We start from the raw sequence: 57,671 nt of genomic DNA, 5'->3' as shown, positions 1-57,671 counted from the left end.
CACGAGGCCCGACGCCACGGCGAGGGCGACGAGCGAGGTCTGGAGGGCGATCACCGTGACGAGCACGGCGAGCAGGCCGAGCTTCGCGAGCGCCGGCGCCCGATGCACGAGCGAGCGTCCGGGATGGAACACCCCGATCATCGCGGGCTGCCGATGAGCTCGCGATAGGTCTCGAGCGCCACCTCGGGCCGATCGTCGGCGACGACTCGCCCGGCCTCCATCACGATGACGCGGTCGAAGCCGTCGAGCAGCTCGAGCTGGTGGCTGACGACGACGAGCTGCTGCGGCAGCTCGGCGAAGTGCTCGCCGACGAGGCGCGCGTTGCGTGCGTCGAGCAGCGTGGTCGGCTCGTCGGCGACGATCACGGCCGGTTCTGCGACGAGCACCGAAGCGAGGGCGAGCAGCTGCTTCTGCCCGCCCGAGAGGCGGTGCGCCGGTCGGTCGGCCAGCTCGTGGAGTCCGAACCGGTGCAGGGCCGCCTCGACGCGCGCCGCGGCATCCGCTCGCTCGAGCTTGTGCCGGCGCAGCGTGAACGCGACGTCCTCGCGCACCGTGGGCATCACGATCTGGTTGTCGGCGTTCGTGAACACGAAGCCGACGGTGCGGCGCACCTCGCGCGCATGCCGGGCGAGGTCGAGCCCGCCGACGGTGACGCGGCCGGCGGTCGGCGTGACGAGGCCGTTGATCATGCGCGCGAGCGTCGACTTGCCCGAGCCGTTCGCCCCGACGATGCCGATACGGTGCTCGCGGAGCACGAGCGAGACGTCGTCGACGACGCGTTCGGCATCGAACTCGTGGCTGACATGGTCGAAGACGATCTCGTTCATTGCATCCGCTCCACGATCATCGCGATTCCCTGGCCGCCGCCGATCGAGCACGCGGCGAGTCCGGGGCGGGCGTCGTCCGACGCGAACATGCGGGCGGCGAGGCGCACGAGCAGCACGGCCCCCGAGGCGCCCCACGGATGCCCGAGCGCGATGGCACCGCCGTCGCCAGAGATGATCGACTCGTCGAGCGCGAGCTCGTCGCTGACCGCGAGGAGCTGCGCTGCGAACGCCTCGGTGATTTCGACGAAGCCGAGCTCAGGTGGAGCGAGGCCGGCTCGGGTGAGGGCGAGGCGGGCGGCGGGTGCGGCGCCGAGGCCCGGCAGCGCGGGATCGCTGCCGGTGACGGCGGCCGCCACGATGCGCAGCGCGGGGAGGCCGAGGTCGCGTGCGGTTCGGCCGGTCGTGACCGCCATCACCGCGGCGCCGTCGGAGAAGCCGCAGGAGTTGCCCGCGGTGACGGTGCCCGTCGTGCCCACCGTCGTGCCCACTGCGGCGCCGGCGTCGGGGTCGGTCTCGGAGACGACGGCGAAGGCAGGGGCGAATCGTGCGAGCCGTGTCACGTCCATCGATGCTCGCGGGCGGTCGTCTCGCGCGATGCCGCCGACTTCGACGATCTCACCGTCGAAGACGCCGTTCGACTGGGCAGCGGCGGCGCGTGCGTGCGACCGTGCCGCCCAGGCGTCCTGGCGTTCACGGGAGATGCCGCGCAGGGCGGCGAGTCGATCGGCGGCGGGGCCCATGTCGGGATCGGGGAACCCGACCGGCGCGAACGGGGCGCGCGTGTAGCGATCGCCCGACTCCGGCCAGAACCGGTGCGGCGCCGTCGATGCCGACTCCGCGCCGCCGGCGAGGAACAGCTCGCCCTGACCTGCCCCGACCCGCGTGGCCGCCTGCATGACGGCGTCGAGACCCGAACCGCACTGCCGATCGACCGTGACGCCGGGCACCGAGTCACCGAGTCCGGCCCGCAAGGCAGCGACGCGAGCGAGGTCGCCGCCCGGTCCCATGCAGTTGCCGAGCACGACGTCGTCGATCGGCAGACCGCTCGGCGCGACGGTCGCTGCGACCTCGGCGAGGACCGGGGCGGCGAGCGCGTCGACGGTGAGCGCGGCCAATCCTCGTCCCGCCGTGCCGATCGCGGTGCGCAGCGGGGCGACGATCACGGGTGCCGAGCGAGCGTCGCCGACGGGGGTCATGCGTTGCTCCGTTCGGAGGTCGACGGATGCGACGGGTGCGGCGCGCCGAGGGTTCCCGCCGCGAGCGCGGCGCGGAGGATCCCGCGTGCAGGCTTGCCCGAGGCGGTCGTCGGAACGGCGCCCACGAACCAGCGCCGCGGCAGTTCCGCCGCGGGAATGTGCTGCCGTGCGGCGTCGATGACCGCCGAGGCCTCGGTCGCGGCGTCGAGCTCGACCACGGCGACGATGCGTTCGCCGAGCAGGTCGTGCGGCTCGCCGAGCACGACGGCGGCCACGACCCCGGGCAGCGCGAGGAGGCGCGCCTCGAGGTCTTCGGCGAGCACGGTCGCGCCCGCGGTCGTGATCGCGGCGTCGCCGCGACCGACGATGCGGAACGCGTCGGCGCCGATCGGTTCGGCGAGGTCGCCGACGGTGGCGAAGCCGCGGTCGTCGCGGCGGAGCATGCCGCCTCCGACGACCCCGAGCGCGAGGTAGGGGGAGCGTGCCCAGAGCTCCGGACCGGCCGCGGTCGGCCGGAGCTCGACCTCGACGCCCGGGAACGGCTCGAGCGAGTCGCCGCGGCCGACGGCCACGAAGGAGAGTTCGGCGGCACCGTAGTACTCGGTCAGGCGGATGCCGCGAGCGGTCGCTCGTGCGCGCAGCGACTCGCTCAACGCGGCGCCGGCGACGATCGCCGCGGGAGGTGGTGCGTCGACCTCGAGGAGCCGTGCGAGACGCGTCGGGGTCGCGTGCACCGCGCTCGCTCCGACGACCTGGTCGCCGACCGTGGCGCCGAGCCAGAGCGCATGGAGGGCCGCGTAGAGGTGCATGGAGACGTGAAGCGGTCCGGTGACGGCGATGCGGTCGCTCGCTCGGAGCCCGGCGACCTCGGCGAGCGGGGCCGCAGAGGCGAGCCAGGAGGCGTTCGTCCGGGCCACCGCTCGTGGCATACCCGCTGGGTCCGACGAGCCCGAGGTGAGCACCGCGAGCTCGGTTCCGGGCGGCAGCTCGCTCGAGACACGCACCGCATCGGCGGAATCGCCGCCCACCAGTACCGGGCGCCCACGCTCGAGACAGGCGAGCACGAGCGTGACGAGCCCGACGGGGTCGGTGCCGGCCGGGCAGGCGACCACGTCGTCGCCGCTCGGCAGCCGTGCTGCGGCGACCGCGTCGGCGAGCTCGCCGTAGCGCACGGCGTCGCCGCCGAACGCGAGGGCGATGCCGCCGCGCGGTCCCCGCAGCCAGTCGCTCACGCCGAGCGGTCCGTCGGCTCCGGAGCGGTCGCGGCGGAAGCCTGGTCGGTGACGATGGCTCCCGACCGAGCCCACGGCCACGACTTCGGCTCGATGAGCCCCGGCCATGCGCGGTGCACGCCCTTCGCCACGAGCACCGTCACGACGACCTTGAGGAGGTCGCCCGGAAGGAACACGGTGGAGCCGATCAGTGCGACGTCGAGGGGCGTGCCGGTGATCAGGGCGAAGACGGGCACCCCGACGAGGTAGATGGCGACGATCCCGCCGAGCGCGGTCCAGGCGAGCGCCGGCACGATCGGGTACCGGGGCAGCAGCCGTGCGGTCGCCCAGCCGATCACGGCGGCGCCGAGCAGCCAGCCGACGAGGTATCCGACCGACGGCCCGACGAAGACGCCGAGACCGCCCCGGCCGCCCGAGAGCAGCGGCAGGCCGGCGGCGACGAGCGCGATGAAGAGGAGCACTGAGAGCGTTCCCTTCCGTGCTCCCAGGATGGCGCCGGCGAGCATGACGCCGAGCGTCTGGAACGTGATCGGCACGGCGGCGCCGCCGATGGAGAGCGCCCCGGGCAGGCCCAGTGCGGCGATGAGGGCGGCGAACACGGCGATCTGCGCGAGGTCGCGGGCGCTGCTCCTCCGCGGGCGGGCCGGCGGGAGCGGCGCACTCGACTCGATCGTGCTCGGACCGGTGCTCGGAGTGGTGCTGTGGGCGGAGCTCAACGGGTTCCCCTCTCGTGGCGTGCGGGCGATTGCCCGTAGATCACGCTACGAGGAGCGGGGGAGCCGATTCCCGGATCGCGGTACAAGAATGCGGGGCCGATTTTGGAGCGCGAGGTCCGCTCCGGTGAAACCCAGCCTGCGGACGCGGCTACCGGCTCAGGCGGCGCGAGCCTCGAGGGCCGTCGCGGCACCGATCGTCGGCAGCGCGGCGGCCTCGACCTGGGCGGATGCCTCGGCGAACTGCTCGTCGGCCGTGACCTCGACGGGCGCAGCAGCCTCGGGCTGCGCGGTCTCGACCGGGTCGGCCCAGACGATGAGCGGCGCAGGCTCCCAGCCGAGCGCGAGGGTCTCTTCGCCGGCCGGCACGACGACGGCGACGGAGTCGCGCTCTTCGAGGATGGCGCGCGTGAGCTCGGCCGCGATCTGGTGCGTGAGCATCGCGTGGAAGATGCGGTCGGTGTCCCCGTCGGACTTGCGCACGAGCGACCAGCCGCCGCCCGGCCCGATGAATTCGGACAGCCGCGAGTTCAGCAGCTCGAAGATGTGCTCGCCGCGAAGATCCGCCGCTGAAGGGTGCGGGGTCGGGGCGGCAACATGGGCGGAGGCCTGGGCGGCAAGCCGTGCACGGCGCCAGCGGCGGAACATCGGTGACACCTCTCGTGGGTTCTTCTCGGGTCGTTCGTCCCAGTTTCGGGCACGCTGGAGCGGATTGCGAGTGACACGCCGCGCAACGCCGTCGCGGGGTCGTTATTCGCCGATCTCGCCCTGCTTGGTCTCCTCGGCGACCGTGCCGATGGCGATCGCGAGGCTCGCGGCCCACGACACCCACATGAGCAGGAGGCGCCAGTCGCGGGGTCCGGAGGCGGTGGTCTTCACCACGCCGATGCCACTGATGATGGCGCTGATCACGGCGCCGCTGAAGAGGTACTTGCGCATGTCGCAACGCTACCGTGCCGTTTCCGGGGGCTGAGAGACATCCGTGAATCTGACCGATCGTGCAGGAGCTGACCGATCGGTCAATTACCGTGGACGTATGCCCACCGATGCATCCGTGCCCCCCCGCGTGCGCGCCAGCGACGAACTGCGCCAGGCGGCACTCGAGCAGTTCGCGACCGTCGGCTTCGCCGCGAGTTCGCTGCAGCAGATCGCCGACCACGCCGGCTACTCGAAGTCCAGCGTGCTCTACCACTACGCGTCGAAGGAGGCGCTGCTCGAGGCGGCGATCGGCCCGTCGATCGACCGGCTCGAGTCCCTGCTCGGGGACTTCGTCGCTGGCGGCCGCTCGGCGGCTGCGCAGGCGGTCTTCATCGAGCGCTTCGTCGACTTCCTGCTCGGCAATCGGCTCGCCGTGCACACCTTCGTGAATCAGGGCCAGTCGCTCCGGGGGCTGCCGGTCATCGAACGTGCGAACACCGCCATCCGCGGTCTCGCCGACTCGATCTGCGCCGACGACGCGAGCCTCGCCGAGCAGATGCGCTTCGGCGTCGCGCTCGCGGGCGCCACGTACACGCTCGTCGCCGGCGCCACCTTCCTCGACGACGACGAGCAGCAGTTCGCCGACGCCGACGTGCGCGACGCGCTGATCTCCGTGCTCTCCGAACTCCTGCTGACGGCCGACGGCCGCCCGACCCGATAGGCCCGCCCATGGCTCTCCTCCTCCACCGCATCGGCCGCTTCGCGTTCCGCCGCGCCTGGTACGTCATCGTCGCGTGGGTGCTCCTGCTCGGCGGCCTGCTGGGCACGGGTCTCGCGCTCGGCGGCCAGCTGCAGGACTCCTTCGCCATTCCCGGCACCGAGTCGCAGACCGCGATCGACCAGCTCGCCGCCGTGTTCCCCGAGACCGCCGGCGCGTCCGCCAAGGCCGTCGTCGAGGCGCCCGACGGCGAGACGGTGGAGGCCGCCTCGGCGCGCGATGCGATCGAGGCGATGGAGACCGAACTCGAACAGGTCGACGGCGTCGCGAGCGTGCTCGGTCCGTTCGACGAGTACGCGGGCGACCAGGTCTCGGGCGACGGTCGCACCGCCTACATCCAGATCCAGTTCGACGGCCCGGTCACCGACGTGGCGCCGGAGTCACTCGAGGCGGTCGAGGCGACCGGCGAGCTCGGCAGCGATGCCGGTCTCACGGTGGCGTTCGGGGGCGACGTCTTCCAGGAGACGAGCTTCGGGCTGACGATCACCGAGGTGTTCGGCGTGCTGTTCGCCGCCGTCGTGCTCATCATCACGTTCGGCTCGCTCCTCGCGGCCGGCATGCCGCTGCTCACCGCCCTCGTCGGCGTCGGCGCGGCCTTCGGCGGCATCTCGATCGTGGCCGCGTTCACGACGGTCTCCTCGACCGCGCCCATGCTCGCCGTCATGATCGGGCTCGCGGTCGGCATCGACTACGCGCTCTTCATCCTGTCGCGGCATCGGAACCAGCTCGCTCGCGGCCAGGACCCCGAGGAGTCGGCCGCCGAGGCGGTCGCGACGGCGGGCGGCGCCGTGGTCTTCGCAGGACTCACCGTCATCATCGCGCTGCTCGGGCTCCTCGTTGTCGGCATCCCGTTCCTCAGCGTCATGGGCGTCGGAGCGGCCTTCGCCGTGCTCATCGCCGTGGCGGGCGCCGTCACGCTGCTGCCGGCCCTGCTCGGCGTCTTCGGCCGCAAGCTCGTGCCGAAGCCGGGCAGCCGGGCTCACCGCCGCGCGAACGCCGACGACGACAGCGGCAAGCGCACGATGGGCCGCCGCTGGGTCGACCTCGTGCTGAAGGCTCCCGTGGCGTTCGTCGTGATCGTGGTGGGCCTGCTCGGCGCAGCCGCCGTGCCGGCCCTCAGCCTCGACCTCAACCTCCCGAACGGCTCGGGCACCGAGGGTTCGAGCCAGCGCGAGGCCTACGAGATGATCGAGGACGGCTTCGGGCCGGGCTACAACGGCCCGCTCATCGTCACCGTCGACATCACCCAGACGACCGACATCTTCGGCGACCTCGACGCCATCGGCGCCCGCATCGGCGAACTCGACGACGTCGCGTTCGTCGGACAGGGGCTGCCGAACGCGACCGCCGACACGGCGATCATCCAGGTGATCCCCGAGAGCGCTCCGGATGCTCCGGCGACGAAGGTCGTCGTCGAGAACATCCGCGAGCTCGAGCCCTCGATCACCGCAGACTTCGGCACGCCCATCGCCGTCACCGGCTACACGGCCGTCGCGATCGACATCTCGAACCGGCTCGCCGACGCGCTGATCCCGTTCGCGCTCATCGTCGTGGGGCTCTCGATCGTGCTCCTGCTCATGGTGTTCCGCTCGGTGTTCGTGCCGATCAAGGCCGCCCTCGGCTTCCTGCTCTCGGCGTTCGGCGCGATCGGCGTCACCGTTGCGATCTTCCAGTGGGGATGGTTCGCCGACCTGCTGCACGTCGAGCCGGGTCCGATCCTGAGCTTCCTGCCGATCCTGCTCATGGCGGTGCTGTTCGGCCTCGCCATGGACTACCAGGTGTTCCTCGTGTCGGGCATGCGCGAGGAGTACGTGAAGACGGGCGACGCTCGCAAGTCCGTCGTGCACGGGTTCCAGCACGCCGCACGCGTCGTCACGGCCGCCGCGCTCATCATGTTCTTCGTCTTCTTCGCCTTCGTGCCCGAGGGCGCCGGCGTGATCAAGGGCATCGCGTTCGCGCTCGCCGTGGGCGTCGCCTTCGACGCGTTCCTCGTGCGCATGACGCTCGTGCCCGCGGCGATGGCACTCGCCGGCAACGCCGCCTGGTGGCTGCCGAAGTGGCTCGCGAAGGCACTGCCGAACGTCGACATCGAGGGGGAGGGGCTGCGCACCCACCTCGAACAGGAGGAGTGGGCCGCATCCCGCCCGGCCGCCGTGAACGCCGAGGCCGCCGTCTTCGGGCTGCCCGAGCGGCCGATCGGCCCGCTGAACGTCGAGGTGCCCGCAGGCGGCGTGCTCGTCGTGCAGGGCGACGCCGTCGCTCGCCGGGTCGTCTCGGCGACGCTCGCGGGCCGGCTCGCGCCGGTCGGAGGGCGCCTCGCGGTGCTCGGCTCGCCGCTGCCGTCCGGCGCGGGCACCGTCATGCGCGGTGTCGCGATCGCCGAGGTCGCAGCAGATGCGGCGACGGGCGGCACGGTCGGAGAGCTCATCGCCGCCCGCCTCGACGCCACGCGCCCGTGGTACCGCATCGCCCCGTCGAACGGCCTCGTGCGCACCTGGACCGAGCGGGCGGCCGCTGCGGCCGGCCACGGCCCCGACGGGCCGCGGTTCACGACCGAGACCCCGCTGTCGGCCCTCGGCGTCGAAGCCCGCACGCTCGTCGCCGTCGCGGCGGCGCTCGCCGAACGGCCGAAGGCGATCGTCATCGACCTCGACGACGATCCGGGTTCGGCCACGGGCGGCCTCTGGCACGCGCTCGCCGCGCTCGTGCCCGCCCAGGTCACCGTGATCGTCGGCCTCGGCACCTCGGCCGTGTCACCCGCGGTCTCGCCGCAGCTCGCGGCCCGCGGCATCCGCACCCTCGAACCCGTCTCGCCCGCCCAGGAGGCCCTCCGATGAGCACCCGACTCTCCCGACTCTTCGGCTCCACCCCGGGCCAGCGACGCGTGCGCTTCGGCGTGCTGGTCGCGGCGGTCATCGCCGTGCCGCTCGCGGTCGCCGGACTCGTGTCGGGCGCCGTCGGCAACGGCGGCGACAACCTCGAGCAGATTCCGGCCGTCGTCGTGAACAACGACGAGATGGTCACGATGACGCTGCCCGACGGCACCGAGCAGCCCGTGCTCGCGGGTCGCCTGCTCGTGACCGAGCTGACAGACCCCGAGACCTCCGGGTTCCAGTGGACGATCTCGAACGACGAGGAGGCCGCCGACCTGCTCGCCTCGGGCGACGCGTACGCGGTGCTGACGATCCCGTCCGACTTCTCGGACTCGGTGACTTCGCTTTCGAGCGCCGACCCGACGCAGGCGAACCTCGACATCCGCACCGACGACGCCCACGGCTACCTCGCCGGCTCGGTCGCCCAATCGGTGGGCGACGCGATGTCGGCGACCTTCGGCCGAGAGCTCACCGCGCAGTACCTCGAGGGGTTCTACACGAACCTCGCGACGATGGGCGGCTCGCTCGGCGACGCCGCCGACGGCGCGACGCAGCTCTCGAGCGGTGCCGGCTCCCTCGCCGGCGGGCTCACCACCCTCTCGAGCGGAGTCGCCTCCGCGACCACGGGCGCAGCGGATGCCGCGAGCGGCGCGCACCAGTACGCCGCGGGTGTCACGCAGTACACGCAGGGCGTCGACGGGCTGGCAGGCGGGCTCGGTCAGCTGAACGCCGGTGCCGCCGGGCTCGACGACCTGTCATCGGGAATCGCCGCGTACACCGGCGGGGTCTCCTCGATCAACACGAACTACGCGGCCCTACAGCCCGGCCTGCTCGGCCTCATCGACGCGAGCATCCCCGGCGGCGCCGCAAGCTGCGCAGTGGCACCGCTTCCTGATCCGCTGACGGACATCTGCGGCCTCCGAGCCGGAGTGACGGGCATCGGCGGCGGACTCGCCCAGCTCGACACGCAGGGTGCGACCCTGTCGGCATCGGCGTCGAGCGGTATCGACGGCGTCCAGGGCGGCATCGCCCAATCGGCGGACGGTGCCGCGCAGCTGGCCGGGGGATCGGCCGCGCTCCGCGACGGCGCCGACGGCCTCGCCACGGGCCTCGACAGCCTCGCCGGCGGACTCGGCGCACTCCAGGGCGGCGCGGCGGATGCCGCGAGCGGCGCGACGCAGCTCGCGAGCGGCGCCGACACCCTCGCCGCGGGCCTGGCCTCGGGTGCCGAGAGTGCGACCGCGCTCACCGACATCGACGCCTCCAAGACCGCCGACGTGATCGCCGAACCGGTCACGGTCGCCGCGTCCCGCGACCACGAGATCGTGGGCATCGGCGACGTCATCGGCATGCTCTTCGTACCGGTCGGCCTCTGGCTCGGTGCCCTCGCGCTCTTCCTCGTGTTCCGGCCGTTCGGGCGGGAAGCGCTTCGCTCCACCGCCTCGACCGGCGGACTCGTCTGGCGCACCCTCGCACGTGCCGGCCTCATCGCCCTCGCGCAGGCCGTCACGGTCGTGCTGCTCCTGCACGGCGTCATGGGCGCGTCGTGGAGCCTGCTGCCTCAGACGCTCGCCTTCGCGGCGCTGCTCGCCCTCGTGTTCACCTCGCTGCACGCGTTCCTGACGGTCTGGCTCGGGCGGGCGGGCCTGCTCATCTCGCTCGTGCTCGTCGCGCTGCAGCTCACGGCGTCGGGCGGCCTGTACCCGGTCGAGGTGCTGAGCGGGCCGTATCAGGTGATCAGCCCGTTCCTGCCGCTCACCTGGGCCGTGCAGGGCATGCAGTTCATCGTCTCCGGCGCAGGCGGGGGATCGGTCGCGATGGCGGCGGGAGTGCTCGTCGTCTTCGGCCTCGTGGGCGTGTTCGGCACGGCCATCGTGGTCGGTCGGCGCCGAGGCATCCGCTCGATCGGCTTCGCAGCGGCGGCGCTCGGCTGAGCCCCGACGCGCGACGCGCACGCATCGGGAACCGGCAAGGGCCGGGAGGTCGGCCGGGTCAGGCCGGGTTCAGCGCAGCGATCGCGCTCACCTCGATGAGCGCGCCCGGCACGCCGAGCCCGGCGACGAGCGCCGCGGTCACGAGCGGCGGAGTCCCTGTGCCGGCGAGTCGCGGTGCGATCGCCCCGTAGGCGGCGCCGAGGTCGGCGCCGTCTGCGATGAACACGGTCCACTGCACGACGTCGGCGAGCGAGGCGCCCGCCGCCTCGAGCGCGACGGCGGTGTTGTCGATGGACTTGACGGCCTGGGCGGCGACGTCGTCGGAGACGATGGCGCCGGTCTCGTCGACGCCGTTCTGGCCGCCGACGTAGATGGTCGTCGCGCCAGCGGGGACGACGGCGACATGGCTGAACGCCGGGCTCACCACGAGACCGGCCGGTTGGATTCGTGTGATCTCCATGCACGCATGGTCCCACCTGCCGCCGACAGCCGAGCCGAGTCCGGGCGGCTGTTAGCCTGAGCGGAGCGCGAGGAGGGACATCCGCTGTATGAACGCCCCTGAACCAGCACGCGACGATCTCTACGTCGACGCCGCCTACGACATGATCGTGGTCTCGAACCGCTTGCCGGTCGACTACCTGCAGGGCCCCGATGGGGAGACCACCTGGAAGAGCTCGCCGGGCGGGCTCGTCACCGCCCTCGAACCCGTGATGCGTGCCGCCGACGGCGCCTGGGTCGGCTGGGCCGGCGTCGCCGACCGCGAGTTCGACCCGTTCGAGCACGACGGCATCAACATCATCCCGGTGCCGCTCTCAGAATCGGAGCTCGAGGAGTACTACGAGGGCTTCTCCAACGACACCCTCTGGCCGCTCTACCACGACGTCATCGCGCCGCCGTCGTACCACCGGGAATGGTGGGACGCCTACGTGCGGGTCAATCGACGCTTCGCCGAGGCCGCTGCACGCGCGGCGTCGCCCGGCGCGGTCGTGTGGGTGCAGGACTACCAGTTGCAGCTCGTGCCGCGGATGCTGCGCGAGAAACGCCCCGACCTCGTGATCGGCTTCTTCAACCACATCCCGTTCCCGGCATACGGCATCTACTCGCAGCTGCCGTGGCGGCGACAGGTGCTCGACGGACTGCTCGGCGCCGACGTCATCGGCTTCCAGCGTGCCGCCGACGCCGGCAACTTCACGCGCGCGGTGCGGCGCCTCTTCGGGTACGCCACCCGTGGCAGCGTCCTCGACGTGCCCGGCCCCGACGGCGAGGTGCGGCACGTCGTCGCCCGCCAGTTCCCGATCTCGATCGACTCCGCCGGATTCGAGGAGCTCGCGCGGCGACCCGACGTGCAGGCGAGGGCCCACGAGATCCGCGAGAGCCTCGGCAACCCCGAGACGATCATGCTCGGCGTCGACCGCCTCGACTACACGAAGGGAATCCGGCACCGGCTGAAGGCCTTCGGCGAGCTGCTGCGCGACGGCCGGCTCTCGGTCGAGGACGTCACGCTCGTGCAGGTCGCGAGCCCGTCGCGGGAACGCGTCGAGACGTACCGCCAATTGCGCGACGAGATCGAGCTCATGGTCGGGCGCCTGAACGGCGACCACTCGACCCTCGGCCACCAGGCGATCGCCTACCTCCACCACGGCTATCCGCGCGAGGAGATGGTCGCGCTCTACCTCGCCTCCGACGTCATGCTCGTGACGGCTCTGCGCGACGGCATGAACCTCGTCGCGAAGGAGTTCGTGGCCTGCAGCTTCGACGACGACGGCGTGCTCGTGCTCAGCGAGTTCACCGGGGCATCCGACGAACTGCGCCAGGCGATCCTCGTCAACCCGCACGACATCGAGGGCCTGAAGGACGCGATGGTCGAAGCGGCGCACATGCCGCGCAAGGAACGCGCCCGGCGCATGCGAGCGCTCAGGCGCCGCGTCCGCGAGAACGACGTCGCGAAGTGGTCGTCGACGTTCCTGAAGACCCTCACCGGCGCGGGCATCATCGCTTCCGGTGTCCCCGACGGGTTGGATGCCGCGATCACGCGTCTGGCCCGCACCGATCGGCTGCTCGTCGCCCTCGACTTCGACGGCACGCTCGCGCCGCTCGTCGACCGACCAGAAGACGCGCGCGCGACCAATCGCGCCCGCGCAGCGATCGAACGTCTCGCGGCGACCGACGACACGAGGGTCGCGATCGTCTCCGGGCGCGCGCTCGAGAGCCTGAAGGAGGTCGCCGATCCGCCCGCAGGGACGCTCATGAGCGGTTCGCACGGCGTCGAGCTGCAACTCGACACCGGCGGCGTCACGATCGACCTCCGGGATGCCGAGCTCGCGGCCCTCGAGCACCTCACCCGGGTGCTCGACGAGGTCGCAGCGGGCGTCGACGGCGCGTGGGTGGAGTGGAAGCCGGCGGGCCTCGCGCTGCACACGCGGAAGGTGGCACCGGATGCCGCGAGCGACCTGCAACGCGCAGCGAAGGCCCGCGTCGAAGCCGAGATCCCCGAATTGACAGTGCGCGGCGGCAAGGGCGTGATCGAGTTCTCGGTGCGCCCGAGCGACAAGGGGGAGGCCCTCACCCGGCTCCGCCAGCACGCGGGTGCCAGCGCCGTCATGTACGTCGGAGACGACGTCACCGACGAGGACGCGTTCGCCGCACTCGAGTCCGAGGACCTGGGCGTGAAGGTCGGCCAGGGTAGATCGCTCGCGGCCCACCGCGTACGCAGCCCCGAAGACGTCGCCGACCTCCTCGAGCGCCTCGCCGAGGCCCGTGAAGCGACGCACGGGGGCCCCTCGCGCTGGCCATAGACTCGTTGCATGTCGGAGTTCGATCCCAAACCTCGTAGCCGCACCGTCACCGACGGTATCGAAGCCATGACCAGTCGGGGCATGCTCCGAGCCGTCGGCATGGGAGACGCCGATTGGGACAAGCCGCAGATCGGCATCGCGTCCTCCTGGAACGAGATCACCCCCTGCAACCTGTCGCTCGCCCGTCTCGCGCAGGCCGCGAAAGAGGGCGTGCACGGCGGCGGCGGCTACCCGCTGCAGTTCGGCACCGTCTCCGTCTCCGACGGCATCTCGATGGGCCACGAGGGCATGCACTTCTCCCTCGTCTCGCGTGAGGTCATCGCCGACTCCGTCGAGGTCGTCATGCAGGCCGAGCGCCTCGACGGATCAGTGCTGCTCGCGGGTTGCGACAAGTCGATCCCCGGCATGCTCATGGCTGCCGCGCGTCTCGACCTCGCCTCGGTGTTCCTCTACGCGGGCTCGATCGCGCCGGGCTGGGTGCGACTGTCCGACGGCACCGAGAAGGACATCACGATCATCGACTCGTTCGAGGCGGTCGGCGCGGTCAAGGCCGGCACCATGAGCGCAGAGGACGCGCACCGCATCGAGTGCGCGTTCGCGCCGGGCGAGGGCGCCTGCGGCGGCATGTACACCGCCAACACCATGGCCTCGGTCGCCGAGGCCCTCGGCCTCTCGCTTCCGGGCTCGGCATCGCCGGCGTCCGCCGACCGCCGCCGCGACTACTACGCGCACCGCTCGGGCGAGGCCGTCGTCAACCTCCTGAAGCACGGCATCACCGCGCGTCAGATCCTCACGAAGAAGGCGTTCGAGAACGCGATCGCCGTCGGCATGGCCCTCGGCGGCTCCACGAACATCGTGCTGCACCTGCTCGCGATCGCTCGCGAGGCCGAGGTCGACCTCACGCTCGACGACTTCAACCGCATCGGCGCGAAGGTGCCGCACATCGGCGACCTGAAGCCCTTCGGCAAGTACGTCATGAACGACGTCGACCGTCGCGGCGGCGTGCCAGTGCTCATGAAGGCGCTGCTCGACGCGGGCCTCCTGCACGGCGACGTGCTGACCGTCACGGGCAAGACGATGGCCGAGAACCTCGAGGAGCTGAACCTCCCGCCCCTCGACGGCGAGGTGCTGCGCACGCTCGACAACCCGATCCACGAGACCGGCGGGCTCACGATCCTGCACGGTTCCCTCGCACCCGAGGGAGCGGTCGTGAAGACCGCCGGTTTCGACGCTGCCACGTTCGAGGGCCCTGCGCGCGTGTTCGAGCGCGAGCGATCCGCCATGGACGCCCTCACGGCGGGTGAGATCAAGGCCGGCGACGTGGTCGTCATCCGCTACGAAGGACCCAAGGGCGGCCCCGGCATGCGCGAGATGCTCGCCATCACCGCGGCCATCAAGGGCGCCGGGCTCGGAAAAGATGTACTACTCTTGACGGACGGTCGATTCTCAGGCGGCACAACCGGCCTCTGCATCGGCCATCTGGCACCCGAAGCGGTGGACGCAGGTCCCATCGCCTTCGTGCGCGATGGTGATCTCATACGGGTCGATATCGCAGCTCGTTCCATCGACCTACTGGTCGACGATGCCGAGCTGGCTGCCCGCCGTGAAGGCTGGGCTCCGCTTCCCCCGCGCTATACCCGTGGCGTCCTCGCGAAGTACTCGAAGCTCGTGCGTTCCGCCGCAGAAGGCGCCACGACGGGCTGAGTGCTGCGTTTCCCGCACACACCGTCCACCAGAACAGGAACCGAATGACCACGGAATCCAGTCCCGTGCCATCGCCCGCATCAGTGCCCTCCGGCGCTCCCGTGGAGATCACGGGCGCCGAGGCGGTCGTCCGTTCACTCGAGATGCTCGGCATCACCGACGTGTTCGGCCTCCCCGGCGGCGCGATCCTCCCCGTCTACGACCCGCTGCTCGACAGCAAGAAGCTCCGGCACATCCTCGTTCGCCACGAGCAGGGCGCCGGTCACGCAGCCGAGGGGTACGCCTCCTCGTCCGGCAAGGTCGGCGTCGCCATCGCGACGTCGGGCCCGGGCGCGACGAACCTCGTCACGGCCATCGCCGATGCTCACATGGACTCGGTGCCGATGCTCGCGATCACCGGTCAGGTGTTCTCGAACCTCATGGGCACCGACGCCTTCCAAGAGGCCGACATCGTCGGCATCACGATGCCGATCACGAAGCACTCCTTCCTGGTGAAGGATGCCTCGGAGATCCCGGCGACCATCGCGGCGGCGTACCACATCGCCTCGACCGGCCGACCGGGCCCCGTGCTCGTCGACATCACGAAGGACGCGCAGCAGGCGAAGGCCGTCTTCCGCTGGCCGCCGAAGATCGACCTGCCGGGCTACCGGCCGATCACGAAGGCCCACGGCAAGCAGGTCGCGGCTGCCGCCCAGATGCTCGCCGAGGCGAAGCGCCCGGTGCTCTACGTCGGCGGCGGCGTGATCCGCGCAGGTGCCTCCGAAGAGTTGCTCGCCCTCGCCGAGACGACGAACGCGCCGGTCGTGACGACGCTCATGGCCCGCGGCGCCTTCCCCGACTCGCACCAGCAGCACCTCGGCATGCCCGGCATGCACGGCACGGTCCCCGCCGTGATCGCGCTGCAGGAGGCCGACCTCCTCATCGCCCTCGGTGCTCGCTTCGACGACCGCGTGACCGGCAAGGCGGCGCTCTTCGCGCCGAACGCCAAGGTCGTGCATGTCGACATCGACCCGGCGGAGATCTCCAAGATCCGTGTCGCCGACGTGCCCATCGTGGGCGACGCGAAAGACGTGCTCGTCGACCTCGAGGCCGCCTACCGCGACGCTGTCGCGGGCGCGACCGGCACTCCCGACCTCGACGAGTGGTGGGCGACGCTCGACGGACTCCGCGCGGAGTTCCCGCTCGGGTTCTCGACGCCCTCTGACGGACTGCTCGCTCCGCAGCAGGTCATCCAGCGCATCGGCGAGCTCACCGGACCCGAGGCGGTCTACGCCGCGGGCGTCGGCCAGCACCAGATGTGGGCCGCGCAGTTCATCAAGTACGAGCGCCCCAACTCGTGGCTGAACTCGGGCGGCGCCGGCACGATGGGCTACGCCGTTCCCGCGGCGATGGGCGCGAAGGTCGCCGAGCCCGACCGCGTGGTCTGGGCGATCGACGGCGACGGATGCTTCCAGATGACCAATCAGGAGCTCGCGACCTGCACGTTGAACAAGATCCCGATCAAGGTCGCGATCATCAACAACTCCTCCCTCGGCATGGTGCGCCAGTGGCAGACCCTGTTCTACGACGGCCGGTACTCGAACACCGACCTGAACACGGGCCACGACAGCGTGCGCATCCCCGACTTCGTGGCACTCGCCGAGGCGTACGGCGCGCTCGGCATCCGGGTCACGAAGGCGGAGGAGATCGACGACGCCATCAAGCTCGCGCTCGAGACGAACGACCGCCCCGTGGTGATCGACTTCGTCGTCTCGGCCGACGCGATGGTGTGGCCGATGGTGCCGCAGGGCGTCTCGAACAGCTACATCCAGTACGCCCGCGATCACTCGCCGGCCTTCAGCGAGGAGGACTGACCATGTCGACCCACGTTCTGTCCCTCCTCGTCGAAGACAAGCCCGGTCTGCTGACCCGAGTCGCCGGTCTCTTCGCCCGGCGCGGCTTCAACATCGAGTCGCTCGCGGTCGGCCATTCCGAGATCGCGGGGCTCAGCCGCATCACGGTCGTCGTCGACGTCGAAGACCTCCCACTCGAGCAGGTGACGAAGCAGCTGAACAAGCTCGTCAACGTCATCAAGATCGTCGAACTCGACCCCGCACAGGCCGTCCAGCGCGAGCACCTGCTCATCAAGGTGCGGGTCGACAACACGACCCGCTCGCAGGTGCTCGAGGCGGTGAACCTCTTCCGTGCGCGGGTCGTCGACGTGTCGACCGACGCGCTCGTGATCGAGGTCACCGGCGACTCCGGCAAGACCACCGCGTTCCTCAAGGTGCTCGAGCCCTACGGCATCAAGGAGATCGCCCAGTCGGGCCTCCTCGCGATCGGCCGTGGCGGCAAGTCCATCACCGAGCGCGTCTTCAAGAACTAGATCAACCACGTTCCCCGAGCTCGTCGAAGGGAACTCTGCACGCACACCGCTCCCTTCGACAGGCTCAGGGGACAACCCAAGGAGAAACAGCAATGGCTGAGATGTATTACGACCAGGACGCCGACCTCTCGATCGTCCAGGGCAAGAAGGTCGCCGTCATCGGCTACGGCTCGCAGGGTCACGCCCACGCGCAGAACCTGCGCGACTCGGGCGTCGAGGTCGTCGTCGGCCTCAAGGAGGGCTCGAAGTCGATCCAGAAGGCCGAAGAGGCCGGCTTCGAGGTCAAGAACGTCGCCGAAGCATCCGCCTGGGCCGACATCGTCGTCATCCTCGCTCCCGACCAGTACCAGCGCCACATCTTCGCGGAATCCGTTCGCGACAACCTCGTCGAGGGCAACGCGCTCGTCTTCGGCCACGGCTTCAACATCCGCTTCGGCTACATCGAGGCGCCCGCGGGCGTCGACGTGATCCTCGTCGCGCCGAAGGCGCCGGGCCACACGGTGCGCCGGGAGTTCGTCGCCGGCCGCGGCATCCCCGACATCATCGCCGTGGAGCAGGACGCGACCGGCACCGCGTGGGACCTCGCGAAGTCGTACGCCAAGGGCATCGGCGGCACTCGCGCCGGCGTCATCAAGACGACCTTCACCGAGGAGACCGAGACCGACCTGTTCGGCGAGCAGGCCGTGCTCTGCGGCGGCACCTCGCAGCTCGTCCAGTACGGCTTCGAGACGCTCGTCGAGGCCGGCTACCAGCCCGAGATCGCCTACTTCGAGGTGCTCCACGAGCTGAAGCTCATCGTCGACCTCATGTGGGAGGGCGGCATCGCCAAGCAGCGCTGGTCGGTCTCCGACACGGCGGAGTACGGCGACTATGTGTCGGGCCCCCGCGTCATCGACCCGTCGGTCAAGGAGAACATGAAGGCGGTGCTCGCCGACATCCAGGACGGCACCTTCGCCGAGCGCTTCATCTCCGACCAGGACAACGGCCAGAAGGAGTTCCTCGAGCTCCGTGCCAAGGGCGAGCAGCACCCGATCGAGACGACCGGTCGCGACCTCCGCAAGCTCTTCGCGTGGAACTCGTCGGACGACGACGACTACGTCGACGGCGAGGTCGCGCGCTAGAGCGCGGACCTGCGCCGTCGACGCAGTCGTCTCGCGACACTGTGTTGATACTGCCCGGACTTCGTCCGGTCAGCCCGACGGCGAGGTCGCGCGCTGAGAGGCGTCGACTCCTGAACGGCCCGCTCCGGATGCTCCGGTGCGGGCCGTTCGCGGTTGTGCGCGTCGTGCGCGAATGAGCACCGCGAATTCATGCGGAAACCCTTGCCACGAGGCATCCGGCCGTGGTCGCATTCTGTTCCATGAGCGATCACTCGAACCACGAACCCGTTCCCCGCTGGTGCGCATGCGCGGTCCCCGACGAGGAGGTCGGGAGCGCGTCATCCGGCTTCACTCGACGCAACGTCCTGATCGGCGCCTCTGCCGCGACCGCCCTCGCAGCGGCGGGGTGGTCGGCCGGCCCCGCAGCCGCGGCGACCGACGGCACGACGACCAGGATCACGATCATGGGCACGTCCGACCTGCACGCGAACGTCGTCAACTGGGACTACTACAAGGACGCCGCGTACTACGACGGCACCGCCACCCGTCCGACGAACGCGGTCGGCCTCTCGCGCGTCGCGAGCCTCGTGAAGCAGATCCGCGCCGATCGTGGTCGCGAGCACACGCTGCTGTTCGACGCCGGCGACACCATTCAGGGCACGCCGCTCGGCTTCTACTATGCGACGGTCGAGCCGGTCACCGAGACAGGGGCGATCCACCCGGTGGCCGCGCAGATGAATGCGCTCGGCTACGACGCCGTCGCGCTCGGCAACCACGAGTTCAACTACGGGCTCGACTTCCTCGACAACTGGATCGACCAGATGGACGCGCCCGTGCTGGCCGCGAACGCCGTGCACGCCGAGACCAAGGTGCCGCGCTATCGCCCGTACACGATCAGGTCGATGAAGCTCGCGAAGGGCCACCCGCCGGTGAAGGTCGGCGTGCTCGGCCTGACGAACCCCGGCGTCGTCATCTGGGACAAGGCGAACGTGTCGGGCAAGGTCGAGGTGCTCGATCTCGTCGAGACGGCCGCACGCTGGGTGCCGGTGATGAAGGCCGAGGGTGCGCACATCATCGTGGTGAGCGCCCACTCCGGGGACAGCGGCAGTTCGTCGTACGGCTCCGACCTCCCGAACGAGAACGCGGCGAGGCTCGTCGCCGAGCAGGTGCCCGACATCGACGTGATCCTCTTCGGGCACGCGCACCAGGAGATTCCCGAACGACTCGTCACGAACACGGTGACGGGGGCCGAGGTCATCATGAGCGAGCCGAAGAACTGGGGCCAGCGGCTCAGCGTGTTCGACCTCGACCTCGCGTATTCCCGTGGCAAATGGCGCGTCGTCGACCACACGGCGATCACGATGAACACGAACACCGTCGTCGACGATCCGGCGTTCGTGGCGCTCGTGCGCGACCAGCACGACGCCGTCGTGACCTACATGAACTCGCCCGTCGCGACCTCGACGGCCGCGATGTCGGCCGCCGAGGCGTGCTGGAAGGACACGGCGATCCTCGATTACGTCAACGTGGTGCAGACGGCGACCGTGGCAGCTGCCGTCGCGGGCACGCCCGAGGCATCCCTCCCGATCGTCTCGATCGCGGCACCGTTCAACCGTGCGGCGAGCTTCCCGGCCGGGTCGGTGACGATCAAGGATGTCGCAGGGCTCTACATCTACGACAACACGCTCATGGCGTCGATCCTGACGGGCGAGCAGATCAGGGAGTACCTCGAGTTCTCGGCGGAGTACTTCAAGGTCGTCGCCCCCGACGCTCCCGTGGACCCGGCCGCGTGGACGAACGCCCCGACCCCGCGAGCGGCCTCCACGCCCGACTACAACTACGACCAGTTCTCGGGCGTCGAGTACACGATCGACGTCGCGAAGCCCGTCGGGCAGCGCATCTCGCCGCTCAGCTATCAGGGTGCACCGGTCGCCGACGACCAGCAGTTCCTCGTCGCCGTGAACAACTATCGGCAGTCGGGCGGCGGCGGCTTCCCGCACATCGCGAGCGCACCGGTGGTCTACAACGCGCAGGTGGCGATCCGCGAGGCGATCGTCGCGTACGCCTCGGCCGCGGGCGTGATCGACCCGACGACGTTCCACGTCGAGAACTGGCGGCTCGTCCGGGACGGCACGCCGGTGTTCTGACGCGAAGGCCGCGAAGGCCGCGAAGACGGTGAAGGCCCGCCCGGATGATCCGGGCGGGCCTTCATCGTCGTGCCGGGCCACTACTCGGCGGCGGGGGTCTCCTCGGGAGCCTCGATGGGCTCCTCAGAGTCGATGTCGGCCGCATCCGCGACGGCGTCGACCTGCTCCTGGCTGTAGCCGCAGTAGTTGACGGCCTCCCGCTCCCAGTAGCTGACGAGGCGGTCCTTGCCGGCGGCGTGCGCGTCGGCGACGGTGCCTTCGTAGATCTGGCCGTCCTTCGACTCCTTGTTGACGTCGGGAACCTCTGCGCAGACGTGGAACACCGAGCCCGACTTCGTCCAGTACACGAGGTCCTGGCCGGTGAGCTGCTCGATCGTGTTCGACTCCTCGGTGTACTGCTCGACCGACGGCGGGTTGTAATCGACGCCGAGGGCGAGCGCGCCACCGCCGATGACGATCGCGATGATGCCGGCGAGCGCCTTCTGCTTGCCGTCCATGTCCTTGTTCGTGAAGATCAGGATGATGAGGGGCAGGAACGCGATGACCGCGATGATCGCACCGAGCTGGTTCTGCACGAAGAAGCGGACCTTGTCCTCCTTCGACGCGGGGTCGAGGCGGTTCGCCTTCTTCCAGAGCAGCGAGCCGCCGATCGCGAGCGCACCGATGACGACGATCAGGATGATGAGCAGCACCATGTTCACGGGCACCTGGCGCAGCACCCAGAAGATCGAGAAGATCTCGCCGCCGATGGCGAGCAGCCAGAGGCCGCCGGCGATCAGGCGGAACGTCGTCGCCTGCTTCTTCGCTTCAGGAGTCGGAGTCCACGTCGGAGCGGCCGAGTCGTCGGCGACGGCCGTGCCGCCGCCGTGGTCTGCTGCTGCAGTGGGTTCGACTCGAACGACCTTCTTCTTGCGCTGCTCTGCCACGTTCGTCCTTCCGAGGGGTGAGTGCCGCGATGAGCATATTGGAACACGGGCGCGGGGTGGGGGATCGACGCGGAATCGTCACCCGGAGGCGGACCGGGCCGGTAACGTGTCGGGAATGCCACGAACGCTTCCGATCGAGATCGCCGTCCAGGATGTCGCGGGGGTGCGCGTCGCTCTCGCGGGGGGTGCCGCACGCGTCGAGCTCTGCCAGGCGCTCGGCCTCGGAGGGCTGACGCCGTCGGCCGGCCTGATCGAGGCAGCTGCCGGGGCGGCGCGCGATGCCGGGGTTCCCGGGTTCGTGCACGTGCTCGTGCGCCCGCGCGGCGGCGGATTCGTCTACGACGCCGACGAGCTCGACACGACCGTCCGAGACATCCGTGCCGCCGCGGCCGCCGGCGCCGACGGGATCGTCGTCGGCGCACTGACCGATGCGGGTGCCCTCGACCTCGAGGCCGTGCGCCGGTTCGTCGACGCCGCGGCCGGCCTCGACGTCACGGTGCACCGCGCGGTCGATGCGAGTTCCGACCCGCTCGGCTCGGTTGCCGCGCTCCACGCCCTCGGCGCGAGGCGGGTGCTGACCTCGGGCGGAGCGGCCGATTGCCGCGCAGGCCTCGCGACGCTCGCACGCATGGCCGTCGAGTCGGGCCCGCTCGAGATCATGGCCGGCGGCGGTGTGCGCATCGGTGACATCGCCGACCTCGCGGCCGCCGGAGTCGATGCGGTGCACCTGTCGGCACGGGGCACAGCGTCGCGCGGGGGTCCGAGCGGACCCGGCGGCGGGGTCGACGGATTCGACGTGACGGAATCCGGACTCGTCGCGGCGGCCGTCGCCGCCGCGGTGGTCGCCGAGGCCTGACGGGAACGGTTCGATCACGGGCAGCGTCGTGCTCGCTAATGTGGTGCACATGACCCGCGACTCCGACGACGACGCGCTCCGGTGGGAGGGCGACGACGACCCGACGCTCGCACCGGGCTGGAAGACGGTCGGCTCGCCGACGAGTGCGGCGCCGCGGCCCGACGCCGCGGCCGAGGCGCACGGTGGTGCCGACGCGCGCGGTGCCGTTCATGAGCTCGGCGACGAGTCCGCCGTCGACGAACCCGAGGGCGCGGATGCCGCTGCGCAGACCGGCTCGGCCGAACTCGTCGTGCTCGGAGTGCTGGGCGGCATCTACCTGCTGTACGCGATCGGCTGGCTGATCACGGCTCTCGGCGAGGCGCAGATCTTCGCCGACCCCGTCGCGCAGTTCATGTACGGCCTCGGCAGTTGGTTCGCCGTCATCGCCGCACCCCTCTGGTTCGGCACGGTGCTCTGGCTCGCGTCGGGCAACCGGCGCGCGCGGCTCGTCTGGCTGATCGTCGGCGCCGTACTGCTCGTTCCCATCCCGTTCATTCTGCGAGGTTGAGATGACCGAGGCATCCGCTCCCACCGGCTCGACCGGCGCCGTCCCGGCCTCAGCCGAGCAGGCCTCCGCCGGTCGGGCGACGCCGCTCTGGCTCTCGATCACGATCGCGGTCGTCTTCGGCGTCTTCTACGCCTACGACGTGTGGGAGGCGGTCGGCAACCTCGTCGGCATGAACCTGTACGCCGATGGTCTCGGCATCGCCCTGACGGGCGGAGGGTGGGCGCTGCTCGTGGTCGGCATCGCATTGCCGCTGGTGGTCTTCGGCACCGCGTTCTGGCTCGGGCGCCGGCGCGGACCCCTCGCTCAGGTCGTGATCTTCCTCGCGGGCTTCGCGCTCGTGCAGGTGCTCGCCGCCGACGTCAGCTCCCTGTTCGAGCTGAGCGGCCTCGACCTCTCGTGACGGGGGCGACGTCACACAACGATCGCCGCATGCACGCTCCAGTAGAGTGAGACGGTAGGCGCCCCGACGGCGTGTGGCGCATCCCACCGCAAGTCGCAGTGTCGTGCGCGCGCATCACCCGAAGGAATCGTTCGTGACAAAGCCGGTCGTGTTGATCGCTGAAGAACTCTCGCCCGCCACCGTCGAGGCCCTCGGCCCCGACTTCGACGTCAGATCCGTCGACGGCACCGATCGGCCTGCGCTGCTCGCAGCACTGGCCGACTCCGACGCGATCCTCGTGCGCTCCGCGACGAAGGTCGACGCAGAGGCGATCGCCGCTGCGCCGAAGTTGAAGGTCATCGCCCGAGCGGGCGTCGGCCTCGACAACGTCGACATCAAGGCCGCCACTGCGGCCGGCGTCATGGTCGTGAACGCGCCCACCTCGAACATCATCTCTGCGGCGGAGCTGACCGTCGGTCACATCCTGAGTCTCGCCCGTCACATCCCGGCGGCGCACTCCGCGCTCGCGCAGGGGGAGTGGAAGCGGTCGGCGTACACGGGCGTCGAGCTCTACGAGAAGACGATCGGTATCATCGGCCTCGGCCGCATCGGCGCGCTCATCGCCGCGCGCCTGCAGGCGTTCGGCACCAACGTGATCGCGTACGACCCGTACATCACCGCTGCGCGCGCGCAGCAGCTCGGCGTGCAGACCGTGACCCTCGACGAGTTGCTCGAGCAGAGCGACTTCATCACGATCCACATGCCGAAGACGCCAGAGACCACGGGCATGATCGGCACCGAGCAGTTCGCCCGCATGAAGCCGACCGCGTTCATCGTCAACGTCGCGCGCGGCGGGCTCATCGACGAAGACGCGCTGCACGACGCACTCGTCGCCCGCACGATCGCCGGCGCTGCCGTCGACGTCTTCGTCTCCGAGCCGCCGCGCGATTCGCCGCTGCTCGGCCTGCCGAACATCGTCGTGACGCCGCACCTCGGCGCCTCGACCGACGAGGCCCAAGAGAAGGCGGGCGTCTCGGTCGCGAAGTCGGTGCGCCTCGCCCTCGCCGGCGAACTCGTGCCCGACGCGGTCAACGTCGCCGGTGGCGTCATCGACCCGTACGTGCGCCCTGGCATCCCGCTCGTCGAGAAGCTCGGCCAGCTCTTCGCCGGCATCGCCAACGGCCCGCTGACGAGCCTCGACGTCGAGGTGCGCGGCGAGCTCGCCGACTACGACGTGAGTGCGCTGAAGCTCGCGGCGCTGAAGGGCGTCTTCACGAACGTCGTCAGCGAGACGGTCTCGTACGTCAACGCGCCGCTCCTCGCCGAGCAGCGTGGCATCGACGTGCGACTGATCACCTCGGCCGAGTCGCCCGAGTACCGCAACGTGATCTCGCTCACGGGTGCGCTCGCCGACGGCACCCAGGTCTCCGTCTCGGGCACGCTCACCGGTCCGAAGCAGATCGAGAAGCTCGTCGGCGTCAACGGCTACGAGCTCGAGGTGCCGATCGCGACGACCCACATCGTCATGGAGTACGCCGACCGCCCCGGCATCGTCGCGGTCTACGGCCGCGAGTTCGGCGAGGCCGGCATCAACATCGCCGGCATGCAGATCGCGCGCCGCGAGGCGGGCGGGCAGGCGCTCAGCGTGCTGACCGTCGACTCGCCGGTGCCCGGTGAGGTGCTCGAGCGCGTGCGCGAGGCCATCGACGCGAGCCTCTTCGTCGAGGTCGACATCACCGAGTAGCGATTCGAACGGTCGGATGCCCCGGCGCGCTGCTGCTCGGCAGCGCGCGCCGGGGCATCCGTCGTCGAGCGACCGGCCTGCGCGATGCGCTCGAGCACTGCACCTTGGTCGTATTCCGGGTCGCAGTGGGCGCGGTCGCTCGCCGGGGTCCGTAGTCTCGAGCCACCGATCAGGAGGGCAGGAGCATTTGGACGGGAATCACGACACCTCGACCGACCCGCTCGACGACGTGAACGATGCCCGCGTCGACCGCCCATCGTGGCGCCGTATCGTCGGGGCGCTGCTCACGACCGTGGCAGTGGCGGTGGCGGGGATGCCCGTGACGCTCGGGGCGGCGTTCTGGTTCGCGGTCAGCCTGAACAGCTACGACACGAGCGGTCAGGGCGGGCCGTTCCGTCGCTGCGGTCCCGAATCCACCGAGTGCGACGGCGGGAACCCGATCGGGTTGATCGTCTCGGCGCTGCTCATCATCGGAGTCTTCATCGGTGCAGGAGTCGCCGGACAGGGCGTGCTGCGGCTCCGGTCGGCCGCTGCCGGCCGATGGCTCATGGCAGGGTGGGCGGCGGTCTTCACCGTCATAGCCGCCTCACTCGTCTGGCAGGCGCTCACCGGCACGAGATGAGGAGTGGTGCGCTGCTGCTCGGCAGCGCGCGCCGGGGCATCCGTCGTCTAGCGACCGGCCTGCGCGATGCGCTCGAGGAGGGCGACCAGCTCGTCCATCTGCGCCGGGCCGATGTCATCGGAGTCGAGTGCCGACGCGTCGACCTCGGCGCGCAGGGCCGAGTGGTAGTACAGGCCGTCGCCGATGAGGGTGATCGCGAGGGCGAGGGCGGGATCGTCGATGTGGCGGCCCATCTCCTCGAGCCAGCGCGAGCGCACGGCGTCGATGGCGGCGGCGGCTTGCCTGTCGCCGCCCTGGGCGAGACGCACCGTGGCGACGAAGCTGTGATCGATCGCCGACTCGAGGTCGACCGACGAGCGGACGAAGTAGGAGATCGGGCCGTCGGGCGCCGAGTGGATGCGCTCGACGTCGTCGTCGACGAGGCGGTGCAGGCGCTCGATGAGGCCGGCGATGAGGGCGTGCCTCGAGCCGAAGTGATAGAGCAGGCCGCCCTTCGAGACGCCGGCCGCCCGGGCGGTGGCGTCGAGCGTCGCAGTGCGCTCGCCGTCGGTGATGATGATGCGCTCGAAGGCGTCGAGCACGGCTTCTCGGGCGGCGGGTGGGCGGCTCATGATCCCAGTGTGGCCGACGGGGGAGCAATTGGTGATGCTTCAGGCACGTCTGTTACTATACCAACTGGACGGTACAGTAACCGCCTGAGACGAACGAGCCTGAGATGACCGACACCAACCAGACCGCACTGCACGCGAACGAGACGACCTCCCCGACGGCACCCGACACGCCGACCGAGCAGACGGCGCGCGCGCCCCGTCGCGCCTGGGTCGCCCTCGCCGTGCTCATGCTGCCGGTGCTGCTCGTCTCGGTCGACAACACGGTATTGAGCTTCGCGCTGCCCGCGATCTCGCAGGACCTCGCGCCGACCGCCGCCCAGCAGCTCTGGATCATCGACGCCTACCCGCTCGTGCTCGCCGGCCTCCTCGTCGCGATGGGCAGTGCCGGCGACCGCTTCGGCCGCCGTCGCATGCTGCTCATCGGCTCCGTCGGGTTCGCACTGCTCTCGATCGTGGCCGCGTTCGCGCCGACCGCCGAGGCGCTCATCGCCTCCCGTGCGGCACTCGGCTTCTTCGGTGCGATGCTCATGCCATCGACCCTGTCGCTGCTCCGCACTGTCTTCGTCGATCGCGAGCAGCGCCGGCTCGCGATCGCGATCTGGGCCTCGGGCTTCGCCGCGGGCAGCGCCCTCGGGCCCCTCGTCGGCGGCGTTCTCATCGAGCACTTCCACTGGGGGTCGGTGTTCCTCCTCGCGGTGCCCGTGCTCGTGCCGCTCGTGATCCTCGTGCCCCTCCTCATCCCCGAGAGTCGCGACCCCGCGCCCGGCCGCATCGACATCCCGAGCACGCTGCTCTCACTCGCCGCGATGGTGCCGGTGGTGTTCGGCATCAAGTCGCTCGCCACCGAGGGCGTCTCGGGCTTCGGCATCCAGGCGATCGTGTTCGGGCTGTTCTGCGGACTCTGGTTCGTGCGCCGCCAGCTCAAGAGCCGCTCGCCGATGCTCGACGTGCGCCTCTTCCGCCAGGGATCGTTCGGCGGCGCGGTGCTCGTGAACCTCTTCAGCGTCATCGCGCTCGTCGGGTTCCTCTACTTCGTGTCCCAGCACCTCCAGTTGATCGCCGGGCTGAGCCCGGTCGCGGCGGGGCTCGCCCTGCTGCCCGGGCTCGTGGCGATGATCATCGCCGGCCTCGCGGTCGTGCCGATCGCTCGCCGCGTGCGACCGCGCGTGCTCGTGCCGATCGCGCTGCTCCTGTCGGCCGGCGGGTACGCGGTCATCGCGTTCTTCGCGACCGCCGGGTCGATCGCGCCCGTCGTCATCGCCTTCGTGATGCTCGGCGTCGGCATCGGCGCCGCGGAGACCGTCTCGAACGAACTCATCCTCTCGAGCGCTCCGCCCGAGAAGGCGGGTGCGGCCTCCGCCGTCTCCGAGACGGCGTACGAACTCGGCGCCGTGCTCGGCACGGCGGTGCTGGGCTCCATCCTCGCGGCCCACTACAGCGCCGCGATCGTGCTGCCGACCGAGCTGACCGCCGCGCAGGCCGCAACGGCGAGCGAGACGCTCGCGGGCGCCGCCACGGTCGCCGAGCAGCTGCCCGCGGCGATCGGCGAACAGCTCGCGGCATCCGCTGCCCTGGCCTTCGACGAGGGCGTCGTCATCACCTCGCTCATCGGCGTCGCGCTCATGGTCGCCGCCGCGGTCGTCGCCGTGCTCGCCCTCCGCAACCCGAAGGGCGCCGTCGCGCACGAGTGAGAACGGCACCGCGGGTGTCACGCGCGCGTGCGGCCAGTACGCTGGGAGGGCTGGCGCACGAAGGAGAATTCATGGTGGACACGGTCAAGCTCGCGGTCATCCCCGGTGACGGGATCGGCCCTGAAGTCGTCGAGCAGGCGCTGAAGGCGCTCGCTGCGGCCACCGAGGGGTCGGGGGTCGCATTCGAGCAGACCGAGTTCTCCTTGGGCGCCGCCCGCTACCTCGCCACCGGTGACGTGCTGACCGACGACGACCTCGCCGCGATCAAGGGCCACGACGCGATCCTGCTCGGTGCCGTCGGCGGCGTGCCCGGCGACCCCCGCCTCGCGGGCGCGAACATCGAGCGCGGCCTGCTCCTGAAGCTCCGCTTCGAACTCGACCACTACGTGAACCTGCGCCCGTCGGTGCTCTACCCCGGCGTCGCGAGCCCGCTCACGGCACCCGGCGATGTCGACTTCGTCGTCGTGCGAGAGGGCACCGAGGGGCCGTACGTCGGCAACGGCGGCGCGATCCGCGTCGGCACTCCGGCCGAGGTCGCCAACGAGGTCTCGGTCAACACCGCATACGGCGTCGAGCGCGTCGTGCGCTACGCGTTCGCCGCGGCATCCGCTCGGCCTCGCAAGAAGCTCACGCTCGTGCACAAGACCAACGTGCTGGTCTTCGCCGGCTCGCTGTGGAAGCGCACGGTCGACGCCGTCGCGGCCGAGTTCCCGGGCGTCACGGTCGACTACCTGCACGTCGACGCGGCGACGATCTTCCTCGTCACCGACCCGGCTCGATTCGACGTCATCGTCACCGACAACCTCTTCGGCGACATCCTCACCGACCTCGCCGGCGCGATCAGCGGCGGCATCGGACTCGCGGCCTCGGGCAACATCAATCCCGACGGCCGATTCCCGAGCATGTTTGAGCCGGTGCACGGCTCGGCACCCGACATCGCCGGCCAGGGCATCGCCGACCCGACCGCCGCGATCCTCTCCGTGGCCCTCCTCCTCGACCACCTCGGCCGGACGGAAGCCGCGCAGAAGGTACAGCGCGCGGTGGTCGCCGACATCGCCGAACGCGGCGACACCCGCCGCACGACCTCCGAGGTCGGCGACGCCATCGCCGCACGCGTGAGGCTCACGCAGAACTGATCCAGCGCACTCCTGATCCAGCGCATCGAAGGAAACGAAAATGACGATCAACCTCCCGCTCCAGGCCCCGTCGGCAGCCGGTCTCATCTGGCAGGTCATCCGCAACGGCGAGGCGAAGACGCCCGCCGAACGCGACGCAGTGCTCGCCGACCCCGGATTCGGCAACCACTTCACCGACCACATGGTCGACATCTGCTGGTCGGAGAAGGGCGGCTGGCACCGCCCGCGCGTCACGCCCTACGGCCCGATCTCACTCGACCCCGCCGCCGCGGTGCTCCACTACGCGCAGGAGATCTTCGAGGGCATGAAGGCCTACCGTCACGCCGACGGCTCGATCCACACGTTCCGGCCCTTCGAGAACGCCGCCCGCATGCAGCGCTCGGCACGTCGCATGGCGCTGCCCGAGCTGCCGAGCGAGATCTTCATCGAGTCGCTCAAGCAGATCATCGCCGTCGACGCCGACTGGGTGCCGAGCGCGCCCGAGACGAGCCTCTACCTGCGGCCGTTCATGTTCGCGAAAGAGGCGTTCCTCGGCGTCCGCCCTGCGAAGAAGGTTGCGTACTACGTGATCGCGAGCCCGGCGGGCGCCTACTTCCCGGGCGGGGTCGAGCCCGTGAACATCTGGCTGTCGACCGATTACGCGCGCGCCGGCAAGGGTGGCACGGGAGCGGCCAAGACCGGCGGCAACTACGCGTCGAGCCTGCTGCCGCAGGCCGAGGCCTACGAGAAGGGATGCCAGCAGGTCGCGTTCCTCGACGACGCCGGCAACCTCGAAGAGCTCGGCGGCATGAACATCGTCCTCGTCAAGCGCGACGGCACGCTCGTCACGCCCGAGTCTCCCTCGATCCTCGAGGGCATCACGCGCGACTCGATCCTGCAGCTCGCGACCGACCGCGGCCACGCGGTCGAGCGGCGCGCCATCTCGCTTGACGAATGGCGCAGCGGCGCCGAGTCCGGCGAGATCGTCGGCGCCTTCGCCTGCGGCACCGCCGCGGTCGTCGTGCCCATCGGGCGCCTGCTCGGCACCGACTTCGAGATCGTGCACACGGGCGCCGAGGCATCCGAGCTCGCGCTCTCGCTTCGCCAGGAGCTCACCGACATCCAGTACGGCCGCGTCGAGGACCGCCACGGCTGGCTCACGCGTCTCGACGCGTGACGGGTGCCGTTGACGGCGGCGGCGTGGTCGACGGCGTGCGCATCCGTTCGTTCGACGTCGCCGACACCGAGCCGGTCGTCGAACTCTGGCGATCGGCCGGGCTCGTCGTGCCGTGGAACGATCCATACCGCGACATCGAGCGGAAGCTCGCGGTGCAGCCCGAGCTCTTCCTCGTGGGGGAGTCCGACGGCGCCGTCGTCGCGACGGCGATGATCGGCTACGACGGGCATCGCGGTTGGGTGAACTACCTCGCGGTCGACCTCGAACGGCGCGGCGAGCGCCTCGGGGCGCTCCTCATGGCTGAGGCCGAGCGGCTCCTCACCGAGCGAGGCTGCCCGAAGCTGAACCTGCAGGTGCGATCGACGAATACGGGCGTCATCGAGTTCTACCGCAGCCTCGGCTATCGGGTCGACGAGGTCGTGAGTCTCGGCAAGCGGCTCGTCCCCGATGCTCCGGCCGGCGTCATCCCGCCCGACTCGCGTCGCTGAGTCGCAGGACGGTTCGACTCGACACGCCGACCATGCGCGGCGTGTCGGACGCATCGTCCTGCGACTCGGTGCCCAGAGCGCCGCGGGTAGGCTGAAGGCATGAAGATCGCGCGTTTCAGCCACGACGACACCATCGCATTCGGCATCGTCGACGAAGAGGAGCACGAGCTCGTCGTGCTGAAGGCCGACCCCATGTTCGCGGGCTACGAGCCCACGGGTGAGCGCGTCAAGCTGACCGATGCGAAGCTGCTCGCACCCGTCATTCCGCGTTCGAAGGTCGTCGCGGTCGGTAAGAACTACCGCGATCATGCGGAGGAGATGGGCGGCGAAGCACCCGCCGAGCCGCTGCTGTTCCTGAAGCCGAACACCTCGGTGGTCGGTCCCGGCGACGCCATCGTGCTGCCGAAGCAGAGCGAGCGGGTCGAGCACGAGGGCGAGCTCGCGGTCGTCATCGGGCGCATCGCGAAGAACGTCTCCGAAGACGACGCAGAAGACTACGTCTTCGGCTACACGATCGCCAACGACGTCACGGCGCGGGACCTGCAGCAGCGCGACGGCCAGTGGGCCCGCGCCAAGGGCTTCGACTCCTTCTGCCCGCTCGGCCCCGTGATCGACACGCACGTCGATTTCGAGACGGCCACGATCGAGACGAGCGTGAACGGCGAGCGACGCCAGTCGGGACGCCTCTCCGACATGGTGCACTCGGTCGCGTCGATCATCGCCTACGCATCGAGCGTGTTCACTCTGCTGCCGGGCGATGTCATCCTCACCGGCACACCCGCCGGCGTCGGCCCGATCGTCGACGGCGACACGGTCGAGGTCGACGTCACCGGACTCGGCACGCTCTCGAACCCGGTGCGCTCGGCCTCGTAGCGTCTGCTGCTGCGCTCGTCGCTGCGCTCGTCGCTGCGCTCAACGTCCGAGAGCGGATGCGACCGTCGCTGCGCTCGACGGAGCGCTCAGCGCCCGAGCGCGGATGCCGCGAGCTCGACGTCCTCGTCGTCGTTCCACACGTGGAAGGCGACGCGGGCCCGACCGGCACGCCCCGAGGCGGTGATGCCCGCGGCCCCGAGCGCGGCCAGTGCACTGCCGTCGAGGTCGGGCCACGCGACGATCGCACTGTCGGTGGGCGCCGCCCCGAGCCGCGCGCGGAACGCGTTCGCGAGCCCGACGTCGTGGCGCTGCACCTCGAGCATGTCGAGCGATGCCGCGAGTTCGAGCGCCGCCTCGGCACCGGCCCACGCCTGCCAGGCGGGGGAGACGTCGAATCTCTGCGCGCCCGGCGAGAGGTGCAGCTCGGGGCCGTAGCACGACGCCCACGGGTCGGTGCCCGAGTACCATCCGGCGGCGTGCGGAGTCAGTTCGTCGACCGCCCGGGTCGAGAAGGCGGCGAAGGCGGCACCACGAGGCGCTGATAGCCACTTGTACGCGTGGCAGATCACGACGTCGGCATCGATCGCGTCGGTCGGCATCCAGCCGGTGGCCTGGGTCGTGTCGACGAGCGTGAGCGCGCCGACGGCCCGGGCGGCGGCGTTGACGGATGCCGCGTCGGCGACCTCGCCCGTCGCCGACTGCACGAGCGAATACGAGACGAGCCACGTCGAGTCGGTCACGGCCCCCGCGAGCTCGGCGAGCGGCACGTGGCGCACGCGCAGGTCGCCTCTGGCCAGGAACGGGCCGATCACCGAGGAGAAGTCACCGTCGACGCAGACGATCTCAGCACCTGCCGGTGCCGACGCCGCGACGAAGCCGGCGAAGACCGAGACCTGGGAGCCGGTCGCGATGTCGCTCGGCGCGCGGCCGAGCAGCGTCGCGGCGTGGCCGCGGGCCCGGTCGTGGATCCGTCCGTACTCGACGCCGCACGCGACCCCGGTCGACCATGACTCGAGGTCGCGTCGCACCGCGTCGCGCGTGACGTCGGCGGGAAGGCCCATCGTGCAGGCGGCGAGGTAACCGCGTCCTGCGGCGTACCGCTCGCGAGTGTGGTGCATGGAATCCAGTCTCAGCGAGCCCGATTCATTCGACAAGGCCCGGAGAATGATCACACACATGCGCTGAGGTTATGATTCAGGCATGTCGGATGCCTCGATCGACGCCCTCGCCGCCGCCCTCGACCTGCAGACGGTGCGCGTGGTGCACCGGATCGCCGAGCACGGTTCGCTCACGGCGGCTGCGGAATGGCTCGGCTACAGTCAGCCCGCGGTGAGCCAGCAGCTTCGGCGGTTCGAGGATCGCACCGGCATCGCGCTCGTCGAGCGCGTGGGTCGCGGCATCCGGTTGACGGAATCGGGCCGTGTGCTCGCACGCCATGCGCAGGACGTCGCCACGGCACTCGAGGCCGCAGCCGGCGAACTCGCCGAACTCCGCGGACTCCGCGCCGGCCGCGTGCGTCTCGTGGCCTTCCCGTCGGCCTCGGCCACGCTCGTGCCGCGGCTCATCGCGTCGCTCGCCGCAGCGCACCCCGGCATCGACGTCACCTATGTCGAGGCCGAACCTCCCGAGGCCGTGCGGGCCGTGCGGGCCGACCAGGCCGATCTCGCGATCACCTTCAGCTATCCCGGCGACCGCGACGACCCGCATCAGGCGAGCGCTCGCGGGCTCGATGTGCGCGTCTACGGCGACGAACCGATGCAGCTCGTGCTGCCGGCGGGGCATGCCGCCGCGGCATCCGACTTCGTCGACGTCGGCATGCTGCGCGACGAACCGTGGATCGCCGGATGCCCGCGTTGCCGCGGTCACCTGCTCGAGCTCGCAGGAGCGGCCGGCTTCGTGCCGCGCATCGCCTTCGAGACCGACAACTTCGTCGCCGTCGAGGGCATGGTCGCGCAGGGGCTCGGGGTGGCGCTGCTCCCGGCGCTCGCGCTCGCGGCGTCCCCGCGGAACGCGGACGTCGTGGCGAGGCCCACCGCTCGCGCCGACGTGCGCTCGCTCCACCTCGTGACCGCACGCGGCGCCGAACGGGTGCCCGCCGTCGCCGCGGCACTCGCCGCGCTGGAATCGCTCGCCGCTCGATAGCATTGAGGGGTATGTCTGAGACAGCTCACCCCACGACCACAGCCGCCGGTAGCGACATCCGCGTGCGCTTCTGCCCATCGCCGACCGGAACGCCGCACGTCGGCCTCGTGCGCACGGCCCTCTTCAACTGGGCCTACGCGCGCCACACCGGCGGCACCTTCGTCTTCCGTATCGAAGACACCGACGCCGCTCGCGACAGCGAGGAGAGCTACGGGCAGATCCTCGACGCGCTCACCTGGCTCGGTCTCACGTGGGACGAGGGCATCGACGTCGGCGGCCCGCACGGACCGTACCGGCAGTCGCAGCGAGGAGAGATCTACCTCGAGATCATCGAGCGACTGAAGGCGTCCGGTCACCTTTACGAGTCGTACTCGACCGCTGAGGAGATCGACGCACGCAACGAGGCGAACGGCCGGGCGAAGCAGCTCGGGTACGACAACTTCGACCGCGACCTCACCGACGAGCAGCGCGCGGCGTTCCGTGCCGAGGGCCGCCAGGCCGCGCTGCGCCTGCGCGTGCCCGAGGCCGACCTCGGCTTCGACGACCTCGTGCGAGGCCGCATCGACTTCCCGGTCGGGTCGACGATCGACTTCGTCGTCGTGCGCCCGAACGGCGCGCCGCTCTACACGTTCGTGAACCCCGTCGACGATGCGCTCATGGGCATCACCGACGTGCTCCGCGGCGAAGACCTGCTCTCGTCGACGCCCCGTCAGATCGCCCTGTACCACGCGCTCATCGACATCGGCGTGACCTCGTTCGTGCCGCGCTTCGGACACCTTCCCTACGTCATGGGCGAGGGCAACAAGAAGCTCTCCAAGCGCGACCCCGAGTCGAACCTGTTCCACCACCGCGACCGCGGGTTCATCCCCGAGGGGCTCATCAACTACCTCGCGCTCCTCGGCTGGGGCTTCTCGGCCGACCGCGACGTGTTCTCGCGCGACGAGCTCATCGCTGCGTTCGACGTCGCGAACGTGAACCCCAACCCGGCCCGATTCGACCTGAAGAAGGCGGAGGCGATCAACGGCGACCACATCCGGCAGCTCGACGTCGTGGACTTCGCGGCGCGCACCGTGCCCTACCTGCAGGCGGCAGGTGCCGTCTCCGATCCGATCACGCCGGCGCAGGAGGCCGTGCTCGCCGAGGGCGCTCCGCTCATCCAGGAGCGCATCGCGCTGCTGGGCGAGGCTCCCGGCATGCTGGGCTTCCTGTTCACGGATGCCGCGGGGCTCGAGTTCGACGAAGCGGCCGTCGGTGCCTTGACCGACGACGCCCCCGCGGTGCTCGTCGCGGCGCGAGACGCCCTCGACCGGCTCCCGGCCGAGGAGTGGACGCACGAGCAGATCGAGGAGGCGCTGCGCGGTGCGCTCATCGACGGCCTCGGGCTCAAGCCGCGGGTGGCCTTCGGTGCGGTGCGCACCGCGCTCTCGGGGCGCCGCATCTCGCCGCCGCTCTTCGAGTCGATGCAGATCCTCGGCAAGGTCGATTCCCTCGAGCGCATCGACCGTCTGACGGCACTGCTCGCATGATGCGCGCAGGCGCCCGCCCGGTGAGCGCTGCTCAGTTTGGCGGGCGTCGCGCCGTAGGCTAGAGTTACATGTCGGCACGGGGCTTCGGTTTCGGCCATTGGGGTATGGTGTAATTGGCAACACGGCGGTTTCTGGTACCGTTGTTCTTGGTTCGAGTCCAGGTACCCCAGCCAATTTTTTGTGAAGAAGGCCCGGTCATCCGGGCCTTTTTCGTTTTCCGGCACAGTCGCTTCCGACCGATCGGCATGTGGGCTGGACTTCCGGGATGCGCTGCGATTCCATTGAGTGTCGGCACACATTTCGAGCCTCCTACCGGCTCGGCACCATCGTGAGACGCCGGCGGGGAATGGGTGAGCCATGGGTTCTGGGAACATGCGGAATCGTGACTTCCGAGAGACACGCACGCCGCTCGGCGTCATCGGCGGGTTCTTGGGCCTCATCGCGGCGAGCGTCGGCGTGGCCATGCTCATCGTGGCGGGCGTGACGCCGGCGATCGCGACCGTCGGCATCGCGGCATCCGGAAGCATCGGCATGTTCGAGAACCTCCCGGGCTACCTCGAGATCGACGACCTCTCCGAGAAGAGCAACATCTACGCCACGGGCAGCGACGGTTCCACCGTGCTACTGGCGTCGTTCTACGACCAGAACCGCGTCGAGGTCGGCTGGGACGCCATCAGCCAGTACGCGAAGGATGCCGCGATCGCCGGCGAAGACCCCAGGTTCTACGACCACGGCGGCGTCGACCTGCAGGGCACGATCCGAGCGGCGATGACGACGGCGACCGGCGGCAACACGCAGGGCGGGTCCTCGATCGCGCAGCAGTACGTCAAGAACATCCGCGTGCAGGAGTGCGAGGCGGAGGCGCACGTCACCGCCGTCGCCGATCTGACCGAGGAGGAGCTCGCGGCGCTCAGCTACGACGACCGAGCTGCGCTCGTGGATGCCGAGAAGAACAAGTGCTACGACGCGGCGACCGAGTCCGACGGAAGCGCCGGCATCGAGCGGAAGCTCAAGGAGATGCGGCTCGCCATCGGCGTCGAGAAGCGATACTCCAAGAGCGAGATCCTGCTCGGATACCTGAACATCGCGGGCTTCGGCGGCACCGTCTACGGCATCGAAGCCGCAGCCAGCTACTACTTCTCGACGACCGCGGCGAACCTGACGCTCGCGCAGGCGGCGTCGCTCCTCGCCATCGTGAACAACCCGGTCGAATTCCAGCTCGACAAGCCCGACAGCGAGACGAACGGCGCGGCGAACGGCTACGCGAGGAACAAGGATCGACGCGACTACATCCTCTTCCACATGCTCGACGAGAAGAAGATCACGCGCGAGGAGTACGACGCGGCGATCGCGACGCCCGTCGAGCCAGCCATCAAGGAGCCGAGCACCGGCTGCCAGACGGCGAACGAATCCGCGTACTTCTGCGACTACGTGAAGAACATCCTGCAGACGGATCCGGCCTTCGGTGAAGACGAGGAGACGCGCATGCGCAACTTCCGTCGAGGCGGGTACGACGTCTACACGACCCTCGACCTCGACCTCCAGAGCGCCGCGGTGACGGCGCTGGCGCAGAACGTGCCGCAGGTCTACCCCGGCTGGGACGTCGGCGGCGTGATCTCGAGCGTGCAGGTCGGCACGGGACGGGTGCTCGCGATGGCCCAGAACAAGATCTACAGCCAGGACCCCGAGGTGCTGGCGATCGGCCCGCAGTACACGAGTGTCAACTACAACACCGACTTCACCCAGGGCGGGTCGAGCGGCTTCCAGCCGGGATCGACCTACAAGGTCTTCACTCTCGCGCAGTGGTTGAACGAAGGGCACCCGCTGAGCGAGCGGGTGGACTCGAAGCCGAAGACGAACTGGGGCGTCTTCCAAGACAGTTGCAACGGACCGATCAACACCAACAGCGAGAAGTGGAGCCCGAAGAACGACGCGAACGAGTCCGGCGGCAACTACTCCGCGCTCGAATCGACCATCGGCTCGATCAACACGGGCTTCATCGGCATGGCCAAGAAGCTCGACCTGTGCGGCATCCGCAAGACGGCCGAGGCGTTCGGCATGCACCGGGCCGACGGCGATCCCCTTCAGCAGGGGCCCTCGTCGGTGCTCGGCACGAACGAGGTCGCGCCGCTCAGCCTCGCCGTCGCGTTCGCCGGCATCGCGAACAACGGCGTGACCTGCACTCCGGTGGCGATCGACCGGATCGTCGACCGCGATGGCAACGACCTGCCGGTGCCGACGTCGACGTGCACGCCCGCGGTGACACCCGAAGTCGCCGCGGCGATGCACTACGCGATGCAGAGCGTGATGACGGGCGGCACGGCGACGGAATCGAACCGCAACGTGAATCCGCACGTGCCGCTGATCGGCAAGACCGGCACGACCGACGGCAACAAGGACACGTGGATGGCCGGTGCCAGTTCGAAGGTGGCGACCGTTGCGGGCGTCGTCAGCGTGTACGGGGACGCGAACCAGCGCGGAATCGGGGGCTTCGGCAACGGCACTGCTGCGACGGCACGACATCGCATGTGGCCCATGGTCATGTCGGTGGCCGCGGCGAAGTACGGCGGCGATCCGTTCTCCGTCGTGGGCCCGAATGAAAGGGTCGCGCCGTCGGTCGGGCCCGTGCCCGGAACCGAACCCCCGGCTCCGGAGCCGACCACGCAGGTGCAGGGTCTCGACGAGGATTCCGGGGACGGCTGGCCGGACCCCGGATCGGATGGCGGCGGCCCGGGCGATGACGGACGCCGGGGCGGCCCCGGTCGTGGAGACGAACGGGGCCACTGACCGGCGACCGCCGGCACCACGGATCAGGCGGTGACGGACTCCCGACGGGCGAATCGAACGCGGTGGGTGATCCACACGGCGATCGCCGCGGCGCCGACTCCCAGCGCGACGAGGAGCCACGGCACCATCGTCGAGGGGGAGACGCCGGCCGCTCCGGTCGCGAGCGTGGCGCTGCCCTCGGCGACGAGCGCATTGCCGTCGCTCAATTCGGCGGTGCCGTCGGCGAGATCGGATGCGCCGATCGAGAGCGTCGCAGCGCCCGAGGCGAGGTCGCTCGTGCCATCGGCGAGCTTGGCCGCGCCGGCGGAGAGGTTCTTCGTCCCTGTGGCGAGATTCGCGGCACCGGCGTTCAACGTGCTCGTTCCGACGGACAGGTTGTCGGCTCCCTCAGCGAGCCGGTAGGTGCCGTCGACCAGCGAACTCGCGCCGGCCGAGACCTGCGAAGCGCCGGCACTCAACTCGCCGCTCTTCGCCGCGAGGTTCGCCGCGCCCGCCGCGAGTTCGCTCGACTTCGCGGTGAGTACCGAGGTGGCCTCGGCATCGAACTTGACGAGCCCTGCGTCGACCAGGCCGACACCGACCTGCAGCTTGCCGAACCCCCCGTCGAGGACCGCGGGAGCGGTTCCCTGCATGCCGGTGACGCCGACTTGGAGCTGGTCGGTGATCGTTTCCAGCGCCGCGTAGCGCGCCGCGTTGTTCGGGTCGCTCAGGTCGAGGTCGGCCTTGAGTGAGGCAAGGGTCGTCTCGAGGAGACCGAGTCCGCCCGACAGCTTGTCGGACTCCGTCTTCAGGTATCCCTTCGCGCTGTCCTTGAACTCGGTGATGCCGGCGTTCAAGGACGTCAGACCACCACGCAACTCAGGGATCTTCGAGTCCGCCGTGGCGGCGCCAGCCGCGAGCGCCTGGGCCCCTGCCGCGACCTGGCCGGCGCCTGCCGCGAGCTGTGCCGCGCCATCGGCCGACTTGCTCGCGCCAGTGCTCAGCGAGTCGGCACCCGTGGCCGTTGCGGATGCCCCGTCGGCCAGTGACGCCGCACCGAGCGCTGCCTTGTCTGCGCCGGACCGCACCTGTTCCGCGCCTGCCGCTGCTGAGGCGGCACCCGTCTCGAGGGATGTCGCGCCGGTCGCGGCGGCAGCTGCGCCCTCGCTCAATTCGACGGAGCCGGCGGAGAGGTCGCCCGCGCCGGCAGCGACCTGCTGCGAACCGTCGCTGACCTCGGTGGCGCCGGCGGAGAGCTCGGCGGAGCCGCCAGCGATCTTGCTCGTGGTGAGCAGGAAGAGGGTCGTCATCGTTGCCAGCGCGAGGGCGAGCACGATGACGGCGATCTTGAGGCCGACGCCGTGCTGGTGCTCGGACGCGGATTCGATTCTCGTCATTGAGAGACTCCAGGTGTGCGGGCGCGCGACATCGCGCGCCGAGATGGGGGTGCAGGATTCGCGACCGGTGCCGTGGCCGCCGCCGTGGCACGGCGAGGGTGGGCCGGGCGCGTGAGGCGCGGGGTGCCGGCATCCGACGGCACCGACGTTGGCGCCGCGGGGGAGTGGAGCGACCCCGAAGTGACATGAACGTATCAGCGGCTGAGGTTTCGTCAACGGATGCCAAGGAAGTTGTGTGCGAATCACCAACGGATGGGCGGCGAAGGCGCGTCCCGCTTGTCGGAGAGCGACAGACGCGAGCCAGGAACTCATGCGAAACCTCCGACTTGTACGCTGGTTCCGCCCCGCCGCGGGGCGCCGGATGAGGAGCATCATGACCGTCGCCATCGACACACTGCAGGCCGTCGAGACCGTCTTCGCGGAGCGGATCGCGACCGGCACCGCGCCGGGCGGGAGCTGGGCGGTCTTCGATCGCAGCGGCGTCGTCGCGAGCGGCGGCACCGGCGCCGCGTCGGTCGACGCGGGGCGCCCAGTGCCGGGCCCCGACACCCTGTTCCGCATCGCGAGCTGCACGAAGAGCTTCACGGCCGCGGCCCTGCTGCTGCTGCGCGATCGCGGACTGCTCGACCTCGACGCCACTGCGCGATCGCTCGTCCCCGAGTTCGCCCCCGAGGTGCCCGGCGGCATCGACGTCGATCCGACCGTGCGCATGCTCATGACGATGTCGGGTGGCCTGCCCACCGATGACCCCTGGGCCGATCGCGAGGAGTCGATGACGCGCGAGGAATTCAGTGCGACGCTCGCCGCGGGCATCCGCTGCGCCACGGTCCCAGGCACGGGCTTCGAGTACTCGAACCTCGGATACGCCGTGCTCGGCCAGATCGTCGAACGGGTCTCGGGCGTGGCGTTCATCGACTTCGTGACGCACGAACTCATCGAACCCCTCGGGCTCGACATGCGATTCGACCGGCCCGCCGACGCTGCGACGTCCGTCGCGACGGGCCATCGCCGGGTCGAGGACGACGGATGGCTCGGGCTCCCGCTCACCGGGCCGGGGGTCTTCTCGGCGATCGGCGGGCTGTTCGCCTCGGCGAGGAGCCTCGCGGCTTGGGGGAACTGGCTCGCGGAGGCGTCGACGGGTCTCGAGCGCGGCCCGCTCAGTGCGGCGAGCCGCCGCGAGATGCAGCAGCTCGTGCGTGTCGCACCGAAGCGCCACAGCCCGCCGGCCGTGCCCGGTGCGGTTCTGGCACCACCGCCAGTCGTGTACGGCTACGGGTTCGGCCTCTTCGTCGAGCTCGACGAGCGATTCGGTTCGATCGCCTCGCATTCGGGCGGGTACCCGGGCTTCAGCGCACACATGCGCTGGCACGCGGCATCCGGACTCGGCGTCGTCGCCTTCGAGAACGCGACGTACGCTCGCGTGTCGCAGGGTGCGGAGGTCGCGCTCGCGATCCTGCTCGACGCAGTGGATCGGCGAAGCCCGGTCACGCCGTCACCGGCGCCGTGGCCCGAGACACTCGAGGCATCCGTCGCGCTGAGCGCGATCGTGAACGAGTGGTCGGATGCCGCGGCGTCGGCCGTGCTCGCGACGAACGTGGGCCTCGATGTGCCGTACGCCGAGCGCCGAGCCGCGATCGAGGCTGCATGGGCGGCCGTCGGCGGACGCACGGCCGCGAGCCGAACGCCGATCGACACCCAGTGCGATTCGCCCGACCACCTGGTCTGGTTCCTGCCGGGCGCGACGGGCCGGCTCCGCGTCGAGGTGCGGATGACGCCGCTCGCCGCCACGCGCGCGCAGACCTTCCTCGTGAAGGTCGACGGCCCCGAAGCATCCGGCGCCTGAGCCTGCTTGCGCGAGGATCGTCAGAAGTCGAGCGTCTCGCCCGGCTCGAGCGGCACGTACTCGCCCCCGCCCTGCTCGGTCGCCCAGGCGAGCCGGGCGTTCGACAGCGCCTTGCCGGCGCGTGAGAGCACCATCTCGTGCGTCGGGAACGCTCGCCGGGGTGCGACCTCGACGACGTAGTCCATGGCCTCGCTGATCTTCATCCAGGGCGCCCCTGCGGGCGCCGCGAGCACTTCGACGGGCACCCCCGGCACCGTGAACGAGTCGCCACCGTAGTAGAGCGCGTCGTTCACGAGCACGCCGAGGTTGTCGATCACGGGGATGGAGGGGTGGATGACGGCGTGCCGGCCGCCGAAGAACCGCAACCGGAACGGGCCCACCGCGACGACGTCTCCCGACTGCACGGTCTCGACGGGGAAGTCGGCCGCCGCGGCGGCGACGCCCGCCGGACCGAAGATGCGCACGTCGGGGTTCGCCTCGCGGATGCGCGTCAGCTGCTCGGGAGTCCAGTGATCGTCGTGCTGGTGCGTGATCACGACGGCCACGGCGCCCGACGACTCGGTGATCGGCGTCGTGAACTTGCCGGGGTCGATGTAGAGCTTGTCGCCGGAGTCCTCGACGACGAGAGCGGCGTGTTCGAGTTTCGTGATGCGCATGCTTCGAGCCAACACCTCGGCCGCGGCGGCGCGCAAGGTCGCGGCCTGCCAGACTCGCTCCATGTCCACCACGCCACGGCGACTCATCGTCGCCATCAACCCCGCAGCCTCGTTCGGCCGCCGCCGCGCAGTCGGTCCAGCAGTCGCTGAACGGCTCACGCGCGAGGGGTACGAGGTGTCGGTGCTGCGGGAGGCCAATTTCGAACTGCTGCGCCGCGAGGTCGAGTCCGCGTTCTCGCTCGGCACCGACGGCCTGGTCGTCGTCGGGGGCGACGGCATGGTCTCGCTCGGCGTCAACCTGCTCGCCGGCATGGGCGTGCCGCTCGGCATCGTCGCAGCGGGCACCGGCAACGATCTCGCGCGCGGTCTCGGGCTGCCGTTCGAGGATCCGGCTGCGGCGACCGAGGCGCTCGTCGAGGCCCTCGGCAGGCCGCCGCGCGTGATCGACGCCGGGCTGGTCCGGCACGGTGAGCTCCGCACCTGGTTCGCGTCGGTCGTCTCGGCCGGGTTCGACGCCGTCGTCAACGAACGCGCGAACGGGATGACCCGCCCCAAGGGACCGAGCAGGTACACCCTCGCAATGGTGCGCGAGCTCATCACCTTCCGCCCCCGCAGTTACACGATCACGATCGACGGCGTGCGCCGCGAGCAGCGCGCCATGCTCGTCTCGGTGGCCAACAACTCGTCGATCGGCGGCGGCATGCGCATCGTGCCGCACGCCGACCTCTCGGACGGGCTGCTCGACGTCTTCATCGTGCACCCCCTCTCGCGTGCCCGCCTCGTCGCGGTCTTCCCGAAGGTATTCGCGGGTCGTCATGCCGACCATCCGGCGGTGGAGTTCCTCACGGGCCGCCAGGTGCGCATCGAGGCCGACGACATCGTCGCCTACGCCGACGGCGAGCGCATCGGCCAGCTTCCGGTCGACGTCGAGATCGTCCCTGGGGCGCTCTCGGTGTTCTGTTGAGCCGGTGTCGTCGGGCTGATGACCCCGAGCGGATGTCGCAGCGGCCTCGATTTTGCGGCGGCCCCGATGCTGTGTCATACTCTTCAAGTTGTCGATTCGGCCCCATCGTTTAGCGGCCTAGGACACCGCCCTCTCACGGCGGCAGCGCGGGTTCAAATCCCGCTGGGGTCACGTATGTGACATGCGACAACACAAGCAGAAAAGCCCTCGCATTTGCGAGGGCTTTTCTGCGTTTCAGGCGCAGGAGCCCTGTGCCGCGGGCTGCGGCCCCGCACGAACTGCGTCGGGGCGCGGCATCCGTCTCGATGCCGCGCCCCGATGTGTGGTTCAGCGGTGCGAGCCGGAGTCGACGGGCTCGAGCTTCGTGGGATCCGTGCCCAGGCCCGGGTGGGCGTCGGGGTATGCGACGGGGACTCCGTCGTGCACCTCGTGCGGTGCGACCTTGTGGTACGACATGCGGTCGATGAGCGCGAGCGCGAGCGCCGACAGGATGAACACCGAGTGGATGATGACCTGCCACATGACACCCTCGGAGCTGTAGCTCTGGCCGGTCTCGGTGCCCTTGGCCAGGCCGTCGGTCATGTCGCCGACCTCGATGAAGGTCTTCAGTAGGTGGATCGACGAGATGCCGATGATGGCCATCGCGAGCTTGACCTTCAGCACGTTCGCGTTGACGTGACTCAGCCACTCGGGCTGGTCGGGGTGGCCGTCGACGTTGATGCGCGAGACGAACGTCTCATACCCGCCGATGATCACCATGATGAGCAGGTTGGCGATCATCACGACGTCGATGAGGCCGAGCACGGCGAGCATGATGTCCGCCTCGTCGATCTTCTCGGGGTGTGCGATCACGCCTTCGGCGAGGTGCCACAGCTCGATCATGAAGACGACGACGTAGATCGCCTGGGCGAGGATGAGCCCGAGGTAGAGCGGCGCCTGCAACCAGCGGCTCGCGAAGATCGCGTAGCCGACGAGGGCCGAGCCCGGGGTCGTGCGGTACTGGCGGGCGGGGGGTGTCGAGCTCACAGGCACTCCTTCTCGTGGGGACCCCGATTCTATTGGCGGGCGTCGAACGGAACCTGTAGCGGGTGGCGCCTGGGCGCTGGCCGGGTTCGGCTAGACTCGCGAGAGCGAAGGGGAGTATCCCGCGAGGCCAGGCCTCGACCCACGATCGTCAGTACGAGCGCCATTGCCGCCGCTCCGGGCGTGGGACCTGCGAATCGGCAGGGGGAGAGACTTTCGGATTCCGTCGTCCCCGCACACTCCGAAAGGCAAACGTTGCTCGAACTCCCCATCTGGTTCGAAGTCGGATCCCTCGTCGTCCTGACGCTGATCCTCGTCGCCGACCTCCTGCTCGTCCTGAAGCGCCCGCACGTTCCGTCGATGAAGGAATCGACCCTCTGGGTCGTCTTCTACGTCGTGCTGGCCTTGATCTTCGCGGGCCTCATGTACTTCTTCGCGGGCGGCGAGTTCGCCGGGCAATTCCTCGCCGGCTGGCTGACGGAGTACAGCCTCTCGATCGACAACCTCTTCGTGTTCGTCATCATCATGGCGAAGTTCGCGGTGCCGAGGAAGCTGCAGCAGGAGGTGCTGATGGTGGGCATCATCATCGCGCTCGTGCTGCGCGGCATCTTCATCCTGCTCGGCGCCTCGCTCATCGAGAACTTCTCGTGGATCTTCTACATCTTCGGCGCCTGGCTCGTATGGACCGCGATCCAGCAGGTGCGAGGTCACGAGGACGACGAGGACAAGGACACGTTCATCGTGCGGATCCTGCGCCGCCGCGTCTCGATCACCGACGAGTACGACGGCGTCAAGCTCCGCACGGTCATCGACGGCAAGCGCTTCTTCACGCCGATGCTCATCGTCTTCATCGCGATCGGCACGACCGACCTGCTCTTCGCCCTCGACTCGATCCCGGCGATCTTCGGCATCACGCAGAGTCCGTTCATCGTGTTCACTGCGAACGTCTTCGCCCTCATGGGCCTCCGTCAGCTGTACTTCCTGCTCGGCGGACTCCTCGAGCGCCTCGAGTACCTCAAGTACGGCATCGCCTTCATCCTCGCGTTCATCGGCGTCAAGCTCGTGTTCCACGCCATGCACGTGAACGAGCTGCCGTTCATCAACAACGGCGAGCACATCGAGTGGGCGCCCGAGATCTCGACGTGGATGTCGCTCGGCGTGATCCTCGCGGCGATGGCGGTCGCGACCGTGGCGAGCCTCCTGAAGGCCCGGCACGACGCGAAGTCGCGCGGGCACAAGCTCATGGACGAGGTGCCGCACTTCACCGAGGACTCCCACTCCGACGGCAAGTGACCTCGATGGGGCCGTCCCGATCCACAGGCGTCATCGAGAGCGCCCCGGAGTTGCTAGCGTGGAGGCTCGGCGCCGGACGAATCGTCGCGGTCGCCACCCTTCCCGCTCGATCCGAGGAGAACCGTGTCAGGTGATGGCGAGGGCGTCGTCGCCCTGACGCGAGGAGCCGCGCTCATCGCGCACAGCGCGCGAACCGACGTGGGTCGTGTCCGCAGCGTGAACGAGGACTCGTTCCTCGCGGAGGCACCCGTCTATCTGGTGGCCGACGGCATGGGCGGTCACGCGCGTGGAGACGCCGCCAGCCAGGCCGTCATCGAGACGTTCTCCCGGCACCTCGAGTTCGGTGTCCCCTCGTCGCCCGAGCAGGTGCTCGACGCGATCCACAGCTCGAACGAGGCGGTGCGCTCGCTCAGCGAGGCCGGAGAAGAGGGCACCGCGGTCGCGGGAACGACGCTGTCGGGCATCGCCCTCGTCGATGCCGGCGACGGCGCGGGTTTCCACTGGATGGTCTTTAACATCGGCGACTCGCGGGTCTACGCCTGGGACGGCCGCACCCTCGAGCAGTTGAGCGTCGACCACTCCGCAGTGCAGGAGCTCGTCGACGCCGGCCTGATCCAGCCCGAGGAAGCCGAACGCCACCCCGAACGGAACGTGATCACTCGAGCGCTCGGTGCCGACGAGTTCGTCGATCCCGACGTCTGGCTGATCCCCGCGGCGGGCCGTCAGGTGTTCCTCGTGTGCAGCGACGGCCTCACCAAGGAGGTCGACGATCGCACGATCGCGCACATCCTCGCGGGCGACACGGGGCACGCGGCGGGGCTCGCCGGCGAACTGGTCGACCTCGCGCTCGCGCATGGCGGCCGCGACAACGTGACGGCGATCGTCGTCGAGTCCGTGCTCGGATCCGACGACGATGATGATGAGACGACGCGCGATCGGCGCGGACGACTGTCGAGAGCGGCCGAGGACACGCGGCCGCGTACCGGGGGAGGCGGAGATGGCGACGTACCGGCATGATTCCGAGGCGGCGTGGTTCGCGGCCGTTCGCGGCGGAGTGATCCTCGTCGTTCCCGCTGATGCGGCCGATCGGCTGGCCGCGCTCTGGCCCGAGCTCGCGACCGGGGACCCGACGTCCCTCGTGCTCGACCGGCTCACCGCCCAGGGGCTCGCGGCGACGCCATCGTTCGCACTCGTCGTGCGCGACGAGGAGGCCGGCACGGCGCGTGTCGTGGTACGCGGCCCCATCACCGTGCGCTCCGCGTCCGACGAGATCCACGACGCGGGCGTCTCCACCTGGGTCGAGCGCGTGCTCGACGGCGGCTCCTCGATCGAGGTCGTCGTCGATGGTGGTGCGGATGCCTCCGCGCCGCAGTTGCCCGTCGTCGAGGCCGTCGTGCCGCTGCGCTCGATCGTCTCCGACGGTGTCGAACCCGTCGCGCGCGTGCAGCTCGACGCGCCGTCGAACGCCGCGGCCCCGGCCAGCGAGGCCGCTCCCGTCGCCGCTCCCGTGCCGGTGGCTCCGCCCGCTCCTGCTCCCACGGCTGCTCCTGCTCCCGCGGCCGCTCCTGCTCCCGCGGCACCGGTCTCTCCGGCTCCTCCGGTGCCCGCGCCTGCGCGAGTGACGGCCCCGGTCGAACTGACGATGGTGCCCGATGAGGAGACGATCGCCGGCCCCTCGTCAGCATTCACGAACGGCCTGCCCGCCGGTCCGCCGACGGCGGCACCTGCGGCCGCTCCCGTCGACGGCGATCACGACGGGATGACCGTCGCGAGCATCGACATCAAGCGACTCCGCGAAGCGCGCGCAGCGCGTGCCTCGGCCGGAACGCCGGCCGAGGAGGCGCCGACGCTGCAGGCAGCCGAGCCCGTGGCGCAGGCGAGCATCAGGATGCCCGACGGCACGCTCGAGGCGATCGGCCACGAGGTCGTGCTCGGCCGCGCGCCGAGCGTGAGCAAGGTGTCCGGCGGCCGCATCCCGAGACTCATCACGATCGGCCTCGGCGATCCCGACATCTCGCGGAGCCACGTGCGACTCGCGCTCGAGGGCGACACCGTCGTCATCACCGACCTGCACTCCCGCAACGGCACCCACGTGGTGGCGCCCGGCAAGCCCCCCGTGAAGCTGCGATCCGGTGAGCCCACCCCGGTGCTCACCGGCACCGTCGTCGACCTCGGCGGTGGCTGGACCATCCAGGTGGTGGGCGGCTGATGCGCCGCGCCCCGTCGATTCCGCCGGAGCTGCCCGGATACGCGGCCCACGGGCTGCTCGGGTCGGGCGGGTTCGCCGACGTCTTCCTGTACGAGCAGAAGCTGCCCCGACGCAAGGTGGCGGTGAAGGTGCTGCTCGCCGAGGGGCTCGGCCGCGACACCAAGGCGCAGTTCGTCGCCGAGGCGAACCTGATGGCGCAACTGTCGGCGCATCCGTTCATCGTCACGATCTTCCATGCCGACGTCTCGGCCGACGGTCGCCCGTACTTCGTGATGGAGTACTGCTCCGGGCCGAGCCTCGCCGAGCGGTACAAGCGTCAACCGTTCTCGATCGAAGACGCGCTGCGCACCGGCGTGCGCCTCGCCGGCGCGATCGCGACCGCCCACGCCGCAGGCATCCTGCATCGCGACATCAAGCCGGCGAACGTGCTCACGAACGACTACGGCTGGCCTGCGCTCACAGATTTCGGCATCTCATCGAACCTCGAGGGCGAACTGCCGGTGCACACCGTGACGGCGAGCGAACTCGCCTCGGGCACCGCATCCGGCCCGTCAGCCGTCGGCATGAGCGTGCCGTGGTCGCCTCCCGAGATGTTCGAAGACGACCCGCGGCCCGACACCCGCAGCGACGTGTTCTCGCTCGCGGCGACCGTGCACACGCTCATCGCCGGGCGCACCCCGTTCGAGATCCCCGGCCGCTCGAACGGGTCGCTCGACCTCATCGGGCGCATCGAGCGCGGAGCCATCACGCCGATGGACCGTCCCGACGTACCGCGCAGCCTCGTCGCCGTGCTCGCGAAGGGCATGGCCAGCCGGCGCGACGACCGCTACCCGAGTGCCGTCGAGTTCGCTCGAGCGCTGCAGCGCGTCGAGCTCGAGCTCGGCTACGCGGCCACGAGCATCGAGGTTCCGAACCTCGCGAGCGCACGCGAGGAGGCGGAGCCCGACGACGACGATGCGACCCGCGCTCGGTCGGTGCGCACGGTCGACGCGCAGGCGCCTCGCGCCGTCCAGGCCGATGACGACGCCACTCGGGCACGTTCGCCGCAGCAGATCCAGGCGCAGGCACCCGCCGCGTCCGTCGTCGGCCCGGTCGACGACGGCACCGTCGTGCGCCGGCCCGCGGCGGTCGAGATGTCGGATGCCACGATCGTGCGTTCCCCCGGCGGCGGTGCGCCGTCGGTGGACGTGATGACCGCACCGGATTCGACGATCGTGCGCCCGGCACGACCTGGGGTGCACGGCGAGCCGGTCGCGGCGTCGCGTGCAGCCGAGACATCCGCACCTCGACGCAGCCGAGTCGGACTCGTCATCGGCATCGTCGCCGGTGCCGTCGTCGCCGCCGTGATCGGCATCGCGATCGCGATGTCCGGCACGTTGGCCGAGTCGCCCGCGGTCGAGACCGCGAAGCCCGGCGGCGAGAACGCCGTCGTCACGGGGGCGGTGCCGGCTCCCGTGGTCTCCACCGGCGTCGCGAGCGCCGACGGGTCGAGCGTCACGTTCGAGGTGTCCCACTCCGACCCTGAAGACGACGACCTCTACCGGTGGTGGCGGTCCGACGGCTCCGGCGAGAAGCAGGTGTCGAAGGGTCCGACGATCACCGTCGAGGGAACGTCCGCGGGCAACCGCACGTGCATCGAGGTGCAGGTGCAGCGCGGGAGCAAGGTGTCCGAGGCGAAGACGGGGTGCACGCCGTGAGGCCGCTCCGCGTCGAATACTGCGGTGAGTCGTACACCGTCGAGGTCGGCGAGCCGTTCACCATCGGTCGGGAGTCCGACCTCACGATCGACGACAACCCCTACCTGCACCGGACGTTCCTCACGCTGTCGTCGGAGTACGGGCTGTGGTGGCTCTCCAACGTCGGGCAGATCCTCTCCGCGACGATCTCCGACGCGACGGGCAGCGTGCAGGCGTGGCTCGCGCCGGGCGCGAAGCTCCCGCTCGTCTTCCAGACCGTGCACGTGATGTTCAGCGCCGGTGCGACGACCTACGACTTCACGGTGCACGCCGAAGAGGACTTCTACAACACCTCCCTCACCGCTGCCCCCACCGATGGCGGCACGACGATCCTGCCGGTGACGCTCACCTCCAGCCAGCGCCTGCTCGTGGTCTCGCTGGCCGAGAACGTCCTCGCGCAGCCGGCCGGCGGGCGGGCGCTCGTGCCGAGCTCGGCCGAGGCCGCGGCCCGTCTGGGCTGGAGCATGACGACCTTCAACCGCAAGCTCGACAACGTCTGCGAGAAGCTCGACCGCATCGGCGTCGACGGTCTGCGCGGCGGCCGGGGCAAGCTGGCGACGAACCGTCGCGCTCGACTCGTGGAGTACGCGGTCGCGACACGCCTCGTGAGCATCGACGACCTGCCGTTGCTCGACGCGGCGACCGAGTGAGGCGCTTCCCGTCGTTCCGGGCGCGCAGGGGTCTCGCGTCGGTGGTCGTGCTGTCGCTCATGGCGGTGGGCGGGGTCACGGTCGCGGCCCTGCACCGCGGATTCCCCGTCACGGACCCCGACCTGCGGGCCCGCGAGGTCTGGGTCACCAATGGCGACGATCTCCTCGCCGGCAGGCTCAACCGGCAGATCGAGGAACTCGATGCGGCCGTCGCCACCCAGTCGAACAGCACCGACGTGCTCCAAGACGGCGCCGACGTCTTCCTCTACGATCGCGACGCCGGCTCGATCGAGCGCATCGACCCTGCCTTCACCACGCTGACGGAGCGCGTCGAGGTGCCGATCGGCTCGCGAGTGGCGTACGGCGGCGAGGTGCTCGCGGTGCTGTCGCCGCGTGGCGAGGTCTGGACGATCCCCGCCGGCGGCGAGCTGTCATTCGACGCCGGCGCGACGAAGCCGGTACTCGAGGTGGGGGCCGATGCCGAGCTCGCGGTCGGAGTCGACGGCGCGACCTTCGTGTCGGAGCCCGGTGCGCGCGAGTTGCACCGGCTCGACGGCGACGGGGGCGCGACGCTCTCCACAGAGCTGCCGGAGCTCGGTGCGCATCAGTTGGCCGTGGTCGGCGAGCACGCCGTCATCCTCGACACCGACCGCGACGTGCTGCTCGTCGACGGGCGCGAGATCGAGCTGCCGGGTGATGGCCTGCGCTTGCAGCAGTCCGGAGCGGGGCACGAGTCGGCGTACGTCGCGGGTGCCGCTTCGCTGTTCGAGGTGCCGTTGGCCGGAGGGACGGTGCGAGAGTTCGACGCGGATGCCGCGGCGTCGGCGCCTGCTCAGTCGGGCGACGAGGTCGCCGCACCCGTGTTCGTCGACGGGTGCGTGCACGCGGCGTGGGCGAACTCGGCGTCCTACCTCTCGCTGTGCGATGCGTCGAAGCCGCTGCAGTCGCGGATCGAGCCATCGACGCTCGGCGCCCGACTCGAATTCCGCGTGAATCGCGACGTGGTCGCACTGAACGACCTGACCTCGGGCAACGCGTGGCTCGTCGATGCGAACCTCCGGCTCGTGGACAACTGGGAGGAGGTCACGCCGCCCGAGGAGTCCGATGAGCTCGAGGGCGACGAGAAGAGCGCCCAGCAGGTGTTCGAGGACACGCTCGCGGAACGGACCGAATCCAATCGTCCGCCGACGGCGCGCGACGACGAACTCGGCGTGCGGCCCGACCGCACGACGTTGCTCGAGGTGCTCCAGAACGACACCGATCCCGACGGCGACGTGCTCACGATCGGTTCTGTGTCCGACGTCGCGGCGTCCCTCGGGAGGCTGGAGGTGATCGACGACGGCCGCGCGCTCCAGTTCACGCCCGCCGCCGACGCAGCAGGAACGGTGTCGTTCCGCTACGCCGTCGACGATGGGCGCTCGGGCGTCGCCGAGGCGGCGGTGAACGTCCGGATCGTCCCGATCGGCGAGAACACGGCGCCTTCGGCGGCGCGGGAAGCAGCCGTCGGCGTCGAACAGGGCCAGCAGATCGGCTACAACGTCCTGGCCGACTGGACCGATCCCGACGGCGACGACGTGTTCCTCGTGAACGCATCGCCCACTGGCGGCGACGCCGTGCGGTTCAGTCCCGACGGGCACGTCGCCTTCGAGCATCGGAGCGGCGAGCTCGGGCTGAAGGAGGTCGCGTACACGGTCTCCGACGGCCAGACGTCGGCTGCCGGCACGCTGACGGTCGACGTGCAGGCCGTCGGAGCGCTCAACCCCGTCGGCACGCCGGACTTCGCGCAGGGTTTCGCCGGCGAGCCCGTCATGCTCGAGCCGCTGGTGAACGACCTCAGCCCGTCGGGGGCACCGCTGGCCCTGCTCGGCCTCGAGGAGACCCCTGGTGCGCTCACCGCCACGACCGATCTCGAGCGGGGGACGATCGCGTTCTCGTCACCCGAGCCGGGCGACTTCACCGTGCTCTACGACCTCGGCGCAGGGGCATCCGTCAGCGTCGGCCTCATCCGCGTGCGCATCGTCGAGCGACCGGCGGAGGACCCGCCGCCCATCGCCGTCGTCGATATCGCCTACCTGCGACCGGGGGAGCCGACCACCGTACCGGTGCTGGCGAACGACGTCTCCCCGTCGGGCCGGGTGCTCGCGGTGCAGTCCGTCGACACCGCCGGGATCGACGGCCTCGTCTCGGTCGAGGTGCTGACGAACACCGCCCTGCGGATCACCGCGACCGAGGCGCTCGATCGCCAGTTGCAACTGCGGTACACCATCTCCGACGGCACCGGCGTCTCGAGTGCCACGGTGACTATCGTTCCCGTGCCGCCGCTCGTGAAGCACCAGCCGCCCGTCGCGCTCGACGACGTCGTGAAGGTTCGCGCCGGCGACATCGCGACGGTGGCGGTCCTCGAGAACGACTACCACCCGGATGCCGCGGCGATGCATGTGCTGCCGGAGCTGGCCTCGCCCGTGCTCGGCGGCGGCGTCGCCTTCGTCGACCGCTCGCGTGTGCGGTTCCAGGCCCCCGACGAACCGGGGACCTACACCGCGGTGTACACGGTCGCCGACGACTTCGAGCAGACGGCTCGCGCGAGCATCGGCTTCACCGTCGTCGCACGCGACGACGGCGGCAACACGGCGCCGACGTTGCCGCCCCTCACCTCGCGCACGTTCGCCGGCTCCGCGGTAACGATCGACATCCCGCTCGACGGGCTCGACCCCGATGGCGACTCGCTCGCGCTGACGGGAGTGCTCGGCGGGGCGATGCTCGGGCGGGTCGCCGGCCAGACGAGCACGTCGATCACCTACGAGGCGTTCGCCGGCTCCAGCGGTACCGACACGATCACCTACGAGGTGCACGACGCGCTCGGCGAACGGGCGACCGGTTCGATCCGGATCGGCGTGATCCCACCGCCCGAGACCTCGCCGCCGCCGAACGCGGTCGACGACGCGATCGAGATGAGGCCGGGTCGCCGTGCATCGGTCGAGGTGCTCCTGAACGACTCCGATCCGAGCGGGCGCGCCCTCAGCGTGGTCGACCTGCCGCAGGTCGACGACGCCATCGAGGCCGAGATCCGCGATCGCCGTCGCGTGGTCGTCACGGCTCCCGACCGGGAGGGCGCGTTCACGCTTCGCTACGAGGTGTCCAACGGCCGGGGCGGGGCCGATACCGCGTTCGTGCAGATCCTCGTCAAGCGCGATGCCGTGATCCTGCCGCCGACCGCGTCCGACCAGGTGATCGAGCCGACCGAGGTCGTGGGCGACGAGGCGGTGCTGGTCGACCCCCTGCGCGATGCCTCGAATCCGGGCGGCCTCGTCGACGAGCTCGCGGTGCGAGTCGAGGGACCGAACGCCGATCGCGCCACGGTGCTCGACAACGGCAGCATCGAGGTGCGGCCGAGCTCGCGCCGATTCGCGGTCGCGTTCCGGCTGACGAATGAGCTCGACGAACTCGATGCCATGGCGTTCATCGTGGTTCCTGCAGCCGGTGAGGATGCCGCGGACCCGTACCTCGCCGATCTCGGCCGCATCGTCGTACCCATGAACGGGCGGATTTCGTGGGAGATCCCGGACATCGTCATCGCACCGTCGGGTCGTCCGGCGCGCGCCCTGAGCGCGACGAGCACGAATTGGGCGGAGCCGTCGTTCGTCGACGAGCAGACGCTGCAGTACGTGCCGAAGCGCGACTACCGGGGCGAGGCGTCGGTCACCTTCGAGGTCACCGATCGGGCCGACGCGAGATCCGGTGATCGACGCAGCGTGTTCCTCACCATCCCGGTGTTCGTCGGTGACCCCGAGTTCGCCGACACGCCACCCGTGTTCACACCGCGAGCCGAGACCATCGAGGCCGGCGAGGCGCCGCTTTCGCTCGATCTGCGGTCATCGACCTCCCACCCGAACCCGGAGATGCTCGCGCGGGTCGACTACACGAACCTCCGAGGGGCCACGGCCGACATCGCGGCGACGGCGGCCGGCGGCATCCTGACCGTCTCGGCTCCGCTCGGCGTCCCGACGGGAACGACGACGCGACTCTCGTTCGACGTCGTGCTCGGCGAGTTCACGGTGCCCGGCCACGTCGACGTCACGGTCGTGTCGTCGACCCGCGCGAAGCCCCAGGCGCTCGACGACGGGCCGTTCGAGATGCTGCGAAGCGACTCGGCGACCTTCGACGTGCTCGCCAACGACGTCAATCCGTTCCCCGGCACTGCACTGCGGGTCATCGGCGCGGAGATCGACCAGACCGACGTCGGGTCGAGCGCAGCGGTGTCGCACACGGCGACGGGGATCACGGTACGGACCGGTGCCTCGTTCACGGGAACGCTCAGCGTGATCTACCGCGTCCAGGATGCCACGAAGGATGCCGCGCGCGAGACGCAGGGCCGGGTCATGGTGACGGTTCGCGACCGGCCCGACGTGCCGAAGGCGCCCCTCATCGTCTCGGAGCAGAACGGGTCGGTGAGCGTCCGATGGTCGGCTCCACCCGACAACAACTCGGCGATCTCGGGATATCGCCTCTCGTGGAACGGCGGCAGCGCCGACTTCGCCGCCGACGCCGCAGGGATTGCGCACACCATCTCGGGACTCGCGAACGGCACGGCCTATCGGTTCCAGGTCGAGGCGACGAACGGCATCGGCACGTCAGGCGCCTCGCCGTCGAGTGCCTCCGGAACGCCGTTCGGCCTGCCGGGAGCGCCTGCGAGCGCGAACCTCGTCGCCTCGGCTTCAGGAGACGCGCGACTCTCGCTCAGTTGGGCGCCTCCGTCCGACAACGGCGGTCGCGGCATCACGCGATACGAATGGACGTTCGAGGGCACACCGGGGGGATCGGGCACGGCGACCGGTACGGCGGCGACGGCCACCGGCGCGAACGGGGCGGGCTCTCGATACTTCGTCGCGGCGTGCAACGTCGCCGGCTGCGGCCCCCGCGCCATGTCGGGCACGGCGACGCCGACCGCGCCGTGGGTGCCGGCCAACGGCACCACGGTGACGCAGAGCACCTGCCCGGAACCCGACTCGACGTACACGAACCCGCCGACGAACGCCGAGCGGGGGTGCACGATGAACTCCGCCGGCATGATCCCGGCCGGCACGGTCATCGACGCCGTCTGCCGGTCGCAGCGCTGGGGCGAGAGCTACTTCTACATGGCGCAGGCGAGCGGCGTCTACAACGGATGGTTCGTGCTCGCCGCGCATACGAACCGTGGCGCACGCACCGTGCCGGATTGCTGAGCACCGACCCTTCGCCTCGGTGCCGCGCACGGTGCCGAGCGGGGAGTCCTCCCCATGTCGACGTTCGCGGCCCGCGTGTTACCGTGTACGCCGGTGCGGGGGTCTGGCTCGGCTCCGATCCGGGGTCGAGCAGAGCAGAGGTGTGACGAGTGGGTGCCTTCACGTCGTGGGTGCGCGGGCGGAAGGTCGCAGCCTCCACCGTCGCGATCACGCTCCTCGCGGGTGTTCCGCTGACGTTCGCGGTGCTCCACCAGGGCTTCCCCGTCACGGATGTCGACCTGGCCGCACGCGAGGTGTGGGTGACCAATGGCAAGGAACTGCTGGCGGGTCGTCTCAACCGCCAGATCGAGGAGCTCGATGCCGCGGTGAACACGGCGTCGAACGCGTTCGACGTGCTGCAGGACGGCGAGGACGTCTTCCTCTACGACGAGAGCCTCGGCTCGATCGAGCGCATCGACCCCGCCTTCACGACCCTCGGCCAGGGTGTCGCGGCCCCTCCGGGTTCCGAGGTCGCCCATGGCGGCGAGACGCTCGCGATCCTCTCGCCGAAGGGTGAGCTCTGGGTCACGAGTGCGGCCGGTGAGCTGCAGCTGAATCCGGCCGACACCGAGCCGACCGTGAGCCTCGGCGCGGGTTCGCACCTGGCGGTGTCGAAAGCCGGCGTGGTCTTCGCGAGTTCCGCAGCAGACGACGAACTCGTGACGATCGCGTTGCCGGGCGCCGAGCCCGAGGTCAGCGCGCTGCCCGCGTTCGGCGAGCACCAGCTCTCGGTCGTCGGCGACGAGCCGGTGGTGCTGGACACCGAGGAGAACGCCGTCATCATCGACGGCGCCGCGAGGGAACTCGACGAGCGGGCGCTCAAGATCCAGCAGGTCGGCGCTGAGAACGATTCAGTGCTGCTCGCGACGGGTGACTCGCTGCTCCAGGTGCCGCTCGCCGGCGGCGACGTGAAGGTCATCGACGCCGACGTCGATGCGCCGGCCGCGGCCGGCGAGGTCGCGAGCCCGGTCTGGCTCGACGGATGCGCGCACGGCGCGTGGGCCTCGGTCGGCCGATACCTCAATGCGTGCGACGGCGTGGAGCCCTCGCTGCAGACGATCGATCAGGTCACGAAGGGTTCGCGACTCGAGTTCCGGGTGAATCGCAGCGTCATCGCCCTGAACAACCTGTCGAACGGCGACGTCTGGCTCGTCGACTCGAACCTCCGGCTCGTCGACAACTGGGACGAAGTGACGCCGCCCGACGAGAGCGACGCCGAAGAGGGTGACGAGAAGGCTTCGAAGCAGACCTTCGAGGACACCCTGGCGGAACGAAGTGAGACCAACCGGCCGCCGACCGCTCGCGATGATGCACTGGGCGTCCGCCCTGAGCGCACGACGCTCCTCGAGGTCCTCGAGAACGACACCGATCCCGACGGCGACGTGCTCACCGTGACGAATGTCAGCGAGATCGCCGAGCAGTCCGGCCGCCTCGAACTGATCGACGGCGGCCGCGCACTGCAGTTCACCCCGGCTTTCGGCGCGTCCGGAACGGTCTCGTTCCAGTACACCGCCGACGATGGTCGTCTTGGCGTCGCTCAGGCCAGCGTCGACCTGACCATCCGACCGACGGCCGAGAACTCGGCGCCGGTCGCGGTGCGTGACGGCGCCATCAGCGTCGAGCTGGGCAAGTCGATGGGCTACAACGTGCTCAGCGACTGGCTCGACCCCGACGGCGACGATGTCTTCCTCGTGAGCGCGTCGCCGACGAGCGGCGACTCGGTGCGGTTCGCGCCCGACGGCTTCGTCACCTTCGAACACAAGACGGGCGAGCTCGGCACGAAGGAGGTGCAGTTCGTCGTCTCCGACGGCATGGTCACCTCGACCGGCATCCTCACCGTCGAGGTCACGGAGCCGGGAGCGCTGAACCCGGTCGGCACGCCCGACTTCGCCGAGGTCTTCGTCGGCGAGACCACGCTGATCCAGCCTCTCGTCAACGACCTCAGCCCATCCGGCGAGCCGCTGGCGCTGCTCGGCGTCGAGGATGCGCCGAGCAGCGCATCCGTGACGCCGAACCTCGAACGCGGCGCGATCACCTTCACGTCCGATCAGGTCGGCAGCCACATCTTCCTCTACAACCTCGGCGCGGGTGCCGCGACGAGCGTCGGGCTCATCCGGGTCGACGTGAAAGAGGTGCCGGGGGAGTCGCCGCCGCCGATCGCGGTGAAGGACACCGCCTATCTGCGTCCCGGTGAGCCGACGACGCTCTCGGTGCTCGCCAACGACGTGTCCCCGAGCGGGCGCGTGCTCGCAGTGCAGACGGTCGACACCGAGGCATCCGGCGACCTGCTCTCGGTCGAGGTGCTGAACAACACGGTGACCCGCATCACGGCGTCGGAGGCGATCACCGAGCAGTTGCAGTTCGCGTACACGGTCTCCGACGGCCTCGCCAGTTCGACGAGCACCGTCACGGTGGTGCCCGTGCCGCCGCTCGTGAAGCATCAGCCACCGGTCGCGGTCGATGACGCGGTGACGGTGCGCGCCGGCGACATCGCGACGGCGTCCGTCCTCGAGAACGACTACCACCCGGATGCTGCGCCGCTCACGCTCGATCGCGAGCTCGTGGACGTCTCGGCCGCCGGTGGGCTCGTGTTC

Annotated in this window: 45 protein-coding genes and 2 tRNA genes (2 of these 47 cut by a window edge); 33 read left to right on the top strand and 14 right to left on the bottom strand. The window is 70.2% G+C overall.

The features are described 5' to 3' along the window. The 7 genes from ESP57_RS03940 to ESP57_RS03910 all read right to left on the bottom strand — a co-directional run. Positions 1-141, bottom strand: the beginning of a protein-coding gene (locus tag ESP57_RS03940) for an energy-coupling factor transporter transmembrane component T family protein (protein WP_056009825.1). Its footprint begins 453 nt before the window's first position; only the first 141 of its 594 coding nucleotides appear in the window; its start codon is at positions 139-141; its stop codon lies off the left edge, out of view. Next, the gene (locus tag ESP57_RS03935) at positions 138-827 is read right to left on the bottom strand and encodes an energy-coupling factor ABC transporter ATP-binding protein (protein ID WP_129230608.1); all 690 of its coding nucleotides are present in this window, start codon (positions 825-827) and stop codon (positions 138-140) included. The genes ESP57_RS03940 and ESP57_RS03935 overlap by 4 nt, the downstream gene beginning before the upstream one ends. Beyond that, positions 824-2,023, bottom strand: coding sequence for a thiolase family protein (locus ESP57_RS03930; RefSeq protein WP_129230607.1), 1,200 nt, complete (start codon positions 2,021-2,023; stop codon positions 824-826). The genes ESP57_RS03935 and ESP57_RS03930 overlap by 4 nt, the downstream gene beginning before the upstream one ends. Further along, complete coding sequence (locus ESP57_RS03925) at positions 2,020-3,255, bottom strand: long-chain fatty acid--CoA ligase (protein ID WP_165877362.1); 1,236 nt, start codon at positions 3,253-3,255, stop codon at positions 2,020-2,022. Before ESP57_RS03925 ends, ESP57_RS03930 begins: the two co-directional genes overlap by 4 nt. Further along, on the bottom strand, positions 3,252-3,971 hold the full coding sequence (locus ESP57_RS03920) for a biotin transporter BioY (RefSeq protein WP_235507699.1): 720 nt from the start codon (positions 3,969-3,971) through the stop codon (positions 3,252-3,254). The genes ESP57_RS03925 and ESP57_RS03920 overlap by 4 nt, the downstream gene beginning before the upstream one ends. A 156-nt stretch (positions 3,972-4,127) precedes the next feature. Continuing rightward, positions 4,128-4,616 (bottom strand): hypothetical protein, encoded by a 489-nt coding sequence (locus ESP57_RS03915; protein ID WP_129230605.1) that lies wholly within the window; start codon positions 4,614-4,616, stop codon positions 4,128-4,130. A gap of 102 nt (positions 4,617-4,718) precedes the next feature. Next, positions 4,719-4,907 carry a hypothetical protein gene (locus ESP57_RS03910; protein WP_056009815.1) on the bottom strand — a complete coding sequence of 63 codons (189 nt, stop codon included), beginning with the start codon at positions 4,905-4,907 and terminating at the stop codon, positions 4,719-4,721. Between the two features lie 97 nt (positions 4,908-5,004). On the opposite strand from ESP57_RS03910, the gene ESP57_RS03905 reads away from it, so the two are divergent. From ESP57_RS03905 to ESP57_RS03895, 3 genes are read left to right on the top strand one after another with little or no spacing between them, the layout of a single operon-like run. Further along, the gene (locus ESP57_RS03905; RefSeq protein ID WP_129230604.1) at positions 5,005-5,607 is read left to right on the top strand and encodes a TetR/AcrR family transcriptional regulator; all 603 of its coding nucleotides are present in this window, start codon (positions 5,005-5,007) and stop codon (positions 5,605-5,607) included. An 8-nt stretch (positions 5,608-5,615) separates the two neighbouring features. Next, the gene (locus tag ESP57_RS03900; RefSeq protein WP_129230603.1) at positions 5,616-8,501 is read left to right on the top strand and encodes an MMPL family transporter; all 2,886 of its coding nucleotides are present in this window, start codon (positions 5,616-5,618) and stop codon (positions 8,499-8,501) included. Continuing rightward, positions 8,498-10,471, top strand: a complete 1,974-nt coding sequence (locus tag ESP57_RS03895; protein ID WP_129230602.1) for a YhgE/Pip family protein — start codon at positions 8,498-8,500, stop codon at positions 10,469-10,471. The genes ESP57_RS03900 and ESP57_RS03895 overlap by 4 nt, the downstream gene beginning before the upstream one ends. A gap of 58 nt (positions 10,472-10,529) precedes the next feature. Here the strand turns inward: ESP57_RS03895 and ESP57_RS03890 are convergent, their stop codons facing one another. After that, the gene (locus ESP57_RS03890; protein ID WP_129230601.1) at positions 10,530-10,931 is read right to left on the bottom strand and encodes a RidA family protein; all 402 of its coding nucleotides are present in this window, start codon (positions 10,929-10,931) and stop codon (positions 10,530-10,532) included. Between the two features lie 88 nt (positions 10,932-11,019). Between ESP57_RS03890 and ESP57_RS03885 the strand changes: the two genes are divergently transcribed. The 6 genes from ESP57_RS03885 (at position 11,020) to ESP57_RS03860 (ending at position 20,582) form a co-directional block, all read left to right on the top strand. Continuing rightward, positions 11,020-13,266, top strand: coding sequence for a bifunctional alpha,alpha-trehalose-phosphate synthase (UDP-forming)/trehalose-phosphatase (locus ESP57_RS03885; protein ID WP_082571341.1), 2,247 nt, complete (start codon positions 11,020-11,022; stop codon positions 13,264-13,266). A gap of 9 nt (positions 13,267-13,275) precedes the next feature. Beyond that, the gene (gene ilvD / locus ESP57_RS03880) at positions 13,276-14,970 is read left to right on the top strand and encodes a dihydroxy-acid dehydratase (protein ID WP_056009804.1); all 1,695 of its coding nucleotides are present in this window, start codon (positions 13,276-13,278) and stop codon (positions 14,968-14,970) included. A 44-nt stretch (positions 14,971-15,014) separates the two neighbouring features. Next, a complete protein-coding gene (locus ESP57_RS03875) occupies positions 15,015-16,823 on the top strand; it encodes an acetolactate synthase large subunit (protein ID WP_129230600.1) in 1,809 nt (602 codons plus the stop codon). A gap of 2 nt (positions 16,824-16,825) precedes the next feature. Continuing rightward, a complete protein-coding gene (gene ilvN, locus ESP57_RS03870; RefSeq protein WP_056009800.1) occupies positions 16,826-17,335 on the top strand; it encodes an acetolactate synthase small subunit in 510 nt (169 codons plus the stop codon). Between the two features lie 35 nt (positions 17,336-17,370). Further along, on the top strand, positions 17,371-18,456 hold the full coding sequence (ilvC, locus tag ESP57_RS03865) for a ketol-acid reductoisomerase (protein WP_268753233.1): 1,086 nt from the start codon (positions 17,371-17,373) through the stop codon (positions 18,454-18,456). A gap of 239 nt (positions 18,457-18,695) precedes the next feature. Next, positions 18,696-20,582: a bifunctional metallophosphatase/5'-nucleotidase gene (locus tag ESP57_RS03860; protein WP_129230599.1), complete on the top strand. Its 1,887-nt coding sequence runs from the start codon at positions 18,696-18,698 to the stop codon at positions 20,580-20,582. A gap of 80 nt (positions 20,583-20,662) precedes the next feature. Here the strand turns inward: ESP57_RS03860 and ESP57_RS03855 are convergent, their stop codons facing one another. Further along, entirely contained in the window at positions 20,663-21,508 is an 846-nt protein-coding gene (locus tag ESP57_RS03855) for a hypothetical protein (RefSeq protein ID WP_129230598.1), read from the bottom strand. A gap of 115 nt (positions 21,509-21,623) precedes the next feature. Between ESP57_RS03855 and ESP57_RS03850 the strand changes: the two genes are divergently transcribed. The 5 genes from ESP57_RS03850 to ESP57_RS03830 all read left to right on the top strand — a co-directional run bounded on the left by ESP57_RS03850 (position 21,624) and on the right by ESP57_RS03830 (position 25,656). After that, positions 21,624-22,364 carry a copper homeostasis protein CutC gene (locus tag ESP57_RS03850; protein WP_129230597.1) on the top strand — a complete coding sequence of 247 codons (741 nt, stop codon included), beginning with the start codon at positions 21,624-21,626 and terminating at the stop codon, positions 22,362-22,364. A 49-nt stretch (positions 22,365-22,413) separates the two neighbouring features. After that, positions 22,414-22,911 carry a DNA polymerase III subunit gamma/tau gene (locus ESP57_RS03845; protein ID WP_129230596.1) on the top strand — a complete coding sequence of 166 codons (498 nt, stop codon included), beginning with the start codon at positions 22,414-22,416 and terminating at the stop codon, positions 22,909-22,911. 1 nt (position 22,912) lies between these two features. After that, positions 22,913-23,311, top strand: a complete 399-nt coding sequence (locus ESP57_RS03840) for a hypothetical protein (protein ID WP_129230595.1) — start codon at positions 22,913-22,915, stop codon at positions 23,309-23,311. 133 nt (positions 23,312-23,444) lie between these two features. Further along, on the top strand, positions 23,445-25,034 hold the full coding sequence (serA, locus tag ESP57_RS03835; RefSeq protein WP_115958436.1) for a phosphoglycerate dehydrogenase: 1,590 nt from the start codon (positions 23,445-23,447) through the stop codon (positions 25,032-25,034). A gap of 187 nt (positions 25,035-25,221) precedes the next feature. Next, positions 25,222-25,656 carry a hypothetical protein gene (locus tag ESP57_RS03830; protein WP_129230594.1) on the top strand — a complete coding sequence of 145 codons (435 nt, stop codon included), beginning with the start codon at positions 25,222-25,224 and terminating at the stop codon, positions 25,654-25,656. 47 nt (positions 25,657-25,703) lie between these two features. Here the strand turns inward: ESP57_RS03830 and ESP57_RS03825 are convergent, their stop codons facing one another. Continuing rightward, on the bottom strand, positions 25,704-26,267 hold the full coding sequence (locus tag ESP57_RS03825; protein WP_056009785.1) for a TetR/AcrR family transcriptional regulator: 564 nt from the start codon (positions 26,265-26,267) through the stop codon (positions 25,704-25,706). Positions 26,268-26,371: 104 nt separating this feature from the next. Here ESP57_RS03825 and ESP57_RS03820 point away from each other — a divergent pair, with 104 nt between their 5' ends. The 5 genes from ESP57_RS03820 to ESP57_RS03800 all read left to right on the top strand — a co-directional run bounded on the left by ESP57_RS03820 (position 26,372) and on the right by ESP57_RS03800 (position 31,611). Then, positions 26,372-27,958 (top strand): MFS transporter, encoded by a 1,587-nt coding sequence (locus tag ESP57_RS03820; RefSeq protein WP_082571339.1) that lies wholly within the window; start codon positions 26,372-26,374, stop codon positions 27,956-27,958. A gap of 71 nt (positions 27,959-28,029) precedes the next feature. Beyond that, a complete protein-coding gene (locus ESP57_RS03815) occupies positions 28,030-29,094 on the top strand; it encodes a 3-isopropylmalate dehydrogenase (protein WP_129230593.1) in 1,065 nt (354 codons plus the stop codon). 40 nt (positions 29,095-29,134) lie between these two features. Next, positions 29,135-30,250 carry a branched-chain amino acid aminotransferase gene (locus tag ESP57_RS03810; protein WP_056009781.1) on the top strand — a complete coding sequence of 372 codons (1,116 nt, stop codon included), beginning with the start codon at positions 29,135-29,137 and terminating at the stop codon, positions 30,248-30,250. Beyond that, positions 30,247-30,738 carry a GNAT family acetyltransferase gene (locus ESP57_RS03805; RefSeq protein WP_243648389.1) on the top strand — a complete coding sequence of 164 codons (492 nt, stop codon included), beginning with the start codon at positions 30,247-30,249 and terminating at the stop codon, positions 30,736-30,738. Before ESP57_RS03810 ends, ESP57_RS03805 begins: the two co-directional genes overlap by 4 nt. 99 nt (positions 30,739-30,837) lie before the next feature. After that, entirely contained in the window at positions 30,838-31,611 is a 774-nt protein-coding gene (locus tag ESP57_RS03800; protein WP_129230592.1) for a fumarylacetoacetate hydrolase family protein, read from the top strand. An 86-nt stretch (positions 31,612-31,697) separates the two neighbouring features. Here ESP57_RS03800 and ESP57_RS03795 read toward each other — a convergent pair whose 3' ends face one another. After that, on the bottom strand, positions 31,698-32,729 hold the full coding sequence (locus ESP57_RS03795) for an aminotransferase class V-fold PLP-dependent enzyme (RefSeq protein WP_129230591.1): 1,032 nt from the start codon (positions 32,727-32,729) through the stop codon (positions 31,698-31,700). 82 nt (positions 32,730-32,811) lie between these two features. Between ESP57_RS03795 and ESP57_RS03790 the strand changes: the two genes are divergently transcribed. The 4 genes from ESP57_RS03790 to ESP57_RS03775 all read left to right on the top strand — a co-directional run bounded on the left by ESP57_RS03790 (position 32,812) and on the right by ESP57_RS03775 (position 38,066). Then, positions 32,812-33,753: a LysR family transcriptional regulator gene (locus tag ESP57_RS03790; RefSeq protein WP_129230590.1), complete on the top strand. Its 942-nt coding sequence runs from the start codon at positions 32,812-32,814 to the stop codon at positions 33,751-33,753. 11 nt (positions 33,754-33,764) lie between these two features. After that, positions 33,765-35,279, top strand: a complete 1,515-nt coding sequence (gene gltX, locus ESP57_RS03785; protein ID WP_129230589.1) for a glutamate--tRNA ligase — start codon at positions 33,765-33,767, stop codon at positions 35,277-35,279. Positions 35,280-35,377: 98 nt separating this feature from the next. Then, positions 35,378-35,452: transfer RNA gene (locus tag ESP57_RS03780), tRNA-Gln, on the top strand. A 199-nt stretch (positions 35,453-35,651) separates the two neighbouring features. After that, positions 35,652-38,066: a transglycosylase domain-containing protein gene (locus ESP57_RS03775; RefSeq protein ID WP_165877361.1), complete on the top strand. Its 2,415-nt coding sequence runs from the start codon at positions 35,652-35,654 to the stop codon at positions 38,064-38,066. A 23-nt stretch (positions 38,067-38,089) separates the two neighbouring features. Here the strand turns inward: ESP57_RS03775 and ESP57_RS03770 are convergent, their stop codons facing one another. Beyond that, on the bottom strand, positions 38,090-39,442 hold the full coding sequence (locus ESP57_RS03770; RefSeq protein WP_165877360.1) for a hypothetical protein: 1,353 nt from the start codon (positions 39,440-39,442) through the stop codon (positions 38,090-38,092). A 373-nt stretch (positions 39,443-39,815) separates the two neighbouring features. Here ESP57_RS03770 and ESP57_RS03765 point away from each other — a divergent pair, with 373 nt between their 5' ends. Beyond that, complete coding sequence (locus ESP57_RS03765) at positions 39,816-41,285, top strand: serine hydrolase domain-containing protein (protein ID WP_165877359.1); 1,470 nt, start codon at positions 39,816-39,818, stop codon at positions 41,283-41,285. Between the two features lie 20 nt (positions 41,286-41,305). Here ESP57_RS03765 and ESP57_RS03760 read toward each other — a convergent pair whose 3' ends face one another. After that, the gene (locus ESP57_RS03760) at positions 41,306-41,941 is read right to left on the bottom strand and encodes an MBL fold metallo-hydrolase (protein ID WP_129230585.1); all 636 of its coding nucleotides are present in this window, start codon (positions 41,939-41,941) and stop codon (positions 41,306-41,308) included. Positions 41,942-42,002: 61 nt separating this feature from the next. Here ESP57_RS03760 and ESP57_RS03755 point away from each other — a divergent pair, with 61 nt between their 5' ends. Together ESP57_RS03755 and ESP57_RS03750 are read left to right on the top strand one after the other, a co-directional pair. Continuing rightward, positions 42,003-42,905: a diacylglycerol/lipid kinase family protein gene (locus ESP57_RS03755; RefSeq protein WP_129230584.1), complete on the top strand. Its 903-nt coding sequence runs from the start codon at positions 42,003-42,005 to the stop codon at positions 42,903-42,905. A 98-nt stretch (positions 42,906-43,003) separates the two neighbouring features. Further along, positions 43,004-43,076 (top strand) — tRNA-Glu (locus ESP57_RS03750). 156 nt (positions 43,077-43,232) lie between these two features. Here ESP57_RS03750 and ESP57_RS03745 read toward each other — a convergent pair. Further along, positions 43,233-43,931, bottom strand: a complete 699-nt coding sequence (locus ESP57_RS03745; protein ID WP_129230583.1) for a TIGR00645 family protein — start codon at positions 43,929-43,931, stop codon at positions 43,233-43,235. A gap of 252 nt (positions 43,932-44,183) precedes the next feature. Between ESP57_RS03745 and ESP57_RS03740 the strand changes: the two genes are divergently transcribed. The 7 genes from ESP57_RS03740 to ESP57_RS03710 form a co-directional block, all read left to right on the top strand. After that, complete coding sequence (locus ESP57_RS03740; protein WP_129230582.1) at positions 44,184-45,221, top strand: TerC family protein; 1,038 nt, start codon at positions 44,184-44,186, stop codon at positions 45,219-45,221. A 123-nt stretch (positions 45,222-45,344) separates the two neighbouring features. After that, positions 45,345-46,238: a PP2C family protein-serine/threonine phosphatase gene (locus tag ESP57_RS03735; RefSeq protein WP_235507696.1), complete on the top strand. Its 894-nt coding sequence runs from the start codon at positions 45,345-45,347 to the stop codon at positions 46,236-46,238. Continuing rightward, on the top strand, positions 46,219-47,430 hold the full coding sequence (locus ESP57_RS03730; protein WP_129230581.1) for an FHA domain-containing protein: 1,212 nt from the start codon (positions 46,219-46,221) through the stop codon (positions 47,428-47,430). Before ESP57_RS03735 ends, ESP57_RS03730 begins: the two co-directional genes overlap by 20 nt. Then, the gene (locus ESP57_RS03725; RefSeq protein WP_129230580.1) at positions 47,430-49,127 is read left to right on the top strand and encodes a serine/threonine-protein kinase; all 1,698 of its coding nucleotides are present in this window, start codon (positions 47,430-47,432) and stop codon (positions 49,125-49,127) included. Before ESP57_RS03730 ends, ESP57_RS03725 begins: the two co-directional genes overlap by 1 nt. Continuing rightward, positions 49,115-49,816: a hypothetical protein gene (locus ESP57_RS03720; RefSeq protein WP_056009756.1), complete on the top strand. Its 702-nt coding sequence runs from the start codon at positions 49,115-49,117 to the stop codon at positions 49,814-49,816. The genes ESP57_RS03725 and ESP57_RS03720 overlap by 13 nt, the downstream gene beginning before the upstream one ends. Beyond that, on the top strand, positions 49,813-55,038 hold the full coding sequence (locus ESP57_RS03715; protein ID WP_129230579.1) for an Ig-like domain-containing protein: 5,226 nt from the start codon (positions 49,813-49,815) through the stop codon (positions 55,036-55,038). The genes ESP57_RS03720 and ESP57_RS03715 overlap by 4 nt, the downstream gene beginning before the upstream one ends. A gap of 149 nt (positions 55,039-55,187) precedes the next feature. Beyond that, on the top strand, positions 55,188-57,671 hold the beginning of the coding sequence (locus ESP57_RS03710; protein ID WP_129230578.1) for an Ig-like domain-containing protein. It continues 2,778 nt past the right edge of the window; only the first 2,484 of its 5,262 coding nucleotides appear in the window; the start codon lies at positions 55,188-55,190; the stop codon falls past the right edge of the window.

The sequence above is a fragment of the Agromyces fucosus genome (genome assembly GCF_004134865.1).
Classification (GTDB): domain Bacteria; phylum Actinomycetota; class Actinomycetes; order Actinomycetales; family Microbacteriaceae; genus Agromyces; species Agromyces fucosus.
Note: the sequence above shows the minus strand (reverse complement) of the source record. Positions and strands in the feature narration are given on the sequence as shown.

Bases quoted from the DNA above. Each gene is read 5' to 3' on its own strand.
- ESP57_RS03935 (WP_129230608.1), bottom strand. From the start codon at position 827: ATGAACGAGATCGTCTTCGACCATGTCAGCCACGAGTTCGATGCCGAA.
- ESP57_RS03930 (WP_129230607.1), bottom strand. From the start codon at position 2,023: ATGACCCCCGTCGGCGACGCTCGCTCGGCACCCGTGATCGTCGCCCCG.
- ESP57_RS03915 (WP_129230605.1), bottom strand. From the start codon at position 4,616: ATGTTCCGCCGCTGGCGCCGTGCACGGCTTGCCGCCCAGGCCTCCGCC.
- ESP57_RS03910 (WP_056009815.1), bottom strand. From the start codon at position 4,907: ATGCGCAAGTACCTCTTCAGCGGCGCCGTGATCAGCGCCATCATCAGT.
- ESP57_RS03905 (WP_129230604.1), top strand. From the start codon at position 5,005: ATGCCCACCGATGCATCCGTGCCCCCCCGCGTGCGCGCCAGCGACGAA.
- ESP57_RS03900 (WP_129230603.1), top strand. From the start codon at position 5,616: ATGGCTCTCCTCCTCCACCGCATCGGCCGCTTCGCGTTCCGCCGCGCC.
- ESP57_RS03895 (WP_129230602.1), top strand. From the start codon at position 8,498: ATGAGCACCCGACTCTCCCGACTCTTCGGCTCCACCCCGGGCCAGCGA.
- ESP57_RS03890 (WP_129230601.1), bottom strand. From the start codon at position 10,931: ATGGAGATCACACGAATCCAACCGGCCGGTCTCGTGGTGAGCCCGGCG.
- ESP57_RS03885 (WP_082571341.1), top strand. From the start codon at position 11,020: ATGAACGCCCCTGAACCAGCACGCGACGATCTCTACGTCGACGCCGCC.
- ilvD (WP_056009804.1), top strand. From the start codon at position 13,276: ATGTCGGAGTTCGATCCCAAACCTCGTAGCCGCACCGTCACCGACGGT.
- ESP57_RS03875 (WP_129230600.1), top strand. From the start codon at position 15,015: ATGACCACGGAATCCAGTCCCGTGCCATCGCCCGCATCAGTGCCCTCC.
- ilvN (WP_056009800.1), top strand. From the start codon at position 16,826: ATGTCGACCCACGTTCTGTCCCTCCTCGTCGAAGACAAGCCCGGTCTG.
- ESP57_RS03860 (WP_129230599.1), top strand. From the start codon at position 18,696: ATGAGCGATCACTCGAACCACGAACCCGTTCCCCGCTGGTGCGCATGC.
- ESP57_RS03850 (WP_129230597.1), top strand. From the start codon at position 21,624: ATGCCACGAACGCTTCCGATCGAGATCGCCGTCCAGGATGTCGCGGGG.
- ESP57_RS03845 (WP_129230596.1), top strand. From the start codon at position 22,414: ATGACCCGCGACTCCGACGACGACGCGCTCCGGTGGGAGGGCGACGAC.
- ESP57_RS03840 (WP_129230595.1), top strand. From the start codon at position 22,913: ATGACCGAGGCATCCGCTCCCACCGGCTCGACCGGCGCCGTCCCGGCC.
- ESP57_RS03825 (WP_056009785.1), bottom strand. From the start codon at position 26,267: ATGAGCCGCCCACCCGCCGCCCGAGAAGCCGTGCTCGACGCCTTCGAG.
- ESP57_RS03820 (WP_082571339.1), top strand. From the start codon at position 26,372: ATGACCGACACCAACCAGACCGCACTGCACGCGAACGAGACGACCTCC.
- ESP57_RS03815 (WP_129230593.1), top strand. From the start codon at position 28,030: ATGGTGGACACGGTCAAGCTCGCGGTCATCCCCGGTGACGGGATCGGC.
- ESP57_RS03810 (WP_056009781.1), top strand. From the start codon at position 29,135: ATGACGATCAACCTCCCGCTCCAGGCCCCGTCGGCAGCCGGTCTCATC.
- ESP57_RS03800 (WP_129230592.1), top strand. From the start codon at position 30,838: ATGAAGATCGCGCGTTTCAGCCACGACGACACCATCGCATTCGGCATC.
- ESP57_RS03795 (WP_129230591.1), bottom strand. From the start codon at position 32,729: ATGCACCACACTCGCGAGCGGTACGCCGCAGGACGCGGTTACCTCGCC.
- ESP57_RS03790 (WP_129230590.1), top strand. From the start codon at position 32,812: ATGTCGGATGCCTCGATCGACGCCCTCGCCGCCGCCCTCGACCTGCAG.
- gltX (WP_129230589.1), top strand. From the start codon at position 33,765: ATGTCTGAGACAGCTCACCCCACGACCACAGCCGCCGGTAGCGACATC.
- ESP57_RS03775 (WP_165877361.1), top strand. From the start codon at position 35,652: ATGCGGAATCGTGACTTCCGAGAGACACGCACGCCGCTCGGCGTCATC.
- ESP57_RS03770 (WP_165877360.1), bottom strand. From the start codon at position 39,442: ATGACGAGAATCGAATCCGCGTCCGAGCACCAGCACGGCGTCGGCCTC.
- ESP57_RS03765 (WP_165877359.1), top strand. From the start codon at position 39,816: ATGACCGTCGCCATCGACACACTGCAGGCCGTCGAGACCGTCTTCGCG.
- ESP57_RS03760 (WP_129230585.1), bottom strand. From the start codon at position 41,941: ATGCGCATCACGAAACTCGAACACGCCGCTCTCGTCGTCGAGGACTCC.
- ESP57_RS03755 (WP_129230584.1), top strand. From the start codon at position 42,003: ATGTCCACCACGCCACGGCGACTCATCGTCGCCATCAACCCCGCAGCC.
- ESP57_RS03730 (WP_129230581.1), top strand. From the start codon at position 46,219: ATGGCGACGTACCGGCATGATTCCGAGGCGGCGTGGTTCGCGGCCGTT.
- ESP57_RS03725 (WP_129230580.1), top strand. From the start codon at position 47,430: ATGCGCCGCGCCCCGTCGATTCCGCCGGAGCTGCCCGGATACGCGGCC.